The organism is Streptomyces sp. NPDC002463 (assembly GCF_042889835.1).
GTDB lineage: Bacteria > Actinomycetota > Actinomycetes > Streptomycetales > Streptomycetaceae > Streptomyces > Streptomyces nymphaeiformis.
The window spans coordinates 280,482-336,373 of sequence record NZ_JBIARL010000006.1 but is presented as its reverse complement, the minus strand read 5'-3'; the positions used below and the strand labels follow the sequence as shown (position 1 = coordinate 336,373).

The following is a 55,892-nucleotide window of genomic DNA, read 5'->3' as shown; positions in this document are numbered from 1 at the left end:
TAGTGCTGCGCCGCGATCCCGGCCCGGTGGCCCAGGCACCGGCGGAGCGCCGGGTCCGTGGCCAGCTCGGTCATCCGCGCGCCGAACGCCGCCACGTCGAACGGTGGCACGGCCACGTCGCCGTTGCCGCGCATCCAGCGCAGCGCGGGCAGGTCGAAGTGCAGCACGGGCTTGCCGTACGCCATGCCCTCCAGGGCCACCAGGCCGAAGGTCTCATGTCGCGACGGCATCACCAGGAAGGCGCTGTCACGCAGCAGTTGGCGCTTGCGTTCCTCGCCGGCGAAGCCCACCCAGTGGATCCGGGACTGCGGATCGCGGTTGTGGGCGGCGACGAGCGCGGTGAGGCGGCGTTCCTCGGCGGGGACGCCGCTGCCGGCGAGCAGCAGGTCGAGCGGGGGCCGGGCCCGGTCGTAGGCGTCGAGCAGCAGGTCGAGGCCCTTGCCCCAGGTGTCGATCCGGCCCAGGAAGAGGATGAACTGCCCGGTCCCGAGCAGGGCCTCGTCGAGCAGCCGCTGATCGACCCCGTTGGGGATGACCTGCACGTCGGCCCGGGGGCTGAGGCGGCGGATCGCCGAGCCGTCCGCGCTGTTCGGCGTCACGATGTGCCGGTAGCAGCGCAGCCCGAGCCGCTCGACGAGGAAGAACGGAAGGCGACGGCGCCTCCGCGAGGCCTCGCCGGGGCGCCCCTGGTCGATGCCGATCACGGGGGCGCCGGACGTCAGGGGCAGGAAGCTCGTCGAGTACGGGGGGGTGAAGCTCTCCAGCCACAGGTCGTGCCGGATCCGGCGGGCCACGAACGGCAGCAGCACGAGGAACAGCAGCTGCCCGGCGCGCGGACCCGCCCGGCCCACCGGGAGCCGCACGTACCGGATGCCGTCCCGCTCCTCGGTGCCGCCGCGCCGCCCCGCCGTCACGACGGTCACCCGGAAGTCCTCGGCGAGCCGCCGGGCCACCTTGCCGGCCACCAGCGCCCCGCCGCTGCGGTGGGCGGGGTCGTCGGCGCCGCCGTAGACCGACACCACGACGTGCCGCCGCGCTCCGGCCGTGCCGCGCTCCGGCACGGCGGCGGCCGCACGCTCCCGCTCCCGCATCGTGTCGAGGGTCCGGATCAGGGCGGCCTCGGCCACCAGGGACGGAGCCCCGTCGCCGTCGAGCCGGGTGACCCGCGGCAGCCTGCGCGACCAGGTGCGGCAGCGGTCCCACCAGTCGGCCGACGGCACCGCGAGTTCCTCGCGGCCCCGGCCGCGCAGCGTCCCGGGACCGGTCTCCACCAGCAGGGTGAGACCGTAGCCGTCGGCGATCCGGCGGAAGGCGGCCGCGGCCCGGGACGTGGCCGGGAGGCCGAACCTCACCAGGCCGTCCAGCGGCCCCCGGTCCGTCAGGACCACGGCCTGCCCGCCGCGCGCCCGTGCCCGCGCGCGCAGCCGGGCCACGGCGATCCGCGAGGCGAGCAGCCCCGCGTCGAGAAGGGCGTGGGCACGGCGAGGCCAGGGTCCCCGGCGCTCGGGATCCGTGGCGCGCCGCGCCCACGCGTCCCTGCCCGGTTCCCCCGCGTCCCTCACGCGGGGCGGAACCGGGAGCCGACGGCACAGGAAGCAGCCGCGGCAGGGGAGGGCGAGGACGGTGACGCCGCGCTCGCGGAGCAGCACCGCGAGCCGGCGTACGAGCGAGGACGTGCCGGCGTCGTCAGGTCCCGACACCGCGACGACCAGAGGCCCTCGGACACTGGTCATGGCACCCGCCTCCGAGGCTTCTCGGCGTGGGCGAGTCCACGGTCACGTGGGGCCGGGTCGGCGGAGGCGCGGGACCGGGGTGTCGGAGCTGGTCCGGACGAGCAGGCCGATGGGCCTGAGCCGCTGCCGCGGCGGGCGGTGCGGGTGTGGGCCGTACGGGCGCGCCGCCGCCGGGCGGCGCAGCGCGGCCGGCACGCCGCGCTCCGGCGCGAAGGGGCGACGGGGACGATCCGGTCGGAGGCCCGGCGGGCCGGGTGGGCCGTCGCGGCGCGCGGGGACCGGCAGAGCGGGCGGCGCCGGGCATCGGCGAGGGGCCAGTCGGTCACGCGTCGCAGCGGGTGCGGAACGGGTGCCGCCGGCGTTCGGCTGAGGGGGCTGGAGTTCACGTCGAGCCTCTTCCGTCAACCGACCCTGCCGAGGGTGTGCCCTCAGGGCCTGGTTCGTCCTGAAATATTGCTCACTTCAGCGTTAGCACCCTTCGGTACGGTTCGTCAACCGGAGGAGCCGCGGAAAGATCCGTGCGCCAGGCGCGACAGGGCGTTGTGCGGCCGCTCGCGGAGGAGCGCGCCGAGGATGCGGGCGCCGTCGCGGATCGTGCGGGGATGCGACGGATCGTGACGGCGCGGCAGTTCGAGGCTCGGCACCTCGGCGACGCGCAGCCCGTAGTGCAGCGCGTGCGTGACGAGTTCCGCCCCGAGTTCGACGCCGTCCTCGCGCAGGCCGAGGAGGTCGACGAAAGGCCGCCGGAACGCGCAGAATCCGTACCAGAGATCCGTGAGGTGCTGACCGTAGAGCCGGCGGGCGATCCGCAGCAGCGCGCGGTGTCCGACCCGCCGCGACAGCGGATAGTCGGCGTAGTCGCCGCCCGCGATGAAGCGCGAGCCCTTCACGAAGTCGTAACCGCTTTCCAGATAGTGCAGGTAATGCGGGATCTCGTGCGGCGACATGCTGCCGTCGGCGTTCATCAGGACGATCAGGTCACCGGTCGCCGCGAGCAGGGCCGCGTGCGGGATGTCGCCCCGCGTGGAGTCCCAGTTCCCGAGCCGGACGACGCGGAGCCCGTCGCGCGCGGCGCCCGCCCCGGCGGGACCGCCGATCAGGACGACCTCCCGCACGCTCGCCGGCACCTGGCCGAGGAGCCGGTCGAGCGCCGCTCCCGGGCGCCCGTCTCCGGGGCGGACCGCGAGGACGAGACTCACCGTCCGGGTGCCGGGGAGGGGCGCCCGGTCGGTCGACCGGCGCAGCGGATGCGAATCACCGCTCATCGGGAACCGCTGCTCACTCATAGGGAATCGCTACTCATCGGTACGCACTGACCGGCCGGTTCGCCTTTTTCGCGACCGGACCGCTTTCTCAGAATCCTGCGCCCCTGGTGATGCCGTCAAGGAGAACGGAAGAATATGCGGACGCCGGCGAAGGAATGACATGCCCTGTCACCAGGCCATTTCTGCGCGTGTTCTCCGAGAGGAATACAATCCGGTCATGGCAGGGCGAATTGAAGACTACGCCCTCGTCGGTGACCTGGAGACTGCCGCGCTCATCGGGACCGACGGGTCCGTCGACTGGTGGTGCGCGCCCCGCTTCGACTCGCCCGCCTGTCTCGCCGGCCTCCTCGGGGAGCCGGACCACGGCCGCTGGATCCTCGCCCCGGTCGGCAACGGCCGCTGCACGCGCAGGAGTTACCGGGGCGACACGCTGGTCCTCGACACCTGGTGGGAGACCCCCACCGGCACGGTCCGGGTCACCGACTTCATGCCGCCGCGCTCGCGGGGCGGCCTCTCGCCCGGCGGCGGCCCGAGGATCGTCCGTGTCGTCGAGGGGATCGCCGGACGGGTGGCCGTGCGGGGCGAGTTGAGCGTCCGGTTCCACCACGGCAGCATCGTGCCCTGGACCCGCGCCCTGGACCGCCGCACCGTCGTCTCCGTCGCCGGACCCGACGCCACCCGGCTCTCCTGCGGGCCCGGCGTCGAACTCGACGTCACCCCCGGCCGTACGAGCTGCGAGTTCACCGTCACCGCCGGCCGGCGGGTCGCCTTCGTCCTCGGCTGGAGCCTCTCCCACGCCCCCGCACCCCCGCCGCTCTCGCCCGCCGGCGTCGCCGCCGCGCTCACCCGCACCCTCGCCTTCTGGAACGACTGGGCCGCCACCCTCCGCTACGAAGGCCCCGCGCGCGAGGCCGTGCTCCGCTCCCTGCTCACCCTCAAGGCCCTCACCTACGCCCCGACCGGCGGCATCGTCGCCGCCGCCACCGCCTCACTGCCCGAGTGCGTCGGCGGCGGCCGCAACTGGGACTACCGCTTCTGCTGGCTGCGGGACTCCACCTTCACCCTCTCCTGTCTGCTCCGCAGCGGATACCGCAGGGAGGCGCTGGCCTGGACGGACTGGCTGCTGCGCGCCGTCGCGGGCGACCCCGCCGACCTCCAGCCGCTGTACGGGGTCGAGGGCCAGCGACGGCTCCCCGAGACGTACGCCGACTGGCTCCCCGGCTATGAGAACTCGCAGCCCGTCAGATTCGGCAACGCCGCCGTCGGTCAGTTCCAGCTCGACATCTACGGCGAGGTGCTCAGCACCGTCTACTCGGCCGTCCGCGCGGGCATCGCCCTCGACCCCGCGGCCTGGGCCCTGGTGGCCTCGCTCCTGGACTACCTCGGCAAACGCTGGCGGGAACCCGACGAGGGCATCTGGGAAGTCCGGGGCCCGCGCCGCCACTTCGTCCACTCCAAGGTCATGGCCTGGGTCGCCGCTGACCGCGCCGTCCGCCTCGCCCGCGTCGCCGGACTGCGCGGCTCCCTCGCCCGCTGGCAGGCGCTCCGCGCCGAACTGCACGCGGAGATCTGCGCCCGGGGATGGAGCGAGGAACAGCGGTCGTTCACCCAGTACTACGGGAGCACCCAGGTCGACGCGACCGCCCTGCTGATCCCCCGGCTCGGCTTCCTCCCCGCCGGCGACCCCCGCGTCCTCAGCACGATCCGGGCGATGGAGCGGCTCGACGACCACGGCTTCCTGCGCCGGTACGGCGACGTCCGGGACGGCGGCAGACACGAGCTCGACGACCTCGGCGGCACCGAGGGGAGCTTCGTCGCCTGCACGTTCTGGTACGCCGACGCGCTCGCCATGACCGGCCGCGCCGACGAGGCCAGGACCGTCTTCGAGCGGGTCCTCGACGTCCGCAACGACGTCGGGCTCCTCTCCGAGGAATGGGACCCCGTGGCCGGCCGCCAGCTCGGGAACACACCCCAGGCGCTCAGTCATGTCGCCCTGGTGAACACGGCGTTCACCCTGTACGGCACACGCCGCCACGACCGCGACCGGGGTCGCCTCGCCGTGGCATGATCCGGCTGAACTCCGGCGGCGGGCCGGGGGACCGGGGGGGCGGGCATGAACTGGTACGTCGTCATACCGGGCGCGCTGGCGCTCCTGCTCTCCCTCTCCGGAGCGGCCGCGCTCCGCACCGGCTGGATGCCGTCCTGGCAGCGGCGGCGCGTCTTCCGGACGGCGCTGCACGGCTGGGGGCAGCTGGCGATGGCCGCGGCGTTCGCGATCCAGGCGGGCGGGCAACTCGCGGACGACCTCGTCCTGCGCTCCGCCTCAGGTGTGGCGACCTTCCTCGGCCTGCTCGGCGGGCTCGCCCTCCTGGGCCTGGCGCAGGTGCCGCGCCGGGACCGCTGACGCCGTCCGCACCCCGGCTCCGGCGGCGGGAGCCACCGCATGCGGTTTCGGGCGGACAAGGGCCCCACCCGGCTTCCCGCCGTTCGGCGTGTCGTTCGGGTGAGTCCAGCGGGCGCCACGGGCGCGCGTGGGTTCGAATCGGGGCATGGCTTCCTACGACAGGCTCCGCGCCGGCGGCTCCCCGAGGCCGCTGGAGACCGGTGACACCTGGTGGTACGCCGCCGTGGCCGGCGAGGCCGCCGGCTCGTTCAGCACACGGGTCCGCACCCGGACCCGGCGTGCCTGCCTCGGGGCCGTCCTCCTCCTCACGGTCGTCTACGCGGGACTCGTGCTCACCGCGACCGGCCGCCGCTGGGGCGACGCCGCCGTGACCGGACGGCGCGCCGACGGCGTCGCCGTCACGATCCTCCGCGATCACCCCTCGCTCGCCGGGCTCATCACCTTCTCCCTGGTCCTCGGCTGCGTCGTCCTCCTCGCCACCGGACTCATACGCAAGCGGTACGCCCTCACCGGCGCCGCCGCCGGCGCGGTCGTCACCGCACTCGCCGTCACCGGACTCCTCCAGCGGTACGCGCCCCGCCCCCGGCTCGTCGACACCGCCGGCGCCCTCCTCCCGAGCGGCTTCCCCAGCGTCCAGACCACCCTCGCCGTCGGCATCGCCCTCGGCCTGGTCCTCGTCGCCCCCTACCGGACGCGCGCCCTCGCCGTCGGCGCCGCCACCCTCTGGGCCGCCGCCGTCGGCGCGTACGCCATCGCCTCGGGGCAGCACCGGCCCGGCGACGTCATCGCCGCCGCCCTCGTCGCCCTCGCCGTGACCTCCGGCCTCCTCGCCGTGATCGCCCGCAGGGGCAAGGTCCGCCCCGGACCCCGGCGCGGGCCCGCCCTGCCCGGCCTCCCCGTGACCGTCCCGCTCGCCCTGCTCGCCCTGGCCGGCCTCGGCGCCGGGCTCTGGCTGCTCGGCGACACCCTCGCGCTGCCCGCCACCGCCCCGTACGACCCGGCCGAGCTCAGGCTCGCGCACCGCTGCGGCCAGGCCCTCGCCGCGGGAGTCGTCGCCGCCTCCGGACTGATCGTGCTCGCGCTGCTGCGCCGCGTCGACGTGGACGGTCCCCCCGCCCCGTACCGGCTCGGCGGCCCCTTCGTCGAGGCCGCGGGCGTGCCGCACGACGCCGAGCTCGTGGGGCCCTTTACCGAGGACCACGATCACGAGATATCTTGATGTCGAGCAATCTCGCATACGCAGACGTGGAGCGGAGCACCTGGTGACTGACTCGACCATCATCTACACCCACACTGACGAGGCGCCTGCCCTGGCGACGTACTCGTTCCTGCCCGTGGTCCAGGCGTATGCCTCGCAGGCCGGCGTCACGGTCGAGACGCGTGACATCTCCCTCGCGGGCCGCATCATCGCCGTCTTCCCCGAGTTCCTGGAGGAGGGCCAGCGCATCGCCGACGCCCTCTCCGAGCTCGGCGACCTGGCCAAGACCCCCGGCGCCAACATCATCAAGCTGCCGAACGTCTCGGCGTCCATCCCGCAGCTCAAGGCCGCGATCGCCGAGCTCCAGGCGCAGGGCTACGCCCTCCCGGACTACCCGGACGACCCGCAGACGGACCAGGACAAGGACGTCCGCGCGCGCTACGACAAGATCAAGGGCTCGGCCGTCAACCCGGTCCTGCGCGAGGGCAACTCCGACCGCCGCGCCCCGGGCTCGGTCAAGAACTACGCGAAGACCCACCCGCACCGCATGGGCGTCTGGACCCCCGAGTCCAAGACCAACGTCGCCACGATGGGCGAGAACGACTTCGCCGCCACGGAGAAGTCCGCCGTCATCGCCGAGGACGACACCCTCCGCTTCGAGTTCACCGCCGCCGACGGCACCGTCAGCGAGCTCCGTGAGCCGCTGAAGGTCATCGCCGGCGAGGTCGTCGACGCCGCCGTCATGCGCGCCGCCGCCCTGCGCACCTTCCTCTCCGAGCAGGTCGCCCGCGCCAAGGCCGAGGGCGTGCTCTTCTCCGTGCACCTCAAGGCCACGATGATGAAGGTCTCCGACCCGATCGTCTTCGGTCACGTCGTGCGCGCCTTCTTCCCGAACACCTTCGCCAAGTACGGCGAGGTGCTCACCGCCGCCGGCCTGTCCCCGAACGACGGCCTCGGCACCGTCCTGGCCGGCCTCGACGCCATCCCGCACGGCCTCGGCGCCGAGATCAAGGCCTCCTTCGAGGCCGAGCTCGCCGAGGGCCCCGCCCTCGCGATGGTCGACTCCGACAAGGGCATCACCAACCTGCACGTGCCGTCCGACGTCATCGTCGACGCCTCGATGCCGGCCATGATCCGCACCTCCGGTCACATGTGGGGCCCGGACGGCCAGGAGGCCGACACGCTCGCGGTCCTCCCGGACCACAGCTACTCCGGCGTGTACCAGGCCGTCATCGAGGACTGCCGTGCCCACGGCGCCTTCGACCCGGCCACCATGGGCTCCGTCCCGAACGTCGGCCTCATGGCGCAGAAGGCCGAGGAGTACGGCTCCCACGACAAGACCTTCGAGATCGCCCAGGCCGGCACCGTCCGCCTCGTCGACTCCGAGGGCAACGTCGTCCTGGAGCAGGAGGTCGCCGAGGGCGACATCTTCCGCGCCTGCCAGACCAAGGACCTGCCCATCCAGGACTGGGTCAAGCTGGCCGTCACCCGTGCCCGCGCCACCGGCGCCCCGGCCGTCTTCTGGCTGGACGAGAACCGCGGCCACGACGCCCAGATCATCGCCAAGGTCAAGCAGTACCTGCCGGAGCACGACACCGAGGGCCTGGACATCCAGATCCTGTCCCCGGTCGAGGCCACCAAGTTCTCCCTGGAGCGCATCCGCCGCGGCGAGGACACCATCTCGGTCACCGGCAACGTCCTGCGCGACTACCTGACCGACCTCTTCCCGATCCTGGAGCTGGGCACCAGCGCCAAGATGCTGTCGGTCGTCCCGCTGATGGCGGGCGGCGGCCTCTTCGAGACGGGCGCCGGCGGCTCCGCCCCGAAGCACGTCCAGCAGCTCGTCAAGGAGAACTACCTCCGCTGGGACAGCCTCGGCGAGTTCTTCGCCCTGGCCGCCTCCTTCGAGCACCTCGCGACCAGCACGGGCAACACCCGCGCCCAGGTCCTCGCCGACACCCTCGACCGCGCCACCGGCACCTTCCTCAACGAGGACAAGTCGCCGACCCGTCGCCTCGGTGGTATCGACAACCGCGGCAGCCACTTCTACCTGGCCCTCTACTGGGCCCAGGAGCTGGCCGCCCAGACCGAGGACGCGGAGCTGGCCAAGGCCTTCGCCCCGCTCGCGGAGACGCTCTCCTCGAACGAGCAGAAGATCGTCGACGAGCTCGTCGCCGTCCAGGGCTCCCCGGCCGAGATCGGCGGCTACTACCAGCCCGACCCGGCCAAGGCCGCGGCCGTGATGCGCCCGTCCGCCACGTTCAACGAGGCCGTCGCGTCCCTCGCCTGACCGGCGCGAGACCCGTCGCCCGCCCCGGCGCGCGACCCGTACCGCCCCGGCCGGAACTCCTCCGGCCGGGGCGGTCCCGTCGGTGGCGCATCTCACCTCCGGGTGTGACCCTGGAGGGCATGAGCTGGGCATCTTGGACGACCGCCGGTGTCTACACCGGGCGAGGTGGGGTGCTGACCGACGAGGCCGGAGTCGTCACGGGCGATCTGACCGTCCACACGACCTGGGCCGAGCGCGAGGCACGCGTGGCCGTGCAGTACAGCGGCGCATCCGACTGGTTCACCATGTCGGGCAGTCCCGTTCCGTGCGATTCGGAGGAGGAGAGCCGCGAGCTCCACGACGCCGTCGTGGCAGCCGTCCGGGAGGGGAACGGGGCCACGGTCCCGCGCCTGCCCGTACCACCGAGATAGCAGCTGTCCCGCAGAAACCGTTATCCCTCCCACGCCCACGGATCTCCTGTCACGGGGGACTCGGACCAGGGATGAGGGAGCACATCGATGCACAGCGACGAGCGGCGCACCACCGTCCTCGTGGAGGCGGCCAGAGCGGGTGACGCGGACGCCAGGGACACACTGGTCCGCGCTCACCTGCCGCTCGTCCACAACATCGTCGGCCGGGCCCTCGACGGCCACGCCGACACGGACGACATCGTCCAGGAGACGATGGTCCGCGCCCTCGACGGCCTCACCGGCCTGCGCGACCCGTCCCGCTTCCGGTCCTGGCTCGTCGCCATCGCCATGAACGGGATACGGCGCCGCTGGCACGAACACCGGCGCGCGCCCGTGCCCGGTCTCGACCGGGCCGTGGACCTCGCCGACCCGGCCGGCGACTTCACCGAGCTCACCATCCTCCGCCTCGGCCTGTCCGGGCAGCGCCGCGACGTGGCCCGCGCCACGCGCTGGCTCGACGAGGACGACGCCGAACTCCTCGCCCTGTGGTGGCTGGAGGCCGCCGGCGAACTCACCCGCGCCGAGCTCGCCGAGGGCCTCGGCGTCAGCCCGCAGCACGCCGCCGTCCGCGTCAAGCGGATGAAGGAGCGCCTGGACACCGGTCGTGCCGTGGTCCGCGCCCTGGACGCGCTGCCGCCGTGCCCGGAACTCGCCGGCACGGTCGAGGCCTGGGACGGCCGCCCCTCCCCGCTCTGGCGCAAGCGGATAGCCCGCCACCTGCGCACCTGCACCGCCTGCACCTCCCGAGCGACCGGCCGCCGCGGCCTCGCCCCCGTCGAGGGCCTCCTCGTCGGCATCGGCCTGGTCCCACCCCTGACGGCCGCGAGCACGCTCACGGACGCACCGGCGACGGAGTGGGCCGCGCACGCGTCCGAACTGCCCGGTGCGCCGGGCACGTCCGGCACCGGGCACGTGGCCGGTGCGCCCGGCGCCGATCACGTCGGCCACATGCCGGCGCAGGCCCATGCGCCGGGGGCCGAGGGCGCGACCCACGTGCCCACGCAGGCTGACGCCTCCGCCACCGCCGGGCGGTCGGCCTCGCTGCGGCGCGCCTTCGTCGCCGGCGGTGCGGCCGTCGCCGTGCTCGGGGCGGTCGCCCTTCTCGTACCTCCACGGCCGGAGGTGCAGCTCAGGCCCGGGCGGCCGGTCGCCGCGCCTCCGGTGACGGCCGCACCGGCCACGGCCCCGCCGAGCCCGACCGCCACCACCCCCGCACCGACGACCGCCGCTCCCACACCCCGCCGTACGCCGCGCCCGACGCCCGTGCCCGACGTGGGGGAGCGGGTCACCGCGCTCGTCAACCGGCTGCGGGCCGCAGCCGGTTGCGCGCCGCTGCGGACCGATCCCCGGCTGGTCGTGGCGGCCCGGGCCTCCGCCCGCGACATGGTCGCGCGCGGCTACTACGGGCACAGAAACCCCGAGGGCGAGTTCGCGGACGCCCGGATCACCGCCGCCGGATACGACTGGAGCGCCTGGGCCGAGAACCTGGCGCGCGGCGCGACCGATCCGGAGACCGTCGTCGAGGACTGGCAGGACGGGGCCATGCACGAGGAGAACATGCTCGACTGCCGGTACCGGGACACCGGCGTGGCGTCGGTGCCCGGACCGGCCGGCCGCATCTGGGTGCAGCAACTGGCTTCCCCCTGAGGCGAGTCCTCAGCGGCGGACGCCGAAGTCCTGCACCCACCAGGGCCCGTTGGCGGCGAGGGTCACGCCGACGCCGACGTCCCTGAACGAGCAGTTGAGGATGTTCGCCCGGTGCCCGGGACTGTCCATCCAGTCCGCCATGGCCTTGGCCGGGGTCTTCGGCCCGCGGTGGATGTTCTCCCCCCAGGCCGACCACGCGTACCCCGCGCCGCTCATCCGGTCGCCCGCGTCCCGCCCCTCCGGGCTGTGGTGCTCGTAGTAGTCGCGGGCGGCCATGTCGTCGGCGTGCCCCTGGGCGGCGTTCCGCAGGTGTCCCTCGGAGCGCAGCGGTCCGCAACCGGCCTTCTCGCGCTCGGCGTTGGCCAGCTCGACGACGTCCTGCACGAACCGCGCGGCCTTCCCGGCCGCGGCCTGACCAGGTGCCGCGGCGACCTGCACCGGCACCGCCGCGACCTCGCCCGGCGCCCCGGCCGGCGTCGTGCCGGTGGCCGGCGTGGCCACGTACATCCCGGTCACCACCGTGAGCACCGCCGCCGCGGATCCGCCGAGGAGGACGGCCGTACGGAACGACGGACGGCGCGGCCCGCGCCGCCGCGCCCCGCCCGCTCTGCGGTGCCGGCCCACGGCGCGGGGCCGGTGGTCGTCGAGGCGGTCGGGGCGCGCCGGGTCCTGGACGGATTCGGTGGGGCCGGGACGGTCGTGGTGCCGCATGGAGCTCCGCTCTCTCGCCGAGGTCGCCGGGTGTTCCGGTGCCGTGAGAGCCACCGGGGGCGACGGCGGTAAGACTTTCCGGCACCGACCGCCCCGACACACCTCGTCAACGCGGCGCGTCAACCCACGTCCGAGCCTGTCAGCCCTGCGGGATCACCGCCACCGGGCAGGGCGCGAGGTGGAGCGCCGCGTGCGCGACGGAACCGATCCGCGACCCGAGGGCCCCGCGCTTCGCCCGCCGGCCGACGACGAGGAGCTGGGCGCCGCCCGAGGCGGACAGCAGCACCTCACCCGCGCTGCCCAGCTCGACGTGCTCGGCGACCGGCACGTCGGGGTACCGCTCGCGCCAGGGGGCGAGCGCCTCGCGCAGCGCCTTCTCCTCGTACGGGACGAGCCCGCCGGCCTCGTCCGCGAGCCGCATCGAGCCCGGGCTGTACGCGTACAGCGACGGCAGGCTCCAGGCGCGCACGGCCCGGACGGCCGCCCCGCGCGCGGCGGCGGTCTCGAAGGCGAAGCCGAGCGCGGCCGCGCTGTCCTCCGGGCTGCCGAGCTGGCCGACGAGCACGTGACCCGACGGCGGTTCGGCCTGCTCGCCGTCGCGGGACCGGACGGCGACGACGGGGCGGGAGGAGGCGGCGATGACCTGCTGCCCGTACGAGCCGAGCAGGAAGCCGGCGACGGCGCCGTGGCCGCGCGAGCCGATGACGAGCATCTCGGCCGTGTCCTCGGTGCCGAGCAGCGCGGAGACCGGGGTGTCGGGGAGCAGCGTGGCCGTGAGGGCGAGCTCCGGGTGGCGCTCGGCGATGGTGGCCTCGGCCTCGCGCAGGACGGCGTACGCCGCGCGCTGCTGCTCGTCGGGGTCCTGGACCAGGGGCAGGTCGAGCGGTTCCCAGCGCCAGGCGTGCGCGAGCCGTAGCGGGAGGCCCCGGTGCAGTGCCTCCCGGGCGGCCCAGCCGGCCGCGGCGAGGCTCTCGGGGGAACCGTCCACTCCTGCGACGATCTCACGACTCATCAGGCTGCCTCCGTGCGTGTCATGACGGCCCGCCCGGCGGCAGGCCCTTCTGCCTCCAGCTTGGGCCATCCGGCGCCTTGACGAGAGGGCCGGATGGCCCGACATTCCGGACCATCCGTCCTTTCGACGGGGAGGAGGCCTCCAGGGGGCTCAGGCCAGTAGCGTCAGCCGGGCGTGGGTGCCGTTGAGGTAGTGGTCCCCGATGTCGCGGAGCCGGTGGGCCGCCTGTGTGGGGGCGGTGAGCGCGCGGGCGTTGCGCCAGAAGCGGTCGAAGCCCGGCCCGCCGCCGTGGGCCTCGGCGCCGGTCGTGCCGTCGACGAGTTCCAGGATGCGGGTGGTGACGTGGACGGCCGCCCGGCCGGTGACGGTCTCGGCCGCCGCCACGAGGACGGCGATGTCGGCGCGTTCCTCCAGGCCCAGCGACCACTCGGCGAGCAGCCCCCGCGCGAGGGCGTCCGTCGCCCGCTCCACCACCGCCGCGGCGGCGTGCGCGGCCGTCGCCAGCTCCCCGTAGGCGAGCAGGAGGTACGGGTCGTCCCCGGCGTCCGCAGGCGGGCCTCCCGCGCGGTCGGCGCCGGCGGGTCCCGCGTGTCCGGCGCGGCTGATGTCCCGGGCCTCGGCGAGCGCGCCCTCGGCGATGCCGAGTCCGACCTGGACGAGGAGCAGCCGCAGGGCGAGCGGCGCGAGGGTGGTGAAGGGCGCGACGGAGTGCTCGTCGTGCGGGAGGGTGCCGAGGACGTGCGCGGCGTCCACCGGGACCCGGTCGAAGGTGACGGTGCCGGCTCCGGCGAGGCGTTGACCGACCCGGTCCGCGGCGGCTTCCGTGAACACCCCCGGGTGGGCGGGGTCCACGAGGAGGACGAGCAGTTCGCCGGTGCCGCCGGGCCGTGCGCCGACGACGAGCCGGTCGGCGACCGTCACGCCGGAGACGAAGGCGCGCTGCCCGTCGAGGATCCAGCCGCCGCCGGGGCCGTCGGCGGGGGTGAGCGTGAGGCCGGGGCCGGACTCGCCGCGCGGCGGCTCGACGCCGCCGGCGAGCAGCCAGCTCTCCTCGGCCGTCCGCACGTCGAGGGCGAGCGCGTCGCCGGCGTCGGGCCCGGAGCCGAAGAAGCGGCTGCTCCAGGACAGCGCGTAGTGGTGGGCGAGGAGTTCGCCGACCGAGCTGTCGGCGGCGGAGATCTCCCGTACGACGGCACAGGCGGCCCGCCAGTCGGCGCCCCGCCGGGTCGGTCCCGGCGCCGTGAGGAGTGCGGGCAGTCCCGCCTCCTGGAGGCGCGCGACCTCGTCGAAGGGGGCCTTGCCGGCCCGGTCCCTGCTGAGGGCGTCGACGGCGAGGTCGTCGGCGAGCTCGCGGGTGACGCGGGGCCAGATCTCGTCGTCGGCGGGCCGCTCGACGGGCCGGCCGGGCGGTGCGGAGGCGGTGCGTATCGCTGGTCTCTTCGGCGATTTCCTCGGCGTACTCACGTCACCTCACCTGATCCCTAGTATCCCCACTGGAATAGTAGGGATACTGACAGAGGCGACCGCGCGGCCCCAAGGGGCGTCCACAGGCTGGACAAGGTCGTATCGATCGTCGAGACGGCGTCAGGTTCGCGCAGGTGGCGGGAGGTCGACCGCGCCGGTCAGGGGTTGGTCCACGCCTCCGGGTCGTCCGCGAGCGCGACGATCCCGGCCGGCAGCTTCGCCGCCGCGAGCTCCGCGAGGGACACCCCGAGGACGCCGCGGACGCTCGCCCGCAGCGCGATCCACAGCGTCAGCAGCGACTCGGCGGGACCCGTGTACGACAGGTCCGGCGGCCGCTCCCCCCGCACGGAGACCAGCGGGCCCTCCACGCAGCGGATGACGTCCGCGACGGAGATCGTCGCGGCCGGCCGGGCCAGCCAGTACCCGCCGTTGCCGCCGCGCTGGCTCTGCACCAGACCGCCCCTGCGCATGTCGCCGAGGATGCCCTCCAGGAACTTGTGCGAGATGTCCTGGTCCGCCGCGATGGCCTCGGCCTTCAGCGGCCCCGCGTCCTCGGCGGCGGCGAGCTGGAGGGCGGCCCGCACCGCGTAGTCGGCCCTGGCTGAAATGCGCATGCGCGCATTATTCCGCACGGCCGCGCCCCGATCCGTGCGCCGGACTCCCGGCGCGCGTGCGGCGGCTCGGCCGTGCGCGTGCGGCGGCTCGCACCGCTCGTGAGCGGGGGTCCGTACCGCTCGTGAGCTATCCGCGCCGAGCCGTATCGAGCCGTGAGACGCCCCGTCCCGCACTCTTGACGTCCCCTGTGGCCCGCCGGACACTCGGGGACGGGAAACCGAGCGAACAGGTAGGAAAACCATGGGACGCACCGGCCGGAGGGACACCTCGCCCGCCGCTCCCCTCCCGCGCTCGCTGCCCCTCACCTCCCGCCGGCACATCGATCTGCTGCGGGTATGCAGCGCGGCGAGTCGCCGTCCCCGCGCGGGCGTTCGCCCCGAGCGCTGAACCGCCCGCCCCGGTCCGCCCGTCTCCTCTTCCCGTACCTCTGCCGCCCCGGCCCCGCCCGGCCGCCGTGTCGCCCCGTCGCGACCGGAGCCGTCGCGCGCCGCCCGGCCCGGCACCGAGCACCCCCAAGGGAGAACCATGTCCTTCGTCGTCCCGTCCTCGCTCCTGCCCGCCTCCGTCGCCGTGCCCGTCTTCCGGGGCCGCATCGGCCGCGACGCGAGCAGCGGCCACTACGCCGTCCCGCACCGCTACCGCCTCCACGTCGACCCGGCCGACCCCCGGTGTCTGGGCATCGCCCTCACCCACAGCCTCCTCGGACTCGACGACACGCTCCCGCTCGCCGTGCTCCCCGGCACCCCCGACACGCCCGACGGCGGGTACGCGGCGCTCCGCCCGCTGTACGAGGCGAGCGCCCACCTCTACACCGGCCCGGCCGCCGCCCCCGTCCTCAGCGACGGATGGACCGGACGGATCGTCAGCACCCACGTCCCCGACATCCTCCGCGACCTCGCCCTGCGCTTCCGCGGCGACGGCCCCGAGCTGCTGCCCGAGGCACACCGCGACACCATCGACGCGATCGCCGACCTGTGCGAGCGGAGCGTCAACCGGGCCGCCCAGCGCGCCGGCGAACTCGGTCTCGACGACGCCTCCGCCCACCGCGACCCGCTCACCGTCCTCTTCGCGGCGCTCGGCTCCCTCGAACGCCGCCTCGCCCACCACCCGTACGTCCTCGGCGACGCCCCCACCGCCGCCGACGTGCACGTCTGGGTCACCCTCGTCCAGCTCGACACCGTGCACCGCTGGCACCTCGACGCCGCCGCCATGGACCGGGTCGCCGCCCACCCCGCGCTGTGGGCCTACGCCCAGCGCCTCGCCGCCCGCGCCGAGTTCGCCCGCCACCTCGACATCGACGCCCTGCTGCGCCGCCACCGCGCCCACTGCCGGGGCCGCGAGGCCGCGGGCGCCGCGATACGTCTCGTCGACTGGTCCGCCGCCCGCTGACCGGACCGGCGCCTGCCGCCTGCGGGGTCCGTCAGCCGATGCGGTGCCCCGCCAGCGGGGCCGTGTCGTCGCCCGCACCCGCGCGGACCCCGCGCAGGAACGCCTCCAGGGCGTCGAGCGAGCTCGAAGCCGGCTCCCAGCCCAGCTCCCGCCGGGCCCGCTCGGTGGCGAGCAGCGGCAGGTGCCGCAGCGCGTCGAAGAGCCCCGGGGAGGCCGGGACGAGCCGCAGCCGCCAGGCCGCCGACAGGGCACCCCGTACCGCGCCGGCGGGCACCTTCACCGGCTTGGCGTTCAGCAGCCCGCCCAGCGTCGGGCCGTCGATCACCGGCTCGGCGGCGAGGTTGAACGCGCCCCGGACGTCATGCAGGAGTGCCCTGCGGTAGGCGTCCGCCGCGTCCTCGGTGTGCAGGACCTGGAACCGCAGCCCCTGGAACTCCGGGAGCAGCGGCAGCAGTTCGGGCCGCATCAGCTGACCGGGGAAGAACCGCCCCGCGAAGATCCGCCGCTGCCCGCTCGCCGACTCCTCCTTGAAGAGGAAGGCCGGACGCATCCGCACCACCCGGGTCAGCGGATGATCCCGCTCGAAGGTGTCGAGGACCCGCTCCAGATAGGCCTTCTCCCGGGTGTACGCGGCGCCCGGCCAGCCGTGCGTCGGCCAGGACTCGGACACCGGGGCGCCGCCCTCGGGCCCCGGGGAGTACGCGCCCACCGAGGAGGCGTACACCAGGACCGGCACCCGCGCCGCCGCCACCGCGTCGAAGACGCGCACCGAGCCCAGGACGTTGGTCCGCCAGGTCTCCACCGGGTCATGGGTCGGCCCGAACCGCCATGCCAGGTGCACCACCGCGTCCGCGTCCGCCACGTACTGCGCGAGCCGCGGTTCGTCCCCCTCATGGGAGAGATCCAGCTCGGCCCACTCCACCCCGGGGAGGTCGAGGCCCGGCCGGCGACGGGCGATGCCGAGGACGGAGCCGACACCCGGTTCACGGGCCAGGAGCCGGACCAGGCTCGTGCCGACGTTGCCGGTGGCGCCCGTGACGACGACGCGCGAAAGCGTGCTCGGGTTCATGTCTCCGACCCTCTGTCATGGGCGGCGGAACCGCATTCCGGCAGCCGCCCCAGGCCACGCCGGTCACGCAGCGTGTCCGTATCGGTCGCGGGCGTGGCCGACGACCGGGAATATGGAGCGACTCAGGAGACAGGAGAAACGGCCATGCTGCTGCCCGACAGGAACACCGTCGACCGGCTGCTCCGGCACTTCCGCGCCCAGGAGCGCACCGTGCTGGACAGGCCGTGCGACCTGTCGGCCCGCCGGCGCTTCGAGGACACGGCGTACACCCTCTGCGTACTGATGGGGGTGCGCACCGCCGGAGAGGCCGTCCTCGCCGCGGAGCGGTACGTCACGACGCAGAAGAGCAGGAATCGAGAAGCATGGCCCCCGTGCCGCCAGTAGCGTGACAGCCATGAACGCGAAGGCTGGAGACACGATGAGCAAGGCCCCGAGGGCGGACGAGCAGGCGTCCGCGCCCCACGCCGCCGACCGGCACGACCTGATCCGCGTGCACGGCGCGCGCGAGAACAACCTCAAGGACGTGAGCATCGAGATCCCGAAGCGCCGCCTCACGGTCTTCACCGGCGTCTCCGGCTCGGGCAAGAGCTCCCTCGTGTTCGACACGATCGCCGCCGAGTCGCAGCGGCTGATCAACGAGACGTACAGCTCCTTCGTGCAGGGCTTCATGCCGACGCTCGCCCGCCCCGAGGTCGACGTCCTCGAAGGCCTGACGACCGCGATCATCGTCGACCAGCAGCGCCTCGGCGCCGACCCCCGCTCCACCGTCGGCACCGCCACCGACGCCAACGCGATGCTGCGGATCCTCTTCAGCCGCCTCGGCGAGCCGCACGTCGGCCCGCCCAGCGCCTACGCCTTCAACGTCCCCTCGGTCCGGGCCAGCGGCGCGATCACCGTCGAGCGCGGCAGCAAGAAGACCGAGAAGGCGACCTTCGAGCGCACCGGCGGCATGTGCCCGGGCTGCGAGGGCCGGGGCACGGTCTCCGACATCGACCTCACCCAGCTCTACGACGACACCAAGTCGCTCGCCGAGGGCGCGCTCACCATCCCCGGCTACACCCCCGGCGGCTGGAACTACCGGCTCTACAGCGAGTCCGGCTTCGTCGACCAGGACAAGCCGATCCGCAGGTACACCAAGAAGGAACTCGCGGACTTCCTCCACCACGAGCCGGTCCGGATGAAGATCGCCGGCATCAACATGACCTACGAGGGCCTGATCCCGCGCATCCAGAAGTCCTTCCTGGCCAAGGACAAGGAGGGCATGCAGCCCCACATCCGGGCCTTCGTCGAGAGGGCCGTCACCTTCACCACCTGCCCCGAGTGCGAGGGCACGCGGCTCAGCGAAGGAGCCAGGGCCTCGAAGATCGAGCGGATCAGCATCGCCGACGCCTGCGCCATGCAGATCAGCGACCTCGCCGCCTGGGTCCGCGGACTCGACGATCCTTCGGTGGCGCCGCTGCTCACCGCGCTCCAGCTGACCCTCGACTCCTTCGTCGAGATCGGCCTCGGCTACCTCTCCCTGGACCGGCCGTCCGGCACGCTGTCGGGCGGCGAGGCCCAGCGCGTCAAGATGATCCGCCACCTCGGGTCCTCGCTCACCGATGTCACGTACGTCTTCGACGAGCCCACCATCGGCCTGCACCCGCACGACATCCGGCGGATGAACGACCTGCTGCTCCAGCTGCGGGACAAGGGCAACACGGTTCTCGTCGTGGAGCACAAGCCGGAGGCCATCGCGATCGCCGACCACGTCGTCGACCTCGGCCCCGGCGCCGGCACGGCCGGCGGCACCGTCTGCTTCGAGGGCACCGTGGACGGTCTGCGCGCCGCCGACACCGTCACCGGCCGCCACCTCGACGACCGGGCCGCCGTCAAGGAGTCCGTGCGCAGGCCCACCGGGGCCCTGAAGATCCGCGGCGCGTCCACGCACAACCTCCGCGACGTCGACGTCGACATCCCGCTCGGGGTGCTCACCGTCATCACCGGCGTCGCCGGCTCCGGCAAGAGCTCCCTCGTGCACGGCTCGATCCCCGCCGGCGAGGAGGTCGTCTCCGTCGACCAGGCCGCGATCCGCGGCTCCCGGCGCAGCAACCCCGCCACGTACACCGGACTGCTCGACCCGATCCGCAAGGCCTTCGCCAAGGCCAACGGCGTGAAGCCCGCGCTGTTCAGCGCCAACTCCGAGGGCGCCTGCCCCACCTGCAACGGCGCGGGCGTCATCTACACCGACCTCGGGATGATGGCCGGCGTCTCCTCCACCTGCGAGGACTGCGAGGGCAAGCGGTTCCAGCCCTCCGTGCTCGAATACCTCCTCGGCGGCCGGGACATCAGCGAGGTGCTCGCGATGCCCGTGACCGAGGCCGCGGAGTTCTTCGCCTCCGGCGAGGCGCACACCCCGGCCGCGCAGCGCATCCTCGCCCGGCTCGCCGACGTCGGCCTCGGCTACCTGAGCCTCGGCCAGCCGCTCACCACGCTCTCCGGCGGCGAACGGCAGCGGCTCAAGCTGGCCACGCACATGGCCGACGAGGGCGGCGTCTACGTCCTCGACGAGCCGACCACCGGCCTCCACCTCGCCGACGTCGAGCAGCTCCTCGGCCTCCTCGACCGGCTCGTGGACTCCGGCAAGTCCGTCATCGTCGTCGAGCACCACCAGGCGGTCATGGCGCACGCCGACTGGATCATCGACCTGGGCCCCGGCGCGGGCCACGACGGCGGAAAGATCGTCTTCGAGGGCACCCCCGCCGACCTCGTCGCGACCCGATCGACCCTCACGGGGGAGCACCTGGCGGAGTACGTCGGCGCCTGACCGGACGGGCACGGGCGGTGGCCCGGGGCTTCGGCCGCCGGACCGCCGCTCAGCGGGGCACGCGGGGGAACAGCGTCCGGGGCGCGTCCACGCACGTGTCCCGTGAGACCGGTCCGCCGAACCGCAGCCGGTCGTACGCCGTGAACGCCGGCTCCAGGGCGTCCAGCTCGTCCACGCGCGCGTGGAGGGCGAGGCGCCACTCCGGCGAGGGATCGTCCCCGGCCGCCGCGAGGCGCGCGGTGATCTCCGCCGTCAGCTCCGCCTTCCGGCGGATGCCCGCCGGGGTGACCGCGTGCAGGCAGACGTACCGGCCGCTCAGATAGGCCGCCCACTCGGCGTCCCCCTGCGCGGGGTCCTCCCAGTGCCCCGTGAACCACGTCCGCAGGTGCTCGACCCCGCCCGCCGCGTCGGCGAGGGCGAACAGATCGCGCGGCACCATCTCGGCGCCGTCCGACCGCAGGTAGCCGGGCAGCGGCAGCAGGCCGGCGAGCATCAGCCGCCGGACCTCGTCGGGGTCCCGGCCGAGCGCGCCGCACAGCGCCTCCAGGGGGACGAACTGCGCGGTGACGTACGCGTCGTCGTCGGCGGTCATCGGATGGTCGCCGTTCACCTCGCGGAACCGCTCGGCCATCTCGGCGATCCGTACGGCGGCGGGCGTCCTGTCCGTCATGGCGTCACTCCCTCGGGAAGGCCGTCCGGGCCGGTCCCGGACGGTGTTCCCGCAGGCTAGAAGCCGGATCGTGCGGCGCCCACCGAACCGTCGCCGGCCCACCCGGTCCGGTGTCTCCAGTGGCGCCGCACGACCGGCGGTCCATGACGCGGGCCCTCAGGCCCGGTCGGCCGGCTTCCTGCGCCGCCAACCCCACAGGGCGAGCGCGGCGGCGCAGGCCGAGCCCACCAGGGTCAGCGGCAGCCCGGCCGACGGGCCGGAGCCCTCCTCCTCCGTGGCCTTCTTCGGGGGCGCCGCCACCGTCCGCGCCCCCGACCGGGGCGCCTCCGCCTCGGCGCCGCGTCCCTGGCGGGCCACCGACACGGTCCGCGTGCCCGAGCCGGCCGCCGCCTTCGCCCGTACCGGCGCGAGCGAGCCCACCGCCTGCACCCGGCCCGCGGCCTCGAAGCCCCAGTCGAGCAGTTCCCGCGCCTCCTCGTACACGGTGAAACCGCCACCCGCCTGAGGGTTCATCACCGAGACGACGAGCGTCCGGTCGCCGCGACGGGCAGCGGAGATCAGGGTGTTGCCCGCGTTGCTGGTGTAGCCGTTCTTGATCCCGAGGAGCCCCGGGTAGCGCTCCACCCCGTTCTCGCCGGTCAGGAGCCGGTTGGTGTTGGCGATGCCGTACGACCAGGAGCCGGCCGGGAACTCGGCGTACGGCGTCGAGCAGTACCGGGCGAAGTCCGGGTCCTGGAGCCCGGCCCGGCCGAACACCGCCAGGTCGTACGCGGAGGACACCTGACCGGGGGCGTCGTACCCGTCAGGGGAGACCACGTGGGTGTCCTCGGCACCCAGGGAGCGGGCCTTCTCCTGCATCTGCCGGGTCATCGACTCCCAGCCGCCGTTCATCGACGCCAGGACGTGCACGGCGTCGTTGCCCGAGCTGAGGAAGACGCCGTTCCACAGGTCGGAGACCTTGTACGTGTACCCCTCCTTCACCCCGACCATGCTGCTCCCCGCCCCGATCCCGGTCAGCTCGGAATCGGCCACGGTGTGCCGCTCGGACGGCGCGTGGTGGGGGAGCGCGGTGAGCGCGAACAGCGCCTTCAGGGTGCTGGCGGGCGGCAGCTTCCGGTGCGCGTCGTGCGCGGCGAGCACCTCGCCCGAGGAGGCGTCCGCCACCACCCACGACAGCGCGGACAGCGAGGGCACGGCGGGCGCACCCGGCAGCCGCTGCACCTGGGTTCCCCGCCGGTCGAGCCGCGCCGGGTCGACGTACTGGCGCGCGGGCGGCGTGGGCTCCCCCACGACGCGCGCAGGGGCCGGGGGAGAGGCGACGGCCGCCGGAACGGGCAGCACGAACAGCAGCGCCGCGGAACCGGCGGCGGCATGACGGACAGCTGACGTGACGATCATTCAGCCACCGTAGGAAGGGCGTGCGGACCGCGCAGATCGAAGTGCGCCGACCGGGGGAGCGGATGCGGCGTACGGCGGCGAGTCGTGCGTCCGCCCGGGTGGTGTCGTGGCCGGACCCGCCGTGGAAGTCCGCCCCGGTGGTGCCCGGACGCCGGCCCCGTCCGGCCCGCCCCCGCTGTCGGAGGCGCAGGGCATCCTTGTGACGTGCCCTCACACCCGAACCAGAGCAACGCCGTTCCGGACCGAGCGACCGGAGCGGCCGCCGAACCGGCGGGCCGGTCCGTCCCCGGCCCCGCCCGATCGCCCGGGCCACCCGCCGGCGGCCCGTTCGGCGCGTCCGTCCTCGGGACCGAGCGGCACTCCCGCACCGGCCCTGCCGGACACATGATCGTGTGCGGCGGCGACGCCCTCGCCCACCGGCTCGCGCGCGAACTCCACGAGGTGTACGGGGAACAGGTCACCCTCCTGGTGCCGGTGCTGCCCGACGAGCCCCGCACACCCGCCGGCCGCACCGGCCGGGCCCTCGCCCTCTTCGGGCGGGTGACCGCCGCGGTGACCCGCACCGCCGGGGCCGCGGCCCCGGCGGACGGCGTCGATCCGGTGGGCGCCCTGCGGGTCGTCGAGGCGGCGGAGGCCGACCACCGGGCCCTGACGGACGCCGGGGCGGAGCGCGCCGCAGCTCTCGCGCTCGTCCACGAGGACGACGAGACCAACATCCGGGCCGCGCTGACCGCCCGCCGTCTCAACCCCCGCCTGCGCCTGGTGATCCGGCTCTACAACCGCAAGCTGGGTCAGCACCTCGAAACCCTTCTCGACCAGGCCGCCGTCGTCGCCGAGCCCGGCCTCGACCCCGAGAAGCTCGACGCCGCCACCACGGTCCTCTCCGACGTCGACACCGCGGCTCCCGGCCTCGCCGCGGCCGCCGTCGCGGGGACCAGCAAAGTGGTCCAGGCCGGTGGACTGCTCCTGCACGCCGTCGACCGGCCGCCCGTCGCGGGCCAAGCGCCGGACCCCGGCCTCTGCACGCTCGCCCTGCTCTCCGCCACCGCCGGCGACCCGGCCGGCTGCGAGGGCTCCGAACGCAGCGGCGACGCCGGCCCGCGACTCCTCCCGGACGACCGGACCGTCGCCGCCGCCACCGGACGGGCCGCCGTCACCCTCGAAGCGGTCACACCGGCGGGCCCGGCCCTCCCCGCGGCTCGCCTCGCCGCCTCCGCGCTGCCCGTCGCCTCGCTCTTCTCCCGCCGTCTGCGCTGGTCCCTCGCGGGCGCCGTCGCCGCGGTCCTCGCGCTCGCTCTCGCCTCCACCTTCATCACCGGCGACCACCCCCTGCACGCCGCCTATCTGACGCTCCTCGACATCTTCGCCATCGGCGACCCCGCGGTCGGTGAACCGACCGGCCGCCAGGTCCTGCAGATCCTCGCGGGGTTCGTCGGCCTCCTGCTGCTCCCGGTGATCGTCGCCGCCCTCCTCGAAGGCCTCGGCACCTTCCGCAGCGCGACCACCCTGCGCCGTCCCCCGCGCGGCCTCTCCGGCCACGTCGTCCTCCTCGGGCTCGGCAAGGTCGGCACCCGCGTCCTCGCCCGACTCCGCAGACTCAACATCCCGGTGGTGTGCGTCGAATCCGACCCGGAAGCCCGGGGCATCGCCGTCGCCCGACGGCTGCGCGTCCCCACCGTCATCGGCGACGTCACCGAGGAAGGCGTCCTGGAAGCGGCCCGCATCCACCGCGCGCACGCGCTCCTCGCCCTGACCAGCGTCGACATCACCAACCTGGAGGCCGCGCTCTCCGCCCGCGCCGTCACCCCCGACCTGCGGGTCGTGCTGCGGCTGTACGACGACGACTTCGCCACCGCGGTCTTCCGCACCCTGCGGACCGCCCACCCCGGGGCCCTCACCCGGAGCCGCAGCGTCTCGCACCTCGCGGCGCCCGCCTTCGCCGGCGCCATGGTGGGCCGCCAGGTCTTCGGAGCCGTACCCGTCGAGCGGCGTGTCCTGCTCTTCGCCGCCGTCGACGTCGCGGACCACCCGCTCCTGGACGGCAGGACGGTCGCCGAGGCCTTCCGCCCCGGCGCCTGGCGGGTCATCGCCCTCGACCGCGCCGGCCACACCACCTCCGGCGAGGGCTGGCGCCTCGCTCCCGAGCGTCTCCTCGGCCCGGAGGACCGGGTCGTCGTGGCCGCCACCCGCCGCGGCCTGGCCGAACTCCTCGGCCGTGGTGACCGGCACCGGGGCGGCCGGTCCGGTCGGGGCGATGCGACCGACCGGGCTCGCCCGGGTGCTGCGACCAGCAGCGACAGCGCGCCGGACAACTCCGTACGAACAGAGCAGGGTTGACCGTAGGATCTGACCGCTCACGTGCCGAGACGGCCCGCACCCGCAGTCAGGAGCCCCTTCCTTGAACACACCGCACACCACGGCCGCCGGCCGCCCGCCCCACCGCATGGACCCCGCCGGCGGCTGCCCGCACGCCGTGAACGCCCGGCTGCTCGCCGAGGGCGCCGTCGCCCCCGTGGTGCTGCCCGGCGAGATCGAGGGCGTGGCGGTGCTCGGTCACGACGCGCTGCGCGACTTCCTCACCCACCCCGACGTCGCCAAGGGCCCCCAGCACTTCACCGCCCTCGCCGAGGGCCGCATACCCGAGGGCTGGCCGCTGCGGACCTTCGCCGTCCTCCCCGGCATGATGACCGCCGACGGAGCCGACCACCGCCGCCTGCGCACCCTCGTCAGCAGCGCCTTCACCGCCCGCCGTGTCGAGGAGCTCCGCCCGCGCGTCGAGAGCGTCACCGCCGGCCTGCTCGACGGACTTGCGGAGGCCGCCCGCGAAGGCGACGGCGTCGCCGATCTGCGCCGCCACTACGCGCTGCCCCTCCCGCTGGGCGTCATCTGCGAGCTCCTCGGCGTCGACCCGGCCCACCAGGGCCGGCTGCACCACCTCTCCAGCCTGATCGTCGCCACCGACACCGAGCCCGCGCAGGCCGTCGCCGCCAACCGCGAACTCGTCGAGCTCCTGGGCTCCATCGCCGCCGACAAGGCCGCCGCGCCCGGCGACGACCTCACCAGCGCCCTCATCGCCGCCCGCGACGAGGGCGGCGACCGGCTCAGCCAGCCGGAGCTCATCGGCACCCTGCTCCTGATGATCGTCGCGGGCCACGAGACCACCCTGAACCTCGTCACCAACGCGGTCCGCGCGCTCTGCGCCCACCGCGACCAGCTCGCCCTCGTCGTCGAGGGACGCGCCGACTGGGCCGACGTGGTCGAGGAGACCCTCCGCTGGGACAGCCCCGTCAGCTACTTCCCGTTCCGCTACCCCACCCGCGACCTCACCGTCGACGGCACCCTCATCCCCCGTGGCACCCCCGTCCTCGCCGGATACTCGGCGGCGGGCCGCGACACGAAGGCGCACGGCCCGGACGCCGACCGCTTCGACGTCACCCGCGCCACGACGGTGAAGCACCTCTCGCTCGGCCACGGCCCGCACTACTGCCTGGGCGCCCCGCTCGCCCGCTTGGAGGCCGCGATCGCCCTGGAGGCGCTCTTCACCCGCTTCCCCGACCTGGACCTGGCGGTCCCGGAGGCCGAGCTGACCCGCCACTCCGGATTCGTCGGCAACAGCGTCCGAGCCCTCCCCGTCCGCCCGGGCGTCTGAGAGCGCGTCGCCTTCCGGGGCACGCCGACTTCACGATCCTGGCCCGTCCCGGCCGCGACGGGCGGCGCGCCGGCTCAACCGGCGCGCCCCCTGGCCGTCGCGGGGGAGGCCCGCAGGGCGGAGACGAGGCGCAGCAGCCGGTCCTCGTTCCCGGCGAGGCCCGCCGCGCGCAGCGCCTCGTCCGCCTCCGCCATCGGGTGGGTCAACATCACCCCCGCGTACGGGGCGAGCTGCGGGTCGGTCAGCACGGCCTGGGTGGACTCGAGCAGCCGCAGGTACGCCTGGGCGGCCGCGCGCTCGCTGGCGGTGATCGTGGTCATGTCGGGCTCCCTCTCGACAGTTCGGCGCTCACCACTCTCTCGTACGGGTCTGACAACCACGTCTGTAGCCGCTCCGGCAGGATCAGTGCAGCCTGCCGCGCCTCTCAGAGGCGCGGGGGCGGCGACCATACTGTGGTCGGGTCCGGCCGGGGCGAAGGAGACGGATCACCACGTGCACGGCAAGGGCGATCGGGAGAAGGATCCTGGCGATCCATGACAAGCGCAGCAGGTTGTCGGACCAGGACAACGCGGTCTTTCCCCCTTCGGGCAGGCCGAAGAGGAGGATCGCGAGCAGGAGCGAAAGGACGACGGACGCCAGCGCGGCGATACCCAAGCAGCCGCCGAGCCCTGTCCACTGCCTCTTGGTGCGATCCACGCTGAGCCCCCGCCTCGTATGCGTATTCTCGCTCACGCACCACGACCGGTGACAGAGCGGTGGCAGGAGCCTCAGGCCCGCCCGTCGAGGTGCGCTGCCAGCCGCTCCAGGAAGACCCGCTGGCCCGACACGAGCAAGGGGGCGGCGGCCTCCGGCGCGAACCAGCCCACCCGGTCGATCTCCGGGAACTCCTCCTGGACGCCCGACCGGGGCGGCCACTCCATGACGAAGGTCCCCGGCACCACCCCGGCCGGGTCGAGATCGCCTTCGACGGCCCACACGGTGACGAGCTTCCCGCTCCGCTGGCGGGCCTCGCCGAGGTCGACCCACTCCCCGTCCGGGGCCGGGAGCCCCAGCTCCTCCAGGAACTCCCGGCGTGCCGCGGCCTCGGGGGCCTCGTCGGGCTCGTACTCCCCCTTGGGGATCGACCAGGACGACTCCTCGCGGGACGCCCAGAAGGGCCCGCCCATGTGACCGATGAGGACCTCGACGCCTCCGCCCGCCGTACGGCGGTAGACCAGGAGACCCGCACTGCGCTTGTCCGGCATGCGCCCCAGTCTGTCCGAAGGGCCCGGCCGCCGCAGCCCCGCGCGCAAGGTCCCGCCCCTACTCCTCGGCGGAGACCGTCACCGGACCGCCCGCGAGGTCCACGCCGCTCGTCCACCGCGCCCCCAGCCGCACCGAACGCCAGGGGACGAGCGTCCCGCTCGACCGTTCCCGCCGCAGAGGGACGCCGTCCTGGGCGACGGTCAGGACCGGTCGCACGAGCCGCCGCTCCGGCCGGACGAGCAGCGACGTGGCGGCTTCCGGGCCCAGGAGTCCGGGTGTCACCCACCTCAGCGGCCCCACCGCCGTCACCGGCACCCCGGTGGCCGGCCAGGGGCCGCCGCCGAGCCGTTCGAGCACCGCCCCGGCCACCGCCCGCCCCTCGGCGGCGGCCACGAGCGCCGGCTCCACCCCGCGCAGGAGGTTGCCGACGGCGAAGACCCCGGGCTCGGCGGTACGGAAGCCCCGGTCCGTCACGGGGCCCCGGGTGCCGGGGGCGAGGGGCAGGCCGCGGGCGCGGACGAGCTCGTGGTCCGGGATCCAGTCGCCGGTGAAGACCACCGTGTCGCACCGCAGCACGGACGTCCGCCCGTCCCCGCCCCGCACCGCGACCCCGGTCAGCCGGCCGCGACCGAGCAGCTCCGTCACGACGGCGTCGGCGAGCACCGGGACGCCTGCGAACGTGACGGCGGGGGAGGGAAGTTCGGTGACGACGGCCGCCACGTCCACCCCGGCCGCACGCAGTGTGCGCACCGCGCCCCGGGCCACCGGGTCGCCGCCGACGACCACCGCCCGGCGTCCGATGTGCTCCGGTCGCGGCCCGAACCGTACGACCGTGCGCTGGAGTTCGCCCGTGGTCAGCACTCCGGCGGGGCGCGTGCCCGGGACGAGCCGGGCGCTGCGGGGCCGTTCGCGGGCGCCGGTGGCGAGGACGACCGCGCCTGCTCGGATGCGTTCGAGTCCGGTCGGGGCGGTGACCTCCAGGGTGAGGGGTCCGGCCCAGCCGGTGGCCGAGACGCCGGTACGGAGGACCGCCCCCGCCCGCAGCGCCTCCCGTACCGCGCGTCGCGCGTACGCCGGGCCGGTCAGGGCGCGCCCGAGGGCGTCCGCACCGAATCCCGGCCGGGCGCAGTGGCGCGGTACCCCGCCCGCGGTCGCCTCCCGTTCCAGGACCTCGACACGGCCCGCGCCCGCCGCCGCGAGCCGAGCGGCAGCGGCGAGCCCGGCGGGCCCCGCACCCACGACGAGCACGTCGACCGTACGAGTCACCGCGCCCCCTCCCCGTACCCCACCGCGCTCCGCTCTTCCCTCGGCCCCTGTTCGAACAGCGCCCGCACCTCCGCGCCGCAGTGGTGGCCCTGGCAGCGGCCGCCTCGGGCGCGTGTCCTGCGCCGCAGACCGTCGAGGCCGCCCGGCGGGATCGTGGACGTGAGCGCGGCCCGGATCTCGCCCCGGGTCACCCGCTCGCAGTGGCAGACGATCGTGCCGAACTCCGGTTCGCGGGCGATGAGTTCGGCGTCGCGGTACGGGCGGGGGAAGGCCTCGCCGAGGTTCGGCATGCGGACCGGGGCGAGCGGGCGGGTCGGCCCCGGGTCGAGGCCGCAGTCCGCGAGGAGGCCGAGCACGTGCTCGGCGATGGCGAGGGAGGCGGTGAGCCCGGTGGAGCGGATCCCGCCCACCGTCACGTACCGCAGCGCGGGGTGCGCGGCGATCCGGTAGTCCTCCTGCCCGGTCGCGGCCCGCAGCCCCGCGTACACGGCGGTGACCTCCTCGTCGAGGAGCGCGGGGAGGATCCGGCCGCCCTGTTCGCGCAGCCCGGCGAGGCCCTCGGCCGTCGTGCCCGTGGCGGTCTTGTCGTCGAGGTCCTCGGCGGTGGGCCCGAGCATGACGTTCCCGTACACCGTCGGCGAGATCAGCACGCCCTTGCCGAGCGGCCCGGGTACGGGCAGCAGGATGTGCCGGACCAGGTCGCGGGCGAACTTGTCGAAGACGAGCAGCTGACCGCGGCGCGGGGTGACGGTGAAGTCCTCCCGGCCGACGAGCGCGTCGAACGCGTCGGCGTGGAGGCCGCAGGCGTTGACGAGCAGGCGCGTCCGCAGCACTCCGCGGCGGGTGACGAGACGGTGGTACGGGTCACCCGGACGCACCTTCTCCACCCGGCAGTTCAGATGCAGGTCGACCCCGGAGCGGACGGCCTGCGTGGCGTACGCGAGGGTCGTCGTCCACGGGCAGATCACCGACTCGCCCGGAACCTCCAGGGCGCCCAGCGCACCGGGACCCAAGTGCGGTTCCCGCGCGGCGAGTTCGGCGGCGGTGAGGAGACGGGTGGTGCGGTGGCCGTTGTGTTCCGCCTTCTCCGCGAGACGGGGGAGCGTCGCCCGCTGCTGTTCGTCCCAGGCGACGAGCAGCGCCCCCAGTGGCTCGACGGGGATGCCGGCCTCCCGGGCGTACGCGCCGAGGAGCCGGTGTCCCTCGCGCACCAGCCGGGCCTCCAGGGTGCCGGGCGCGGCGTCGAAACCGGTGTGGAGGATGGCGGTGTTGGCCTTCGAGGTGCCGTCGCCGACGTCGTTCGCGGCCTCCACGAGCGCGATCCGCAGCGGGTGCCGGGCCAGGGCGCGGGCGATCGCGGAACCGACGACCCCGGCGCCGACGACCACGACGTCGTACTCCGAGTCCTCACCGGTGGGAAGCGGCCCGGTCCGCGTGACACTCACAGGGACCCGCTGCCGATCGCTCCGTCCGACCGCTCCACCAGCGCCGACACCTCCGCGCGGAAGCGCCCGAGGCGCGTCGCCGCCTCGTCGGCGGAGATCCGGGGCTCGTACACGGCCGAGGGCTTCCACTCCGGCACGGCCTCGCGGAGCGTGAGTCCCGGCCGGTGTCCGAGTCGGGCGACGGCGCCCACTCCGAGCGCCGTGGCGTCGGGCAAGGACGAGACCTCGACGGGGAGTTGCAGCAGATCGGCCTGGGTCTGCATGAGCAGGGCCGACCGGGTCAGGCCGCCGTCGGCGCGCAGCGAGGTCAGCGGCGCGCCCCGGTCGGAGGCGGCGGCCGCGGCGAGCTCCACCACCTGGGCGGCGATGCCCTCGCACAGGGCGCGCACCAGATGGCCGGGTCCGGTGTCCAGGCCGAGGCCGGTGAGCGAGCCGCGCACGTCGCCCCGCCACCAGGGTGCGGCGAGGCCCGCGAACGCGGGGACGAAGGTGACGCCGCCGGTGTCCGGCACACTGCCGCCGACCGCGTCGAGCTCCCCGGCCCCGCCGATCACGCCCAGGTCGGTGAGCCAGCGCACGGCCGAGGCGACGGTGTACACCTGGCCGTCGAGGCAGTGGGCGACCCGCCCGCCGAGCCGCCAGGCCACGCAGCTCACCAGTCCCGAGGCGGCGCGGCGGGGCTCGGGGCCGGTCTGCGCGAGGAGGAAGGCGCCCGTACCGTAGGTGCACTTGGCGGCGGCGGGGTCGTCGGCGCTCTGCGCGAGCAGCGCCGCCTGCTGGTCCACGAGCAGCCCGGTGAGCGGCAGGGCGGGGCCGAACGCGCTGGTGGTGCCGACCGGGGTGTCGCAGTCGACGATCCGGGGGAGCGCCTCGCCGCCGAGTCCGTACAGGTCGAGGGCGGTCTCCGACCAGGCGACCGTGTCGAGGTCGAGGAGACCGGTGCGTCCCGCGGTCGCCGCGTCCGTGACGAACGCGCCCGTGAGCCGGCGGACGAGCCAGGCGTCGCTGGTGGTCACCACGCCGGCTCCGGTGGCGTGGCGGCGGATCCAGGCCATCTTGGGTGCGGCGAAGTAGGGGTCGACCGGAAGGCCGGTGAGGCGGCGCAGTTCCTCGGCGTGGGCGTCGAGGCCGGCGCAGACGCCCGCGGCCCTGCGGTCCTGCCAGACGAGGGCGTCGGTGAGGGGTTCCCCCGTGGCCGGGTCCCAGGCGAGCACGGTCTCGCCCTGGTTGGCGAGGCCCACGGCGACGACGGGCACGTCCGCCTCGGCGAGCGCCGCGCGCCCGGCGGCGACCACCGAGTCGTACAGCTCACGCGGGTCGACCTCGACCAGGCCGCCGGGGAGGTGGCGGGGCCGGACGGGCGCCGTGCCGGTGCCGACGACTCCGCGCTCGGGGCAGAGGACGAGGGCCTTCGTGCCCGACGTGCCCTGGTCGACGGCGAGTACCGCTCCGCCCGACATCCCGCTGCTCCCGTCGCTCGACCGCTCCGTGATCATCCGATCACCGAAAAGGGTCAGGGTGCCGTCGCCGGAGGCCTTCGTCAAGCCTCGGGGGGCGAGCACGTCAGGTCGCCGCGCATACCTGACAGTAAGTCAAATTCAGTCGTTGGCTTAATAGTTACTGTCACAAAAGAAAGTGGACCGGTCGCATCCAGAGCCCTCTATAGTGATCGCCGATCAACGGCCGGGACGCCCGCCGGGGGACTGACCACCCCCTCCATCCACCGAGGACCCATGTCATCCACACCACGCCCCACCCCCTGATGGCCGGACACGGATTCCGGCCCGTCTACCACCCCGCCGGCCATGACCACGCCCTGCGCAACGCCGTCCAGGACTTACGCACCGGCCGCTGGGTGTCCATGGCGCGGCTGCTCGACGAGACCTCCGACTGGGACGCCTGGACCCGGCGCACCCAGGTCCTCGCCGCCGTCGCCGCGGGCAGTGACGTCGTCCCCATCTGGCGGGCCGAGCAGCCCGAGAGCCTCGCCGCCGCCGTGATGCACAGCCGGGTCGCCGTCGAGCGCGCCGTCCGCGCCCACCGCGCGGGCCACGCCCGGACCCGGGAGCTCTGGCAGGAGGCCTGGACCGCCTGCCGCGAGGCCTCCGAGCGGTCGCCCGCCGATCCCGTGCCCTGGATCGGCCTCATCGCCCTCGCCGCACTCGACGGCGGCCGGCGGATGGCCGAGCACCGGCTCACCCCGCCGGCGCCCATGCTGCCGCCCGGCCCCTGGGGCCTGCTCGCCGAGGTGGAGAAGCGCGACCCGCACAACCGCGAGGCCCACCACCGCATGCTGCAGTTCGTCTACGCCCGACGGACCGGACCCCTCTCCGAGGCCGTCAACTACTGCTACTGGGCCGCCGGTTCGGCGCCCGTCGGCTCCGCCCTGCACGCCCTCCCGCTCTACGTCCGCGTCGAGCGCTACCGGCGCGAGCGCGGCCACGAGCGCGCCCTCGACCTCCACTGGGTCGCCGAGGACGCCGTACGGGACGCCCAGCGCGCCCTGGACACCTGGTTCCTCTTCTGCGCCACCGACGAGGCCTCGCTGCTCGACCTCAACCACCTGGCGCACGCCCTCTTCGGAGCCCTCCGCTTCGCCGACGCGGCCCGCGTCTTCGAGGCCCTCGGCCCGTACTACACGACCCTCCCGTGGGCCTACCGCACCGATCGCCCGGACGACCGCGCCCTCGCCGAGGAGGTCTTCGTGCGCGCCCGCGCCCGCAGTCTCAGCGGCTGACGCGCCCGCCCCCGGCGCCCCCCGCTTCCACCCCCCACCCCCGCTCCCCCCCGTCCCCCGGAGGTCCCCCATGGCCCGCACCGAAGCCCCCCTCGACGAGATACGCAAGCCACCGCCGTCCCAGGACGAGGAGGCGAGACTCAGAGAGCTCGGCTACCAGCCCGTCCTCGCCCGCCGGATGGACGGCTTCGGCAACTTCGCCATCAGCTTCTCGGTCATCTCCGTCCTCTCCGGCTGCATGACCCTCTACGGCTTCGGTCTCGGCACCGGCGGACCCTCCGTCATGCTGTGGGGCTGGGCCGGCGTCGGCCTCTTCGTGCTGTGCGTGGGCCTCGCGCTCGCCGAGGTCACCAGCGCCTACCCGACCTCCGGCGCGCTCTACTACATGGCCGACCGGCTCGGCGGGCGCCGCTGGGGCTGGTACACGGGATGGCTGAATCTGCTCGGTCTGCTCGGCGCCATCGCCGGCATCGACTACGGCGCCGCCCTCTTCACCGGAGCGTTCCTCAACCTCCAGTGGGGCTTCGTGCCGACCCCGGGTTCCACGTTCCTGATCTTCCTCGCGATCCTGCTGCTCCACGCCGGCCTCAACCTCTTCGGCGTCCGCCTGGTCAGCGTCCTCAACTCGGTCAGCGTCTGGTGGCACCTGATCGGCGTCGCGGTCATCGTCGGCGCGCTCGCGTTCGTCCCCGACCGGCACCAGTCCGTCGACTTCGTCTTCACGACCTTCGTCAACGACACCGGCTGGGCCAACCCGTTCTACGTCGCCGCGATCGGCCTGCTCCTCGCCCAGTACACCTTCTCCGGCTACGACGCCTCGGCGCACCTGTCCGAGGAGACGTCCAACGCCTCCGTCACCGCCGCCAAGGGCATCGTCCGCTCCATCTGGGTCTCCTGGCTCGCCGGCTTCGCGCTCCTCGCCGGGCTCACCTTCGCGATCCAGGACTACGCGGGCACGCAGAACAGCGCCACCGGCGTCCCGCCCGCCCAGATCTTCCTGGACGCGCTCGGCTCCGGCGGCGCCGCCGCCCTGCTGCTCGTCGTGATCGTCGCCCAGCTCTTCTGCGGCAACGCCGAGGTGGCCGCCGCGAGCCGCATGGTCTTCGCCTTCAGCCGTGACAACGCCCTTCCCGGCTCCGCGCTCTGGCGCAAGGTCAGCGGCAGCACCCAGACCCCCGTCCCGGCCGTCTGGCTCGCGGTCGGCGTGGCCGCCCTGCTCGCCGTCCCCTCGCTGTACTCGGCCACGGCCTACGGCGCGGTCACCGCGATCAACGTCATCGGCATCACCCCCGCGTACGCCATCCCGATCTACCTGCGGCTGCGCGCCGGGAAGCGCTTCGTCCCCGGCCCGTGGAGCCTCGGCCGCTGGAGCAGGCCGATCGGCTGGATCGCCGTCGTCTGGGTGGCGCTCGTGACGGTCCTCTTCTGCCTGCCGCAGAAGTCCCCGGTGAACGTCGACACCATGAACTACGCGGTCATCGCGCTCGCCGTCGTACTGATCCTGGCCAGCGTCTGGTGGTACGTCGCCCGCCGCTCGTACGGCACGCCGACCGCGTACGGCACCGCCCGCGAGGAGGCCGAGATCGCCGAGGGGATCATCTGATCCCCCGCACCGTGACGGAACGCCCCGGCAGCCCCGCTGCCGGGGCGTTCCCGCGTACGGAAGCGGGTCCCCTCAGGCGCTGAACTCGTAGGTCCAGGCCGCCGACTGGGCCGAGAAGTCGATGTCCGTGATCTCCAGGGCGTGCCCGTGCTGGTCGCTGACGACCCGGTGGACGACCAGCCGCGCCGCGCCGCCCGCCGTCGTCGCGGCCGGACCGGGCGGGACGCCGACCGACTCGCGGTGGGTGATCCGCAGCCCCGCCTGGTGCATCCAGTGGTACAGGAGCCGCAGGTCGGGCTGTTGGCGGCAGTCCCTGCCCCGGCGGTAGCGGGAGAGCTGGGGGATCTCGGCGAGGGCCGGCCGGGAGAACCAGGACACCGCCCGCTGGAGCGCCGCCCCGTGCGGTCCGAGGACCGTGTGCCGGTGGACGAGCGTGGGTTCCCCGGGGGTGAGCAGGAGCCGTGGCGCGAGGGGCGTGGGCGGCGGCTCCCAGGCGAGCGAGGCCCGTACGAGCGCCTCTGCGGCCTGCGGTCCACCGGGGAAGGTCGGCCTGCGGGCCGTGAGTGCGGGTGCGGCCGGCTCCGGTTCCGCCTCCTCGGCGGCGGCGAAGGTGCCGCGCCGGTCGGTGACCACGAGCCGTTCGTCCCTGAGGAGTTGGAGCGCGCTGCGGACGGTCTGCCGGTTGACGTGGCAGCGCTGGGAGAGCGTGCGTTCCGACGGGAGCCGGCTGCCGGGGGAGATGCGCCGCTGGGTGAGGTCCTCGCGCAGGGCGGCGGCGACCCGGAGGTAGAGCGGCACTTCCGTCACCGACTCGGATGCGGGCTCGGCCATGTTCAACCCTCTCTTCGCTCAGCGTGACCGCGTGGGTCGTGTGGGTGATCAATTCCTATCATTGGTCTAAACCATTTAGCTAGGCCGGCCTCGCAGAGTGGCCGAAACGAGTGGCGGGCCGTGTAATGAGGTACCAGGTGACCGGGCCGAGAACGTATCGGCGGGAGAAGGCGGGTGAGGCCGGATGACGACACCGTTGGAACGCGCCGCACGGGGCAAGGCGGCCCGCAAGCGCGTCCCCCGCGCCGACCACGGCCGCTGGATACCCAGGTCACAGCGCCCCGACCCGCTCGCGGTCCTGGAGCGCGAGTCCCTGGACCGACTGCCCGACCTCGTACCCATCCGGTACGCCAGGATGTCCGTGTCCCCCTTCGCCTTCCTGCGCGCCGCCGCCGGCATCATGGCCGCCGACCTCGGCGCCGAGCGCCACACCGGGCTCACCGTGCAGCTCTGCGGCGACGCCCATCTGCTGAACTTCGGGGTGTACGCCTCACCCGAACGCACGCTCCTCTTCGACGTGAACGACTTCGACGAGACCCTCCCGGGACCCTTCGAGTGGGACGTGAAGAGGCTCGCCGCCAGCGTCATGGTCGCAGCCCTCCAGAACGGCAGCTCCAAGCCCAAGGCCCACCGCGCCGCGCTCGTCGCCGTCGAGTCGTACCGCACGAACATGCGCCGCCTCGCCGGCCTGGGCGAGCTCGAGGTCTGGTACGAGCGGATCTCCGCCGACGACATCCTCCACGTGGTAAGCGGCGAGGACCGCGCCCGCCTCACGAAGCGGCTCGCCGGCGCGCGCCGGCGCACCAGCCTCCAGGCCCTCGCCAAGCTGACCGAGAAGGACGCCGCGGGCAACCGCCACATCGTCGAGGACCCACCGCTCCTCGAACGCGTCACGGACGTCGACCGGGTCACCCTCGGCAAGATCTTCAGCGACTACCGCAGCTCCCTCGCCGAGGAGCGCCGCGTCCTGCTCGACCGCTACCACTTCATCGACGCCGCCCGGAAGGTCGTCGGAGTCGGCAGCGTCGGCACGCGCTGCTTCGTCCTCCTCCTCGAAGGACGGGACGACGGCGACCCGCTCATGCTCCAGATCAAGGAGGCCGGCCGCTCCGCCCTCGAGCCGTACCTGCCGCCGACCGCCTACCCCCACCAGGGCCGCCGCGTCGTCTCCGGCCAGCGGCTCACCCAGGCCGCCAGCGACATCTTCCTCGGCTGGATGACCGGACCCGAGCAGCGCCACTTCTACTGGCGGCAGCTGCGCGACATGAAGGGTTCCGCCGAGGTGGAGAGCATGTCCCCAGCCACCCTGCGGGACTACGCGCGGCTCTGCGGCCGGGCCCTGGCCCGCGCGCACGCCCGCTCCGGCGACCGGATCGCCATCGCCGCCTACCTCGGATCCTCGGACGTCTTCGACCGGGCCGTCGCCGACTTCGCGCTCGTCTACGCCGGGCAGAACGCCGACGACTACGCGGCGCTCGGCGCGGCCATCGCCTCGGGCGTGGTGACCGCGGCCCCGGGCGCCTGAACCGGGCATCCGGGGCCGGCGGCCCCGGTCAGCCCTCGTCGCGGCGCAGCGGCGGCCCGACCGGGGTCCGGGCCACGGACCCGAAGAGCACCGCACGCACCACGGCGGGTGCGAACAGCACCGTCATCGGGTGGGTGAGGGTGATCGCCTTGCGGAAGGCCGCGCCGACGACCGGGTCGCCCGCCGCGCGCTCCTGCACCCGGCCCATGTACCAGCCGACCGCCTTGTCGAGGGCGCCCGGGGCGTCCTCGGCGCCGACGGCGCCGGGCATCTTCTTGTCGGCGCCCGTCGAGACGTCCCATGCCTGCCGGGAGGCGTCGAGGAGGGCGCGCTGCACGTTCCGGGTGGTCGGGGTCCGCTTCGGGTCGGCGAGCGCCCGGCGCAGGGCGGCGGCGGAGATCGCCGCCACCGCCATGCCCTGCCCGTAGACCGGGTTGAAGGCGCACAGCGCGTCGCCGGTGGCGAGGAAGCCGGCCGGGCGGCGGCCCGGACGGTCGTACCGGCGCCGGATGTTGGCGGTCTTGCGGAAGCCGTACACCGGGGACACCGGCTCCGCCTTCGCCAGCCACTCGGTGATCAACGGGTGCGGCATCCGCTTCGCGTAGTCCTCGAACGCCCCTTCGTCCGTGGGCGGTTCGTTGCCGCGCAGCCCCGAGAGGGTCACGAGATGCGTGCCGTCGCCGACGGGCAGCACGACGGCCCCGTACTCCTGGTCGGGGTTGGGCACGATGAAGTAGCCCATGGCGTCGCTGTCCAGCACGCCCGCCGGGGCCCGGTATACCCGGGTGGCGTAGGCGAGACCGGTGTCGATGGTCTCCTCGTGCGGCGCCTCGGCGCCGAGCGCCGCCAGCCAGTCCGCCGCCTTCGTGGACCTGCCGGAGGCGTCGACGACCAGATCGGCCTCCAGGACGCGGGTCTCCTTCTCGGCGCCCGCGCCGCGCTCGCGCAGCCGTACGCCGCGGACGCGCGAGGAGTCGCCGGTCAGGCCCACCGTCTCGTGGCCTTCGAGCAGCTCGATCCGCGGATCGGCGCCCACCCGCTGCCGCACCAGCCACTCCAGCTGCGGGCGCGGACCCGAGTAGAAGTGCACGGTGGCGGGGAGCCGCTGCATCCACTTGCCGTTCTGCCACTGCACCATGTCCTCGGGCACGCCCACCTTGGGCGCTCCGAGTTCCCGCAGCTCGTCCACGAACCCCGGCAGCAGCTCGTCGAACGCCTGCTGCCCGCCCGCGATGAGGACGTGCAGGTGCCGGCCCTGCGGGACCCCCGGCCGGGCCTCGGGCCCCTCCGGGTAGCGGTCGCGCTCGACGACCGTCACCTTCTCGGCGTGCTCGGCGAGTACCCGAGCGGCAAGCAGTCCAGCGAGACTTCCCCCGATGACCACCGCGTGACGTGTCGCGCGGCGGCCCAAGACGTCGGCCATACCCGCCCTTTCGTGTCGTGGAACTACAACTGTCCAGTATCCACGCCGGTGCGGGCCGCGTCGCGTGCCCCGGGTCTCGGGCGCCCGATGTGGCCGAAGGCGGACCGTGGAGTGGCCGCCCGACCGTGGTCGGACTACTCCTCGGGGCCGAGCTCCGCCAGCGCGCCCGTCAGCCATTCCACCCAGAACCGCTCCAGATCGACCCCGCCCCGCAGGACGAGGTGGCGCAGGCGGTCCGGTTCGGTACGGCGGCGCTCCGCCGGGAAGTCCCGCTCCTCGATCGCGAGGTACTCGTCCAACTGCTCCTGGTGCAGGGTGAGGTGGCGCTCCAGCTCGGCCCGGAGCCCGCTCGCGCCGACCATCGCCGCGGCCCGCATCCGCAGCAGCAGGGAGGAGCGGAGCGGCTTCGGGTCCTCGGACCGCGCGACCCAGTCGCTCAGCTCCGCCCGGCCGGCGGGCAGCACCTCGTACTCCTTCTTCTGTCCCCGCGCGGGCACCGGAGCGGGCAGGGCGCGGATGTGCCCCGCCTGCTCCAGCTTCCCGAGCTCGCGGTAGATCTGCTGGTGCGTGGCCGACCAGAAGTAGCCGATCGACTTGTCGAAGCGGCGCGTCAGTTCGAGGCCGGAGGACGGCTTTTCGAGCAGCGCGGTGAGGATCGCGTGCGGGAGGGACATGCTCGCATCCTAGGTTCGGCCGGCCACGGTGATCACGGAGCGGCCGTCACAGCGCGGCGGCGAGCCGGGTGCCCTGGTCGATGGCCCGCTTAGCGTCCAGCTCGGCGGCGACGTCCGCCCCGCCGATGAGGTGTGCCGGGCGGCCCGCGGCCACCAGCTCCTCGTACAGGTCGCGGCGGGGCTCCTGACCGGCGCAGAGCACGACCGTGTCGACGGGCAGCAGCTGCGGCTCGCCGTCGATCGTGACGTGCAGCCCGGCGTCGTCGATCCGCTCGTACGACACGCCCGCCATCATGCTGACGCCCCGGTGCTTGAGCTCGGTGCGGTGGATCCACCCGGTCGTCTTGCCGAGGCCGGCGCCGACCTTGGAGGTCTTGCGCTGGAGCAGGTGCACCTGGCGCGGCGGCGCGCTCCGCTCGGGCGCGCGCAGTCCGCCGCGGTTCTCGTACGAGGTGTCGACGCCCCACTGGCGGAAGTACGTCTCGGGGTCCTGGCTCGCGCCCTCGCCGCCGTCCGTGAGGAACTCGGCGACGTCGAAGCCGATGCCGCCGGCACCGATGATCGCGACGCGGTCCCCGACCGGGGCGCCGTCCCGCAGCACGTCGAGGTAGCTGAGGACGCTCGGGTGGTCCTCGCCCGCGATCCCCGGCGTGCGGGGGGTGACGCCGGTGGCGACGACGACCTCGTCGTAGTCCTCCAGGTCGGCGGCCGACACGTACGTGTTCAGGCGGACGTCGACGCCGCGCTCGGCGAGCTGGACGCGGAAGTAGCGCAGCGTCTCGTCGAACTCCTCCTTGCCCGGCACCCGCTTGGCGATGTTCAGCTGGCCGCCGATCTCGGCGGCGGCGTCGAAGAGGGTGACGGAGTGGCCGCGCTCGGCCGCCGAGACGGCGCAGGAGAGTCCGGCCGGGCCCGCGCCGACGACGGCGATCCGCTTGGCGAGCCTGGTCGGGGAGAGGACGAGCTCGGTCTCGTGGCAGGCGCGCGGGTTGACCAGGCAGGAGGTGATCTTCAGGCTGAAGGTGTGGTCGAGGCAGGCCTGGTTGCAGCCGATGCAGGTGTTGATCGTCTCGGCGCGGCCGGCGGACGCCTTGTTCACGAAGTCCGGGTCGGCGAGGAACGGGCGGGCCAGCGAGACCAGGTCGGCGCGGCCGTCGGCGAGGATCTCCTCGGCCACCTCGGGGGTGTTGATGCGGTTGGAGGTGACGAGCGGCACGGAGACCGCGCCCATCAGCTTCTTCGTCACCCAGGTGTAGGCGCCGCGGGGCACGGAGGTGGCGATGGTGGGGATGCGCGCCTCGTGCCAGCCGATGCCGGTGTTGATGATGGTCGCGCCGGCGGCCTCGATCTCCTTGGCGAGCGCGACGACCTCGTCGAGCGTGGAGCCACCCGGGACCAGGTCGAGCATGGAGAGGCGGTAGACGAGGATGAAGTCCTCGCCGACGCGCTCGCGGATCCGGCGGACGATCTCCAGCGGGAAGCGGACCCGGTTCTCGTACGAGCCGCCCCAGCGGTCGGTGCGCTGGTTGGTCGCGGCGGCGATGAACTCGTTGATGAGGTAGCCCTCGGAGCCCATCACCTCGACGCCGTCGTACCCGGCCTCCTTGGCCAGCTCGGCGCAGCGCGCGTAGTCCTCGACGGTCTGCTCGACCTCGGCGTCGGTCAGCTCGTTCGGTACGAAGGGGCTGATGGGCGCCTTGAGCGGGCTCGGGCCGACGAGGCCGGGGTGGTAGGCGTACCGGCCGAAGTGCAGGATCTGCATGGCGATCCTGCCGCCCTCGGCGTGCACGGCGTCGGTGATCAGCCGGTGCTCGGCGACCTCCTCGGCCGTGGTCAGCTTGGCCCCGCCGTCCCACGGGCGGCCGGCCTCGTTGGGCGCGATGCCGCCGGTGACGATGAGCCCCGCGCCGCCGCGGGCCCGCTCCGCGTAGAAGGCCGCCATGCGCTCGAACCCGTGCTCGGCCTCTTCGAGGCCGACGTGCATCGACCCCATGATCACCCGGTTGGGCAGGGTGGTGAACCCGAGGTCGAGCGGGCTCAGCAGGTGCGGGTACGGGGTCGGGGTCATGGGGGCGCCTCCTCGCGCAGGGGTCGTCGACGTCAGTTCTAGGCGACCGCGCACGGGTTCTGCAACTAGTTGCAGAAGGATGGGAGGGTGATGTCTACTACTCGGTAGGAAGGGTGGGGCGGGGGCGTCCGGGGCCGGGGAGAGGCGTCGGGCGGACACGTACCGGACCCCGGGGAAGCGCCGGGCGCGATGTGTACCGGACCCCGAGAGCGCCGGGCGGGCGTGTCGCGGACCGGGGCAGGGCGCCGCGCCGGAGCCCGGCGCCCCGGGCTCACGAGGAGCGGCTCGGGCCGCCCGCCACCTCCGCCGCTGCCGCCCACGCGTCCAGGTCCTCCGGAGTGCGGGGCTCCGCCGCGCCCGCCGCCAGCAGGCCGTGCGTCCGCAGGACGCGCGCCACCGACGTGCCCCAGGGCCGGCGCAGCCGGGCCGCGGCCAGCAGGTCGTCGTCCGCGAGCAGCTCGGCGACCGGGCCCGTGCGCAGACCGGCGGGGGAGAGCACCGCCGCCTCGTCGGCCCAGCGCAGCGCCAGATCCACGTCGTGGGTCGCCATCACCACCGTCGTCCCCGCCGCCCGCAGCCGCTCCAGGGCGTCGAGCAGCCGCTCCTGCCCGTGCGGGTCGAGCCCGGCCGTCGGCTCGTCCATGATCAGCACCCGGGGCCGCATCGCCACGGCGCCCGCGATCGCCGCCCGCTTCCGCTGTCCGTACGACAGCAGGTGCGTCGGCCGGTCCTCCAGGGCCACGATGTCCAGCGCCTCCAGCGCCTCCCGCACCCGGAGCCGTACCTCCTCCTCGGGCAGCCCCAGGTTCGTCGGGCCGAACGACACGTCCTGGCCGACCGAGGCCGCGAACAGCTGGTCGTCCGGATCCTGCACGACCAGCTGCACCGTGGTCCGCAGCCGGGTGAGCCCCTTCCGGTCGTACGCGACCTCGGCCCCGTCCAGGAGCAGCGACCCGCTCTCGCACCGCAGCCCGCCGCTGAGGAGCCGCAGCAGCGTCGTCTTGCCGCTGCCGTTGCGGCCCAGGAGCGCGATCGCGCGCCCCTCCGCCACCGCGAAGTCCACGCCCGACAGGACCGCGGGCCCGTCCTCGTAGGCGAAACCCGCCTTCGCCAGCTCCACGACGGGGGCCGAAGACGTCACGGAAGTCAGGGAAGTCACGGAAGGAGCCTTTCCAGTACGAGGGTGAGGGCGACGAGCCCCGCGAGGAGCACGCCCGTCGCCGTGAGGAACCGCCGGGAGACCGCGCACGCGGGCACCAGGACCCGCAGCGTCCCGTCGTAACCGCGCCCGGCGAGCCCCGACTGCAGGCGCTGCGCCCGGTCGAAGGCCCGCACGAACGTGGTCGCGCCGAGTCCGGCGAGCGAACGCCACGTCGCGGCCCGGGTGGTGTGCCCGAGCCGGGCCGCCTGGGCCTGCCGGATCTTCGTCATCGAGTCGAGGAGCAGGAAGATGATCCGGTACATCACGAGCGCCACGTCGACCACGGGCGCCGGGACGCCCGCCCGGACGAGCCGGGGCAGCACGTCGGACACCGGTGTCGTGAAGGCGAAGAGCAGCACCCCGAGCGAGGCCGAGGCCGTCCGGAGGAGCAGCTCGACCGCGTGCGCGGGACCGTCGGGCGCGAGGGCGACGAGGCCTCGCGGACCGCCCACCTCGAAGAGCAGCGGAACGGCGCCCGTGACACAGAAACCGAGGGGAATGCGGAAGGCCCGCCACAACTGGCGGCCCGGCACACCCGCCGGACCGAGCAGCACCGCGAGCGTGGCCGCCGCCACGAGCACCGCGCCCGGCCACGGCGGCAGGCCCACCGCGCACAGCGTCAGGCCGAAGCCGAGGAACGCCTTCTCCAGGGGGTGACGGCGGCGCCAGCGACTGCTGTGCGCCGCCGCGTCGATCGGCAGCATCGGCGCTACGCGCCCGATCCGTCGACCGGCGAGGAACCGGTCGCGCCGGCTTCCGTACCCGGCGCGCGGGTGGCGGTCGCGCCGGCACCGGAGTCCGCACCGGCGCCCGCCGCACCCGTACCGGAACCGCCGCCGTTGGTCGCCTCGCCCTCCGCGACCGCACCGGTCCGCCCCGCCGCCTCCGCGGCCCTCGCCGCGCCCTGGCGGCGGCCGCGGCGCAGGCCGAAGTAGTAGGCCAGGACACCGGCGCCGATCGCCGCCTGGAGGGCGAACAGCGCCGACTCGATCTCGCCGGAGGGCGGCTCGTACAGCGGGCTGAACCACGGCTTGTAGTCCGGCCGGATCTCCGTGATCGCGGTCTGCGCCTCCCCGTCGGACCCGCTGAACGGCTGCTCCTTGTCGTCCCCGAGGCCCAGCGCGAGCGGCAGGACCGCGAGCGCGGCCACGAGGAGCAGCAGCAGGGCGTTGATCTTGGTGTTCCGGCTCATCGCGCGGCCGCCTCCTCGTGCCGCTCCGCCCGCGGCCGGGCGAGGACGCCGAGGCGCGTCAGCTCACCCTTGCTGGACTGCGTGAGCAGCCGCATCACGAGCACGGTCAGCAGACCCTCGCTGACCGCCAGCGGAATCTGGGTCACGGCGAAGATCCCGCCGAACTTGGCCAGCGCGCCGGGCACACCGCTGCCGGGGTCGGGGAACGCGAGCGCCAGCTGCACACTGGTGACGCAGTACGTGGACAGGTCGGCGACGAACGCGCCGAAGAAGACGGCCACCATCAGGGGCGCGCCGAACCGCCGGAACAGCCGGTACGTCCCGTACCCCGCCCACGGCCCGACGATCGCCATCGAGAAGGCGTTCGCGCCGAGCGTGGTCAGTCCGCCGTGCGCGAGCAGCAGGGCCTGGAAGAGCAGGGTGATCGTCCCCAGGACCGCCATGATCGGCGGCCGGAACAGGATCGCGCCCAGCCCCGTACCGGTCGGATGCGAACAACTCCCCGTCACCGACGGCAACTTGAGCGCGGACAGGACGAAGGTGAAGGCCCCGGACGCGCCGAGCAGCAGGGTGGATTCGGGATTCGACCGCACCTCGCGGGTCAGCGCGCGCACCCCGTGGACGACGAACGGAGCGGCCGCGACGCCCCAGGCAGCGGCGTGCACAGGGGGCAGATACCCCTCGGCTATATGCATGATCGGGAGACCCTCTCCAGCACCTCGTGGATGGACAACGCACCCTGGCCGGTCTCCTGGCTGACGGTCATACGGCCCGACTCCGCCTTCCCACACCGCCGCGGTCTCCCGCGACGGTCCAGTGGCTTCCCCGAGGTGTTCCCCCGGGAAGGGAGCCGGACCTCCCGATCACAGTGGCGAGGGCCGCACCGGTACTGCACCGGTTTCCCGTACACCAAGGCCCTGTGACATTAGTGCGTTGACCTGCGGATCACAACACGGCCACCACGCGCCGCGTCCTCCCCGTCACTCCCCGCACGTGCGCCCCGCCGCTCACTCCTTGCGGTACGCGTACGCCTCCGAGGCCGCCGCCGCCACCGCGTCGAGATCCCCTCCGGCGCTCGCCGTCACCAGCGCGGCGACCGCGCCCTCGACGAACGGCGCGTCCACGAGCCGCGCGCCCTCGGGCAGTTCGTCGCCCTCGGCGAGCAGCGCCTTCACGGTGAGGACCGCGCTGCCCAGGTCGACGAGGAGCGCGACCCCGGCACCCCGGTCGACGGCCTTCGCGGCCTCGCAGATCAGCTCGCTGCTCGTCCCGAGCCCGCCGTCCGGCGTCCCGCCCGCGGGCAGGACCGGCGCGAGGTCCCCGCCGCCGGCGAGCCCGCGGGCGAGCTCGGCCACGGCCGCCGCGACGGCGGCACTGTGCGAGACGAGCACGATGCCGACGGGAGCCGGAACCGCGCCCACCTGAGCGGGGCTCATCACACCCCCTCCGCGCGCGCGGTGTCGGCGAGCGCCGCGAACAGCAGCGCCGAGGACGTCGCCCCCGGATCCTGGTGCCCGATCGACCGCTCCCCGAGATAACTGGCCCTGCCCTTGCGCGCCTGGAGGGGGACGGTCGCCAGGGCGCCCTTCTCGGCGGCGGCGCGGGCCTCCTCGTACGAGCTCCGCAGCCCCTCCACGGCCGGCACGAGCGCGTCCACCATCGTCTTGTCGCCCACCTGGGCACCGCCCAGCTGCGACACGGCGGCCACCCCGGCGCCGAGCGCCTCCGCCAACCGCTCCCGGGTGACCTCCCCGTCCTCGCCCAGGGCCTTCCCCGCGCGCCGCAGCAGCGTCCCGTACAGCGGTCCCGAAGCGCCGCCGACGGTGGAGATGAGCTGCCGCCCGGCGGTGGTGAGCACCGCGCCCGGAGTCGCGGGAGGCTCGTTCGCCAGGGTCTCCGTCACGGCGGCGAAGCCCCGCTTCAGATTGGCCCCGTGGTCGGCGTCGCCGATCGCCGAGTCCAGCTCGGTGAGCCGGTCCGCCTCCCGGTCGACGTCCTCGGCCACCGCGGCCAGCCACCGCACCAGGAACCCGGCGCCGAAGGTCTCCGTCATGTCGCTCCCCATTCCCGTCCCGGACCTCACCGGCCCCAGCGCAGCGCCGGCGTCTGCACCGGAGCGTCCCACAGCCGCAGCAGCTCCTCGTCGACCTCGCACAGGGTCACCGAGCATCCGGCCATGTCGAGCGAGGTCACGTAGTTCCCGACCAGTGTCCTGGCCACGGGCACGTTCCGCTCGACGAGCACCCGCTGCACCTCGGCGTTGAAGCCGTACAGCTCCAGGAGCGGGGTCGCGCCCATCCCGTTCACCAGGGCGATGACCGGCCCGGACGGACGCAGGTCCTCGACGACGGCGTCGACGGCGAAGTCCGCGATCTCCCGCGAGGTCATCATGCCCCGCCGCTCACGCCCCGGCTCGCCGTGGATGCCGATCCCCAACTCCAGCTCCCCCTCCGGGAGATCGAAGGTGGGACTGCCCTTGGCCGGAGTCGTGCAGGCGCTCAGGGCCACCCCGAAGGACCGGGACCGCTCGTTCACCCGGCGGGCGATCGCCTCCACCCGCTCCAGCGGGGCGCCCTCCTCGGCGGCGGCGCCCGCGATCTTCTCCACGAACAGCGTGCCGCCGGTGCCGCGCCGGCCCGCCGTGTACAGACTGTCCGTCACCGCCACGTCGTCGTCGACGAGAACCCTGGCGACCCGGATGCCCTCGTCCTCGGCGAGCTCCGCCGCCATCTCGAAGTTCAGCACGTCACCGGTGTAGTTCTTGACGACGAACAGCACCCCGGCACCGCTGTCGACCGCCGCGGCGGCCCGCACCATCTGATCGGGCACCGGCGAGGTGAACACCTCGCCCGGACACGCGGCCGCCAGCATCCCGGGCCCCACGAACCCCCCGTGCAGCGGCTCGTGCCCGGACCCACCGCCGGACACCAGCGCCACCTTCCCGGCCACGGGCGCGTCCCGCCGTACCACGACACGCCGCTCCACGTCCACGGTCAGCTCGGGATGCGCCGCGGCCATCCCCCGCAGCGCGTCGGCGACGACGGTCTCCGGAACGTTGATCAACATCCTCACGGGTACCTCCTGAAGTGACGGACAGGCAAGTCGGTGAGCGTGTTCCCGCAGCTCGGAACGGATCGATTATCGACGCGAGGAGGCGGACACGCACCGGTGCGTCGCCGGTCGGATCCGGGCGGGTGCCGACTGCTCCGAGTGGCGCTTCCCGGTGGTGGACGCCCTTCCCGGGCCGAAGGCTGGCCTCGCGGTGGCCGCCACCCGACGCATGCGGGGACGCGCGGAGCCGCTCAGCATCGTCGTCGGTCTCGGCGCGGCCGAGGCCATCGGAAAGACGGGATCCCATGGTGGAACAGGGCATCGGAACGGGCTGCCCGCCGTTCGCTCGCGGCAGCGGCAGGCTCGTACGAAGGCGGAGACGGCGACCGTACGGACCACGACGGCGGTCGCCCGCCGGGGTGGCGCTCCTCGCGGCCGGTCTGGCCCTTCTGGGCGCGGTCGGCGCGGCACCGAGCGGTGCCGCCTCACCTCCCCCCACCGGGCCCGGTCCGGGGGGACCGGCGCGGTTCGAGCCCGGCCCCTGCCCGACCACGCCCGAGCCGATCCCCGGACACTGCGGGGTCCTGGAGGTGCCCGAGAGCCGGGCCCACCGCGGCGGACGGACCATCAAGCTCACCGTCGCCGTCATTCCCGCCACGTCGACGACACCGGCCCAGGACCCGGTGGTGTTCATGGAAGGCGGTCCCGGCGGCGACGCGATCGGGGCCATCCCCTTCCTGGTCGACTCCGGAGTGAACCGGGAACGCGACCTGATCGTCATGACCCAGCGCGGCGGGCCCTACTCGCAGCCGTATCTCGCCTGCCCGGAGCTCGACCGGTTCAACGCGGCCGCCGTGGGGCTGCCCTACGACGCGCCCTCCACGGGGCGGCTCCTGGTGCGCGCGGCGAAGCAGTGCCGGGACCGCCTGACGGCCGACGGAATCCGGCTGAGCGCCTACAACACCACCGAGAACGCCGCGGACTTCGCCGACCTACGCACGGCCCTCGGCATCAGGAAGTGGAACGTCTACGGGTACTCCTACGGCACCGACCTGGCCCTCACCCATCTGCGCCGGCACCCCCAGGGCATCCGCTCGGTGGCGATCGACTCGGTCGTGCCTCCGCAGATCGTGAGCCTGCCGTGGGCCTGGGACAGCGCACAGGAGGGGATCAACGCCGTCTTCGCGGCGTGCGAGGCGCAGCCCCGCTGCAAGAGCCGCTATCCCGGTCTCTCCCGCACCCTGACCGAGCAGGTCCGGCGCCTTGAGGCGCACCCCCTGACGCTGACGGTGCCGCCGCCCGGGGGCGGGAACCCGGTGAAGGTCGTCCTCGACGGTGGCGCGCTGGTGAACCTGCTGGTCGCCGACGGCGGCGCCCTGCCGGCCGTCGACGTGCCCGCCGCGATCGACGAACTCGCCCACGGAAATCCGCAGCGCTTCGCGCGGGCACAGGCCGCCGGCGCGGCGATCCCCGACGTCGCCCAGGCCCACGGTCTGACGCATTCGGTGGTGTGCAGCGAGTGGGCGCCGGGCTTTTCGGAGTCCGACCTGCTGGAGGCGGGGCGCCGGGCGTTCCCCGGGTGGCCGGACTCGGTCCTGGCCCATGCGCCCCAGCTTCCCTTCGAGTACGACCTGTGCCGTGTCTGGAACGTTCCGGACCGCACCGCGATCCAGCGGGTGACCACCTTCAGCAGGGTGCCCACTCTCATCGTCAACGGCACGTTCGACGCGAAGACCGGGGCGAGCTGGGGACCGTACGCGGGCCGCACGCTGCCCCGCTCGACCGCCGTGCAGATCCCCGGGATCGGCCACTTCGTGGTCCCGCAGTCGTCCTGCGCGCAGAGCGTCCTGGCCTCCTTCCTCGCGCGTCCGACCGCGCCCGACACCGGCTGCGTGGCAGGACTCGCGCCGAAGCCGTTCACCCTCACCCCTGAACCGGAGACCCGATGACGTCCCTCAGCCCACCCCGACACCGGCGCGCGGTGCGCCGGCTCCCCGTCGCCCTGGCCGGAGCCACGGCCGGCGCCCTCGTCGTCGGCCTGGCCGCGATGCCCGCCCGAGCCGAGTCCGGCGCCGGAGCGCCGCTCGGCACGGTCGCCCGGACGACGGGCGGCGCCCACTTCGAACCGGGCCCCTGCCCGAGGACGGCGGACCCGATCCCCGATCTGGCGCGCGCCCACTGCGGAACGCTCACGGTTCCCGAGAACCGATCCCACCGCAGATGGCGACAGATCACCCTCGCGGTCGCGATCATCCCCGCGGTCACCAGCAGACCCGCGCCCGACCCGATCGTGTGGCTCGCCGGCGGGCCCGGCGACGACGCGGTCTCCGAGATCCCGATGGCGGTCGCCGGCGGCCTCAACCGCGACCGCGACGTGATCTTCATGTCCCAGCGCGGGACCTACTCGGCCGACCCGGAGCTCACCTGCCCGAACATCGACGAGTTCAACGCCCGCGCCCTCGGTCTCGTCTCCAACGCACCGTCCACCGGGCGCCTGCACGTCCAGGCGACACGGGAGTGCCGCGACAGCGTGGTGGCCAAGGGCGCCGACCCCGGCGCCTACAACGACATCGAGAGCGCGGCCGACTACGACGCCCTGCGCAGCGCGCTGGGCATCAGGAAGTGGAACGTCTTCGGCATCTCCTACGGCACCCACCTGGCGCTCAACTACATGCGCCTGCATCCGAACGGCATCCGGTCGGTCGGCATCGACGGCGTCCTGCCGCCCTCCCTCGCCGGCGGGGCCGTGACCTGGAAGGCCGCACGAGAGGGCTTCGACGGCCTGTTCAAGGCCTGCGAGCTGCAGCCCGCCTGCAACACCCGCTACCCGAACCTGAAGGCCACCTTCCTCCGCCTCGTCAGCGAGCTGGAGGCGCGACCGCTCACCACCACCGTCACGGTCCCGGTCCACCCCGAGCCGGTGAAGGTCGTCCTCGACGGGAGCAACCTGGTCACCTGGCTGACCTCGGCCACCCACGTGGCGGCCGGGGTGCCGCGCTCCATCGACGAACTGGCCCACGGCAACCCGCAGCGCATCGCCGAGCAGCTCGCGGGCGGCAAGTACAGTCCGCAGGCCATCGGGAGGGTCGCCCACGGGCTCGTCTACGGCATCTTCTGCAGCCAGTGGACCCCCTACGAGAGCCAGGCCGACATCATCCGGGGCGGACGGCGCGCGTTCCCGACGTTCCCCCGCTCGATGCTGGCCAACGCCCCGCAGCTCGCCTGGCTCCACGACGACTGCCGGGCCTGGGACGTCCCTCCGGCGCCCCCCTGGATCCGGGACGTGACGCGCAGCGACATCCCGACCCTCGCCCTCTCCGGCGGCTTCGACGCCCAGACCGCCCCGAGCAACGGGGCGTACGTCGCCCGGACGCTGAGCCGGTCCACCGCCGTCACCGTCCCCTACGTCGCCCATGTGGTCTTCGCCGACTCGGCGTGCGCCCAGACGATCACCCGGTCGTTCTTCGACAAGCCGACCGCGCCGGACACGCGATGCCTCGCAGGCCTCCAGCCGCCTGCCTTCGAGATCGCGCCGTGAACCGCCTCAGGAGCCGTCGTCCGAGCGGAGGGCGGTGCGGAAGCCGGTGATCACCCCGGCGATCAGGCAGAGGGCGACGACGGTCTCGGCCCGCAGGAAAGCGAACCAGTCGAGCACGCAGCCGATCGGAGGCGTGCCCGGGCGGTGTTGCGGAACGCCGGGAGGGCGGACGACGTGGCCGCCGTCCAGGCGAGAGCGGGCCGGACCACGCCCGTGCCGCGGGTCGTCAGGTACCAGGCTCCGATGAGCACGGAACCCGCCGGCGCCCCCGTCCGTCCTCCTCGCCCAGGGTCCCGCGCGGTCTGACCCGGACCCGCAGGACCAGCTCTCCGGCCGCGGCGTCCACGCGCTGGACGGCGGCCTCCACGTCCGCACGGTCGGCCGCTCCGGAGCCGGCCGTGCGGACCGTGCCGACGCGGACCGGGGGCCGCCGTGGACGCCGGGCCGCCGACGGTGGCGTATGCGCGGCGTATGCGTCCCGGCGGATGCCGTCAGAGGTGTGTCAGGAGGCTGACGGGACCGGTGAGGACCGGGAATAGCGTCGGAGACACCCCGGTCGCGACCGCGTCCGGGACCTCGTTCCGCTCCTCGGAGGAACCCATGTCAGCTGTCCTGTACGGAGACGAGCCCGAGCCCGGAGAACGGTTCCCGGCCGGACGGCTCTGCGTGCCCGTCCGGCCGGGCTCCGGCGGGTGCGTGACCCGCCTCTTCCGTACGCCGGTCGGCGGCCGGACCGCCGTCGCGTTCACCGGTCCGGCGCGGTTGAGGGCCGTCCTCGGGGATGCCCAGCCGTGGATCGCCCTCGCCGAACCGGCGCTGCGCGCGCTCATGGAGCCGTTGGGCGTCCGCGAACTGCGGATCGACCCCGTCCTCACCGCCCCGGCCCCCGCCCCGTCGGCCGCTCCCGTGGCGGAGCCGCTGCCGAGCCCGCGGCCGCTCGCCGGGCTCGCGAAGTGAAGGGCGGCGCAGCGATGACCACCGTGCCTCTGACCACCGCCCCGACCGGCACCGCTCCCGGCACCGTCGACCTCCGCTCCGTCTGGCCCGCGACCACCACCGAGCGTCCCCATGGCGATGTCCTCGTGGGTGGCGTGTCCCTCACCGGGATCGCCGAGAGCCACGGCACTCCCGTCTACGTCCTGGACGAGGCCGAGGTCCGTGAGCGCTGCCGCGCCTACCGCGCCGCCTTCCCCGAGGCCGAGATCCACTACGCGGCCAAGGCGTTCCTGTGCCGCGCCCTCGTCCGCTGGGTCGAGGAGGAGGGGCTCGGCCTGGACGTGTGCTCGGCCGGCGAGCTGGAGCTCGCCGTCACCGACGGATTCCCGGCCGACCGGATCCTGCTCCACGGCAACGCCAAGTTGCCCCAGGACCTGGCGATCGCGCTGCGCCTCGGCGTGGGCCGGATCGTCATCGACACCCCCGCCGAGATCGCCCGCATCGCCGCCGCGGTCGGCACCGGCGGCCACCAGAGGGTCATGGTCCGGGTGACGCCGGGCATCAGCGCGGGCGGCCACCACAAGATACGTACCGGCTCCGACGACCAGAAGTTCGGTCTGTCCCTCCGCGACGGCCACGCCCAGCACGCCATCGCCCGCATCCTCGGCCAGTCGCAACTCGAACTCACCGGACTCCACTGCCACTTGGGCTCGCAGATCACGGACGTCAGGCCGTACCTCGTGGCCGTACGCCGACTCGTCGGCCTCATGGCCAGGGTCCGCGACACCCACGGGATCGCGCTGCCGGAGCTCGACCTCGGTGGCGGTCACGGCATCGCCTACCGTCCCGGCGAGTCCGCGCTCGACCTCACCGGGCTGGCGGCCAGGGTCCGCGCCGAGCTCACCGAGAGCTGCGCGGCGGCCGGGCTTCCCGTCCCCCGTCTGATCATCGAGCCGGGCCGCGCCGTCGCGGGCCCCGCCGGGGTCGCCGTCTACCGGGTGCTCGCGGTGAAGCGCACACCGGGGCGGACGTTCGTGGCGGTGGACGGCGGGATGAGCGACAACCCGCGGCCCGCGCTGTACGGAGTGCGGTACGCGCCCCGCCTGATCGGCCGTCACTCGCCGGCCGAGGCCGAGCGCGTGACGGTCGTGGGCCGCCACTGCGAGGCCGGCGACGTCCTCGCCGAGGACGTACCGCTGCCCGCCGACACCCACCCGGGCGATCTGCTCGCGGTGCCGGTGGCCGGCGCCTACCACCTGGCGATGGCCTCCTCGTACAACCTCGTCGGCCGCCCACCCGTCGTCGCCGTCCTCGACGGCCGGGCCCGGCTCCTGGTGCGCCGGGAGACCCTGGAGGACCTCCGGGTCCGCGACATCGGCCTCTAGCGGGCCGGACGGCTCACGACGGCCGCTTGAAGCTGTCGGCCGACCAGTGGCGCACCCGGGGGGCTCCTGGTCGCCCTCCCCGTTCTCGCCGATGCGTGCGCGGTGCCGATCGGGCCGCCTCGGGAAGTGAACGGCCCCGCGGGGTGAACGGCCCCGTGAGGTGAAGGCCCTCAGCCGACGTGGACGTCCGTCCGCTTCGAGGGCACCGTCCCGCTCGCCGCGATCAACGAGTGACTGCGACCTGATCTCATCGTTCGGGCCGAACCTACGATGTCGCCATGACGATCTCCGGGCCGCAGCCCCTGATACGCGTCCTGTACGACGAGTCCCGTAGTGACCTGCGGGATCCGGCACGTCCGCGCCCCGTCCGTATCTACCAGTGGGAACCGGACCGTCCGCCGGCCCTCCCCGCTCCACTGGTCGTCGTCTCGCACGGCACCGGAGGCTCCGGCAGCAGCATGGAGTGGTTGGTGGGACCGCTCCACGAGGCAGGTTTCCGTGTCGTGGCCCTGGACCACCACGGCAACAACTTCATCGACGGCTACGAGCCGGAAGGGTTCCTGCACGTGTGGGAACGGCCGCGCGACGTCTCCTTCGTCCTCGACGCGCTTGCCCGCGAGCAGCCCCTCGGGCCGGTCGGTGCGGCGGGATTCTCCCTGGGCGGCTATACGGCGGTCGCGCTCGCCGGTGTTCGTGTCGATCCGCGGATTCTGCGGGCGGTGATGACGGGGGCGGTTCCCCTGCCGGAGATTCCTGAGTTCCCCGGCGCCCTGGAGGCGCTGCGGAAGAAGTACCCGCTGGACGAGTCGTCGAGGCACGCGTTCAGCGGCGCCGGGGCGGACCTCACCGATCCCCGGGTCCTGGCGGTCTTCCAAGTGGCTCCCGGAGTCGGCGGTCTCGTGACCCGAGAGAGCCTGGCAACCGTGCAGGTGCCGGTGGGGATCCGCTGGGGTGGAGCGGACACGGTCAACCCCTACGAGGTCGACACCCGGCCCTACCTGGACCACATCCCCAGGGCAAGCGGCCGCTCAGCGGGCCCCGACGTCCGCCACGAAGACTTCTTCATGCCGGAACCCGCCGACCCGGCCGTCCGTGTACAGGTGGGCAGGGAAGCCGCAGCCTTCTTCGAGCAGCACCTCTTTGCCTGAACCTCGATGTGTCCGGCACGGGAGGGAACCGGGGACGCCGGCCTTCCACACGGAGGTCGCGCGGCCGGAGGCGACCGGCCGCGAACGGGTGGCTCAGCCCGCCCCGCCCCCGCCGGCCGCGGCAGCGGCCGTGCCGAGGGGAGCTTCCAGCACGGCGAGCAGGCGCGGATGGATCAGCGCCCCGGCCAGTCGCGGACGGGCCACCAGGACCCCCGCCCGCGACAGCCGGTCCAGCGCCGGCCGCGGATCGCGTCCCGTGCGCCCCCGCAGCCGGCCGGCCGAGACCGCGGGCCTCACCAGCGAGGCGCTGCTCTTTCTCCTCACCGTGGTCGGCGTCGCGTGCATCGGCGGTGTCGCCTCCGCGCTCACCGCCTCCCTGCTGCTCAACTACCGGTGCATACCGCCCGTCGGGCGGTTCGGCTTCCAGGACCCCGACAACGTCCTCGCCCTCGTCGTCTTCGCCGTGGTCGCGGGGGTCGTCGCCTTCGCCGCCCACGTCTCCGCCGCCGCCGAACGCGACCGGCCCCCACCGCCCTGGAGGAGGTCGTCCCCTCGGCCCTCGGCGCCCTGCCGCCCGGCTCCAGGCCGCCTACGGTCGGCGACCTGGAGGACGCCCCCGAGGTCCTCACCGACCCACCCCTCCTCGAACGCGAACGGGTCATCGCCGACCTCGTCGCCAACGCCTCCCGCTTCGCCCCGCCCGAGCACCCGGTCCTGATCACCGCCAGCGCGCTGGCCGGCCGGGGCGAACTGAGGATCGTCGACGGCGGCCCCGGCCTCGCACTCTCCCGAGGGCTCACCGAGGCCATGGGCGGCACCCTCACCCCCGAGGACACCCCCGGCGGCGGACTGACGACGGTCCTCAGCCTGCCCTGCGCGACGCCGGAGACCAGCGACGGGGACCGAGCCGCGTACGGGATGTGTCAAGACGGCCGCAGTGCACGTTAGGGGGACGTCAACGGCGGCGGCGTGGTGGCTGAAACGCGATTTCCTCTAACAGGTCCGAACGGATCACTCATCTCAACCACTCACATCCGGGAGCTCACGATGGCCGACGTGGCCTTCGTCGTCACCACGGTCGCGATCTTCGCGCTGGTGGCCTTCGTCGCCAAGGGGGTGGCGAAGCTGTGACTGCCGAGAACATCGTCGGTCTGCTGGTCGCCGCCGGCCTGCTGGCATATCTCGTCCTCGCCCTCGTCAAGCCGGAGAGGTTCTGAGTACGGATATGAGTCCCGCCCTTGCTGGAGTCCTCCAGCTCCTCGCCCTGGTCGTCGCTCTCGGTCTCTCCTACCGGCCGCTCGGCGACCACATGGCGAAGGTGTACTCCTCGGAGAAGCACCTCAGGCCCGAGAAGTGGATCTACAAGGCGATCGGCGCCAACCCGGACGTCGAGATGCGCTGGCCGGCGTACCTGCGCGGGGTGCTCGCCTTCTCCGCGGTGAGCGTCCTCTTCCTCTACCTGCTGCAGCGGGTGCAGGGGTCGCTGCCCGGCTCGCTCGGCTTCGTGTCGATCGACCCGGAACAGGCCTTCAACACGGCCGCGTCCTTCGTCGCGAACACCAACTGGCAGTCGTACTACGGCGAGCAGGCCATGGGCCACGTCGTGCAGACCGGCGGCCTCGCGGTGCAGAACTTCGTCTCGGCGGCGGTGGGGATCGCCGTGGCGGTGGCCCTCGTCCGTGGCTTCGCCCGCTCTCGTACCGGTGAGCTCGGCAACTTCTGGGCCGACCTGGTGCGCGGGGTCGTACGCATCCTGCTGCCCATCTCGGTGATCGGCGCCCTGGTGCTGGTCGCCACCGGCGCGATCCAGAACTTCTCCGGGATCCACGAGGTCGGCCAGTTCACGGGCGGCTCGCAGCAGTGGAACGGCGGCGCGGTCGCCTCGCAGGAGGTCATCAAGGAGCTGGGCACCAACGGCGGCGGCTACTTCAACGCCAACTCGTCCCACCCCTTCGAGAACCCCAACGGGCTCTCCAACCTCTTCGAGATCTACCTGATCCTCGTCATCCCGTTCGCGCTCACCCGCACCTTCGGCCGCATGGTCGGTTCGATCAGGCAGGGCTACGCGATCCTCGCCACCATGGCCACCATCTGGCTCGGCTTCACCGCGCTGATGATGTGGACGGAGTTCCACCACGGTGGTCCGGCCTTCGACATCGCGGGCGGTGCGATGGAGGGCAAGGAGATCCGCTTCGGCATCGGCGGTTCGTCGATCTTCGCGGTCGCCACGACGCTGACCTCGACCGGCGCGGTGAACTCCTTCCACTCCTCGTTCACCGGCTTCGGCGGCGGGATCACGATGCTGGGCATGCAGCTCGGCGAGATCGCGCCCGGCGGCGTCGGTTCCGGCCTCTACGGCATGCTGATCATGGCGATCATCGCGGTGTTCATCGCCGGTCTGATGGTCGGCCGCACCCCGGAGTACCTGGGCAAGAAGATCGGCACGCGGGAGATCAAGTTCGCCGCGCTCTACATCCTGGTCACCCCGGCGCTCGTCCTCTGCTTCACCGCCCTGGCGATGGCTCTGCCGACCCCGGCCCACTCGATGACGAACTCGGGTGCGCACGGCTTCTCCGAGATCCTCTACGCGTACACCTCGGGCGCCAACAACAACGGCTCCGCCTTCGCCGGCCTGAACGCCGACACGCAGTGGTTCAACTCGACCATCGGCATCGCGATGCTGCTCGGGCGGTTCCTGCCCATGGTGTTCGTGCTCGCCCTGGCCGGTTCGCTGGCCGAGCAGACGCCCGTACCCGAGACCGCGGGCACCCTGCGGACCGAGAAGCCGCTGTTCACCGGCCTCCTGGTCGGCACGATCATGATCATCACCGGTCTCACCTACTTCCCGGCCCTGG

The 55,892-nt window shown here is 73.9% G+C and carries 50 protein-coding genes, 1 pseudogene and 1 riboswitch (2 of these 52 cut by a window edge); of the genes and pseudogenes, 23 read left to right on the top strand and 28 right to left on the bottom strand.

Annotation, left to right across the window (positions count from 1 at the left end):
- Together ACFYX3_RS15550 and ACFYX3_RS15545 are read right to left on the bottom strand one after the other, a co-directional pair.
- On the bottom strand, positions 1–1,733 hold the 5' portion of the coding sequence (locus ACFYX3_RS15550; protein ID WP_389013102.1) for a glycosyltransferase. 118 nt of this gene lie to the left of the window's left edge; only the first 1,733 of its 1,851 coding nucleotides appear in the window; it begins with the start codon at positions 1,731–1,733; its stop codon lies off the left edge, out of view.
- 491 nt (positions 1,734–2,224) lie between these two features.
- Entirely contained in the window at positions 2,225–3,019 is a 795-nt protein-coding gene (locus ACFYX3_RS15545) for a glycosyltransferase family 2 protein (RefSeq protein ID WP_389013099.1), read from the bottom strand.
- A gap of 196 nt (positions 3,020–3,215) precedes the next feature.
- On the opposite strand from ACFYX3_RS15545, the gene ACFYX3_RS15540 reads away from it, so the two are divergent.
- From ACFYX3_RS15540 to ACFYX3_RS15515, 6 genes are all read left to right on the top strand, one after another.
- Positions 3,216–5,066, top strand: coding sequence for a glycoside hydrolase family 15 protein (locus ACFYX3_RS15540; protein ID WP_389013096.1), 1,851 nt, complete (start codon positions 3,216–3,218; stop codon positions 5,064–5,066).
- A gap of 45 nt (positions 5,067–5,111) precedes the next feature.
- Positions 5,112–5,402: a hypothetical protein gene (locus tag ACFYX3_RS15535; protein WP_389013093.1), complete on the top strand. Its 291-nt coding sequence runs from the start codon at positions 5,112–5,114 to the stop codon at positions 5,400–5,402.
- 145 nt (positions 5,403–5,547) lie between these two features.
- Positions 5,548–6,621: a phosphatase PAP2 family protein gene (locus ACFYX3_RS15530; RefSeq protein WP_389013090.1), complete on the top strand. Its 1,074-nt coding sequence runs from the start codon at positions 5,548–5,550 to the stop codon at positions 6,619–6,621.
- Between the two features lie 43 nt (positions 6,622–6,664).
- Entirely contained in the window at positions 6,665–8,890 is a 2,226-nt protein-coding gene (locus ACFYX3_RS15525; RefSeq protein ID WP_382657694.1) for an NADP-dependent isocitrate dehydrogenase, read from the top strand.
- A 119-nt stretch (positions 8,891–9,009) separates the two neighbouring features.
- On the top strand, positions 9,010–9,300 hold the full coding sequence (locus ACFYX3_RS15520) for a hypothetical protein (RefSeq protein WP_359517245.1): 291 nt from the start codon (positions 9,010–9,012) through the stop codon (positions 9,298–9,300).
- A gap of 87 nt (positions 9,301–9,387) precedes the next feature.
- Positions 9,388–10,986, top strand: a complete 1,599-nt coding sequence (locus ACFYX3_RS15515; protein ID WP_389013086.1) for a sigma-70 family RNA polymerase sigma factor — start codon at positions 9,388–9,390, stop codon at positions 10,984–10,986.
- Positions 10,987–10,995: 9 nt separating this feature from the next.
- Here the strand turns inward: ACFYX3_RS15515 and ACFYX3_RS15510 are convergent, their stop codons facing one another.
- From ACFYX3_RS15510 to ACFYX3_RS15495, 4 genes are all read right to left on the bottom strand, one after another.
- A complete protein-coding gene (locus ACFYX3_RS15510) occupies positions 10,996–11,697 on the bottom strand; it encodes a CAP domain-containing protein (RefSeq protein ID WP_389013083.1) in 702 nt (233 codons plus the stop codon).
- A 139-nt stretch (positions 11,698–11,836) separates the two neighbouring features.
- The gene (locus tag ACFYX3_RS15505; protein WP_376590922.1) at positions 11,837–12,709 is read right to left on the bottom strand and encodes a universal stress protein; all 873 of its coding nucleotides are present in this window, start codon (positions 12,707–12,709) and stop codon (positions 11,837–11,839) included.
- Positions 12,710–12,859: 150 nt separating this feature from the next.
- Positions 12,860–14,173, bottom strand: coding sequence for an acyl-CoA dehydrogenase family protein (locus tag ACFYX3_RS15500; RefSeq protein WP_389013079.1), 1,314 nt, complete (start codon positions 14,171–14,173; stop codon positions 12,860–12,862).
- 158 nt (positions 14,174–14,331) lie between these two features.
- Positions 14,332–14,787 (bottom strand): RrF2 family transcriptional regulator, encoded by a 456-nt coding sequence (locus ACFYX3_RS15495; protein ID WP_376590918.1) that lies wholly within the window; start codon positions 14,785–14,787, stop codon positions 14,332–14,334.
- 526 nt (positions 14,788–15,313) lie between these two features.
- Between ACFYX3_RS15495 and ACFYX3_RS15490 the strand changes: the two genes are divergently transcribed.
- A complete protein-coding gene (locus ACFYX3_RS15490) occupies positions 15,314–16,177 on the top strand; it encodes a glutathione S-transferase C-terminal domain-containing protein (RefSeq protein ID WP_376590916.1) in 864 nt (287 codons plus the stop codon).
- 31 nt (positions 16,178–16,208) lie between these two features.
- On the opposite strand, the gene ACFYX3_RS15485 is transcribed toward ACFYX3_RS15490, so the two are convergent.
- The gene (locus tag ACFYX3_RS15485; RefSeq protein ID WP_382657678.1) at positions 16,209–17,246 is read right to left on the bottom strand and encodes an NAD-dependent epimerase/dehydratase family protein; all 1,038 of its coding nucleotides are present in this window, start codon (positions 17,244–17,246) and stop codon (positions 16,209–16,211) included.
- A gap of 144 nt (positions 17,247–17,390) precedes the next feature.
- Here ACFYX3_RS15485 and ACFYX3_RS15480 point away from each other — a divergent pair, with 144 nt between their 5' ends.
- Complete coding sequence (locus ACFYX3_RS15480; RefSeq protein ID WP_359517257.1) at positions 17,391–17,630, top strand: DUF5133 domain-containing protein; 240 nt, start codon at positions 17,391–17,393, stop codon at positions 17,628–17,630.
- Between the two features lie 34 nt (positions 17,631–17,664).
- The gene (locus ACFYX3_RS15475) at positions 17,665–20,052 is read left to right on the top strand and encodes an ATP-binding cassette domain-containing protein (RefSeq protein WP_389013231.1); all 2,388 of its coding nucleotides are present in this window, start codon (positions 17,665–17,667) and stop codon (positions 20,050–20,052) included.
- Between the two features lie 49 nt (positions 20,053–20,101).
- Here ACFYX3_RS15475 and ACFYX3_RS15470 read toward each other — a convergent pair whose 3' ends face one another.
- Positions 20,102–20,722 (bottom strand): DUF6058 family natural product biosynthesis protein, encoded by a 621-nt coding sequence (locus tag ACFYX3_RS15470; protein WP_382657669.1) that lies wholly within the window; start codon positions 20,720–20,722, stop codon positions 20,102–20,104.
- A gap of 156 nt (positions 20,723–20,878) precedes the next feature.
- Positions 20,879–22,120, bottom strand: coding sequence for a D-alanyl-D-alanine carboxypeptidase family protein (locus ACFYX3_RS15465; RefSeq protein WP_389013073.1), 1,242 nt, complete (start codon positions 22,118–22,120; stop codon positions 20,879–20,881).
- 384 nt (positions 22,121–22,504) lie between these two features.
- On the opposite strand from ACFYX3_RS15465, the gene ACFYX3_RS15460 reads away from it, so the two are divergent.
- Both ACFYX3_RS15460 and ACFYX3_RS15455 read left to right on the top strand, forming a co-directional pair.
- Entirely contained in the window at positions 22,505–24,457 is a 1,953-nt protein-coding gene (locus tag ACFYX3_RS15460; RefSeq protein WP_389013228.1) for a potassium channel family protein, read from the top strand.
- Positions 24,458–24,563: 106 nt separating this feature from the next.
- Positions 24,564–25,769 carry a cytochrome P450 gene (locus ACFYX3_RS15455; RefSeq protein WP_389013225.1) on the top strand — a complete coding sequence of 402 codons (1,206 nt, stop codon included), beginning with the start codon at positions 24,564–24,566 and terminating at the stop codon, positions 25,767–25,769.
- A gap of 74 nt (positions 25,770–25,843) precedes the next feature.
- Here the strand turns inward: ACFYX3_RS15455 and ACFYX3_RS15450 are convergent, their stop codons facing one another.
- The 6 genes from ACFYX3_RS15450 to ACFYX3_RS15425 form a co-directional block, all read right to left on the bottom strand.
- On the bottom strand, positions 25,844–26,089 hold the full coding sequence (locus ACFYX3_RS15450) for a hypothetical protein (protein WP_116162721.1): 246 nt from the start codon (positions 26,087–26,089) through the stop codon (positions 25,844–25,846).
- A gap of 82 nt (positions 26,090–26,171) precedes the next feature.
- Positions 26,172–26,465, bottom strand: a complete 294-nt coding sequence (locus tag ACFYX3_RS15445; protein WP_382657663.1) for a hypothetical protein — start codon at positions 26,463–26,465, stop codon at positions 26,172–26,174.
- A gap of 71 nt (positions 26,466–26,536) precedes the next feature.
- Positions 26,537–27,013: an NUDIX domain-containing protein gene (locus tag ACFYX3_RS15440; RefSeq protein ID WP_382657660.1), complete on the bottom strand. Its 477-nt coding sequence runs from the start codon at positions 27,011–27,013 to the stop codon at positions 26,537–26,539.
- Between the two features lie 58 nt (positions 27,014–27,071).
- The gene (locus ACFYX3_RS15435) at positions 27,072–28,280 is read right to left on the bottom strand and encodes an FAD-dependent oxidoreductase (protein WP_389013068.1); all 1,209 of its coding nucleotides are present in this window, start codon (positions 28,278–28,280) and stop codon (positions 27,072–27,074) included.
- A complete protein-coding gene (locus tag ACFYX3_RS15430; protein ID WP_389013064.1) occupies positions 28,277–29,725 on the bottom strand; it encodes an FAD-dependent oxidoreductase in 1,449 nt (482 codons plus the stop codon). Before ACFYX3_RS15430 ends, ACFYX3_RS15435 begins: the two co-directional genes overlap by 4 nt.
- Positions 29,722–31,185 carry an FGGY family carbohydrate kinase gene (locus ACFYX3_RS15425; RefSeq protein ID WP_389013222.1) on the bottom strand — a complete coding sequence of 488 codons (1,464 nt, stop codon included), beginning with the start codon at positions 31,183–31,185 and terminating at the stop codon, positions 29,722–29,724. The genes ACFYX3_RS15430 and ACFYX3_RS15425 overlap by 4 nt, the downstream gene beginning before the upstream one ends.
- 302 nt (positions 31,186–31,487) lie before the next feature.
- Here ACFYX3_RS15425 and ACFYX3_RS15420 point away from each other — a divergent pair, with 302 nt between their 5' ends.
- Positions 31,488–32,462 carry a hypothetical protein gene (locus ACFYX3_RS15420; RefSeq protein WP_389013061.1) on the top strand — a complete coding sequence of 325 codons (975 nt, stop codon included), beginning with the start codon at positions 31,488–31,490 and terminating at the stop codon, positions 32,460–32,462.
- A gap of 70 nt (positions 32,463–32,532) precedes the next feature.
- On the top strand, positions 32,533–34,065 hold the full coding sequence (locus ACFYX3_RS15415) for an amino acid permease (protein ID WP_376590894.1): 1,533 nt from the start codon (positions 32,533–32,535) through the stop codon (positions 34,063–34,065).
- A 72-nt stretch (positions 34,066–34,137) separates the two neighbouring features.
- Here ACFYX3_RS15415 and ACFYX3_RS15410 read toward each other — a convergent pair whose 3' ends face one another.
- Positions 34,138–34,896, bottom strand: a complete 759-nt coding sequence (locus ACFYX3_RS15410; RefSeq protein ID WP_389013057.1) for a GntR family transcriptional regulator — start codon at positions 34,894–34,896, stop codon at positions 34,138–34,140.
- A gap of 184 nt (positions 34,897–35,080) precedes the next feature.
- Here ACFYX3_RS15410 and ACFYX3_RS15405 point away from each other — a divergent pair, with 184 nt between their 5' ends.
- On the top strand, positions 35,081–36,421 hold the full coding sequence (locus tag ACFYX3_RS15405; protein WP_389013054.1) for a DUF2252 domain-containing protein: 1,341 nt from the start codon (positions 35,081–35,083) through the stop codon (positions 36,419–36,421).
- 28 nt (positions 36,422–36,449) lie between these two features.
- Here the strand turns inward: ACFYX3_RS15405 and ACFYX3_RS15400 are convergent, their stop codons facing one another.
- From ACFYX3_RS15400 to dhaK, 10 genes are all read right to left on the bottom strand, one after another.
- Positions 36,450–37,844: an FAD-dependent oxidoreductase gene (locus ACFYX3_RS15400; RefSeq protein WP_389013051.1), complete on the bottom strand. Its 1,395-nt coding sequence runs from the start codon at positions 37,842–37,844 to the stop codon at positions 36,450–36,452.
- 134 nt (positions 37,845–37,978) lie between these two features.
- The gene (locus ACFYX3_RS15395; RefSeq protein WP_389013048.1) at positions 37,979–38,518 is read right to left on the bottom strand and encodes a PadR family transcriptional regulator; all 540 of its coding nucleotides are present in this window, start codon (positions 38,516–38,518) and stop codon (positions 37,979–37,981) included.
- Between the two features lie 46 nt (positions 38,519–38,564).
- Positions 38,565–40,586 (bottom strand): FAD-dependent oxidoreductase, encoded by a 2,022-nt coding sequence (locus tag ACFYX3_RS15390; protein ID WP_389013045.1) that lies wholly within the window; start codon positions 40,584–40,586, stop codon positions 38,565–38,567.
- A 271-nt stretch (positions 40,587–40,857) separates the two neighbouring features.
- On the bottom strand, positions 40,858–41,727 hold the full coding sequence (locus ACFYX3_RS15385; RefSeq protein WP_389013042.1) for an ATP-binding cassette domain-containing protein: 870 nt from the start codon (positions 41,725–41,727) through the stop codon (positions 40,858–40,860).
- A gap of 14 nt (positions 41,728–41,741) precedes the next feature.
- A complete protein-coding gene (cbiQ, locus tag ACFYX3_RS15380) occupies positions 41,742–42,491 on the bottom strand; it encodes a cobalt ECF transporter T component CbiQ (protein WP_376590880.1) in 750 nt (249 codons plus the stop codon).
- A 5-nt stretch (positions 42,492–42,496) separates the two neighbouring features.
- Positions 42,497–42,979, bottom strand: coding sequence for an energy-coupling factor ABC transporter substrate-binding protein (locus ACFYX3_RS15375; RefSeq protein WP_389013037.1), 483 nt, complete (start codon positions 42,977–42,979; stop codon positions 42,497–42,499).
- Positions 42,976–43,674: an energy-coupling factor ABC transporter permease gene (locus ACFYX3_RS15370; RefSeq protein WP_352028049.1), complete on the bottom strand. Its 699-nt coding sequence runs from the start codon at positions 43,672–43,674 to the stop codon at positions 42,976–42,978. Before ACFYX3_RS15370 ends, ACFYX3_RS15375 begins: the two co-directional genes overlap by 4 nt.
- 28 nt (positions 43,675–43,702) lie before the next feature.
- Positions 43,703–43,908: riboswitch (cobalamin riboswitch) on the bottom strand.
- Between the two features lie 78 nt (positions 43,909–43,986).
- The gene (locus ACFYX3_RS15365; RefSeq protein ID WP_382657626.1) at positions 43,987–44,415 is read right to left on the bottom strand and encodes a PTS-dependent dihydroxyacetone kinase phosphotransferase subunit DhaM; all 429 of its coding nucleotides are present in this window, start codon (positions 44,413–44,415) and stop codon (positions 43,987–43,989) included.
- Positions 44,415–45,032 carry a dihydroxyacetone kinase subunit DhaL gene (dhaL, locus tag ACFYX3_RS15360; RefSeq protein WP_376590874.1) on the bottom strand — a complete coding sequence of 206 codons (618 nt, stop codon included), beginning with the start codon at positions 45,030–45,032 and terminating at the stop codon, positions 44,415–44,417. The genes ACFYX3_RS15365 and dhaL overlap by 1 nt, the downstream gene beginning before the upstream one ends.
- A gap of 26 nt (positions 45,033–45,058) precedes the next feature.
- Positions 45,059–46,051: a dihydroxyacetone kinase subunit DhaK gene (gene dhaK, locus ACFYX3_RS15355; RefSeq protein ID WP_359519728.1), complete on the bottom strand. Its 993-nt coding sequence runs from the start codon at positions 46,049–46,051 to the stop codon at positions 45,059–45,061.
- Positions 46,052–46,620: 569 nt separating this feature from the next.
- On the opposite strand from dhaK, the gene ACFYX3_RS15350 reads away from it, so the two are divergent.
- Together ACFYX3_RS15350 and ACFYX3_RS15345 are read left to right on the top strand one after the other, a co-directional pair.
- The gene (locus ACFYX3_RS15350; protein WP_389013219.1) at positions 46,621–47,979 is read left to right on the top strand and encodes an alpha/beta fold hydrolase; all 1,359 of its coding nucleotides are present in this window, start codon (positions 46,621–46,623) and stop codon (positions 47,977–47,979) included.
- Positions 47,976–49,568, top strand: coding sequence for an alpha/beta fold hydrolase (locus ACFYX3_RS15345; RefSeq protein ID WP_389013032.1), 1,593 nt, complete (start codon positions 47,976–47,978; stop codon positions 49,566–49,568). Before ACFYX3_RS15350 ends, ACFYX3_RS15345 begins: the two co-directional genes overlap by 4 nt.
- 226 nt (positions 49,569–49,794) lie before the next feature.
- On the opposite strand, the gene ACFYX3_RS15340 is transcribed toward ACFYX3_RS15345, so the two are convergent.
- Positions 49,795–49,914, bottom strand: a complete 120-nt coding sequence (locus tag ACFYX3_RS15340) for a hypothetical protein (RefSeq protein ID WP_389013216.1) — start codon at positions 49,912–49,914, stop codon at positions 49,795–49,797.
- A 254-nt stretch (positions 49,915–50,168) separates the two neighbouring features.
- On the opposite strand from ACFYX3_RS15340, the gene ACFYX3_RS15335 reads away from it, so the two are divergent.
- The 3 genes from ACFYX3_RS15335 to ACFYX3_RS15325 all read left to right on the top strand — a co-directional run bounded on the left by ACFYX3_RS15335 (position 50,169) and on the right by ACFYX3_RS15325 (position 53,037).
- Complete coding sequence (locus ACFYX3_RS15335) at positions 50,169–50,525, top strand: SAV_915 family protein (protein WP_389013029.1); 357 nt, start codon at positions 50,169–50,171, stop codon at positions 50,523–50,525.
- A 14-nt stretch (positions 50,526–50,539) separates the two neighbouring features.
- Positions 50,540–51,889, top strand: a complete 1,350-nt coding sequence (lysA, locus tag ACFYX3_RS15330; RefSeq protein ID WP_389013026.1) for a diaminopimelate decarboxylase — start codon at positions 50,540–50,542, stop codon at positions 51,887–51,889.
- A gap of 278 nt (positions 51,890–52,167) precedes the next feature.
- The gene (locus ACFYX3_RS15325; protein ID WP_389013023.1) at positions 52,168–53,037 is read left to right on the top strand and encodes an alpha/beta hydrolase family protein; all 870 of its coding nucleotides are present in this window, start codon (positions 52,168–52,170) and stop codon (positions 53,035–53,037) included.
- A gap of 93 nt (positions 53,038–53,130) precedes the next feature.
- On the opposite strand, the gene ACFYX3_RS15320 is transcribed toward ACFYX3_RS15325, so the two are convergent.
- Positions 53,131–53,424: a hypothetical protein gene (locus ACFYX3_RS15320; RefSeq protein ID WP_389013240.1), complete on the bottom strand. Its 294-nt coding sequence runs from the start codon at positions 53,422–53,424 to the stop codon at positions 53,131–53,133.
- On the opposite strand from ACFYX3_RS15320, the pseudogene ACFYX3_RS15315 reads away from it, so the two are divergent.
- The 4 genes and pseudogenes from ACFYX3_RS15315 to kdpA form a co-directional block, all read left to right on the top strand.
- Positions 53,321–53,985, top strand: a pseudogene (locus tag ACFYX3_RS15315) (DUF4118 domain-containing protein); the annotation flags it as partial. The gene ACFYX3_RS15320 and the pseudogene ACFYX3_RS15315 sit on opposite strands and share 104 nt — an antisense overlap.
- Positions 53,986–54,006: 21 nt before the next feature.
- Positions 54,007–54,168, top strand: a complete 162-nt coding sequence (locus ACFYX3_RS15310) for a hypothetical protein (protein ID WP_389013021.1) — start codon at positions 54,007–54,009, stop codon at positions 54,166–54,168.
- Positions 54,165–54,254: a K(+)-transporting ATPase subunit F gene (gene kdpF, locus ACFYX3_RS15305; protein WP_376585224.1), complete on the top strand. Its 90-nt coding sequence runs from the start codon at positions 54,165–54,167 to the stop codon at positions 54,252–54,254. Before ACFYX3_RS15310 ends, kdpF begins: the two co-directional genes overlap by 4 nt.
- An 8-nt stretch (positions 54,255–54,262) precedes the next feature.
- Positions 54,263–55,892, top strand: partial view of a potassium-transporting ATPase subunit KdpA gene (gene kdpA, locus ACFYX3_RS15300; RefSeq protein WP_389013016.1) — the 5' portion only. 35 nt of this gene lie beyond the right edge of the window; only the first 1,630 of its 1,665 coding nucleotides appear in the window; its start codon is at positions 54,263–54,265; its stop codon lies beyond the right edge, outside the window.

Bases quoted from the DNA above. Each gene is read 5' to 3' on its own strand.
- ACFYX3_RS15545 (WP_389013099.1), bottom strand. From the start codon at position 3,019: ATGAGTGAGCAGCGGTTCCCGATGAGCGGTGATTCGCATCCGCTGCGC.
- ACFYX3_RS15540 (WP_389013096.1), top strand. From the start codon at position 3,216: ATGGCAGGGCGAATTGAAGACTACGCCCTCGTCGGTGACCTGGAGACT.
- ACFYX3_RS15535 (WP_389013093.1), top strand. From the start codon at position 5,112: ATGAACTGGTACGTCGTCATACCGGGCGCGCTGGCGCTCCTGCTCTCC.
- ACFYX3_RS15530 (WP_389013090.1), top strand. From the start codon at position 5,548: ATGGCTTCCTACGACAGGCTCCGCGCCGGCGGCTCCCCGAGGCCGCTG.
- ACFYX3_RS15520 (WP_359517245.1), top strand. From the start codon at position 9,010: ATGAGCTGGGCATCTTGGACGACCGCCGGTGTCTACACCGGGCGAGGT.
- ACFYX3_RS15515 (WP_389013086.1), top strand. From the start codon at position 9,388: ATGCACAGCGACGAGCGGCGCACCACCGTCCTCGTGGAGGCGGCCAGA.
- ACFYX3_RS15510 (WP_389013083.1), bottom strand. From the start codon at position 11,697: ATGCGGCACCACGACCGTCCCGGCCCCACCGAATCCGTCCAGGACCCG.
- ACFYX3_RS15505 (WP_376590922.1), bottom strand. From the start codon at position 12,709: ATGAGTCGTGAGATCGTCGCAGGAGTGGACGGTTCCCCCGAGAGCCTC.
- ACFYX3_RS15495 (WP_376590918.1), bottom strand. From the start codon at position 14,787: ATGCGCATTTCAGCCAGGGCCGACTACGCGGTGCGGGCCGCCCTCCAG.
- ACFYX3_RS15490 (WP_376590916.1), top strand. From the start codon at position 15,314: ATGTCCTTCGTCGTCCCGTCCTCGCTCCTGCCCGCCTCCGTCGCCGTG.
- ACFYX3_RS15485 (WP_382657678.1), bottom strand. From the start codon at position 17,246: ATGAACCCGAGCACGCTTTCGCGCGTCGTCGTCACGGGCGCCACCGGC.
- ACFYX3_RS15480 (WP_359517257.1), top strand. From the start codon at position 17,391: ATGCTGCTGCCCGACAGGAACACCGTCGACCGGCTGCTCCGGCACTTC.
- ACFYX3_RS15475 (WP_389013231.1), top strand. From the start codon at position 17,665: ATGAGCAAGGCCCCGAGGGCGGACGAGCAGGCGTCCGCGCCCCACGCC.
- ACFYX3_RS15470 (WP_382657669.1), bottom strand. From the start codon at position 20,722: ATGACGGACAGGACGCCCGCCGCCGTACGGATCGCCGAGATGGCCGAG.
- ACFYX3_RS15465 (WP_389013073.1), bottom strand. From the start codon at position 22,120: ATGATCGTCACGTCAGCTGTCCGTCATGCCGCCGCCGGTTCCGCGGCG.
- ACFYX3_RS15460 (WP_389013228.1), top strand. From the start codon at position 22,505: ATGATCGTGTGCGGCGGCGACGCCCTCGCCCACCGGCTCGCGCGCGAA.
- ACFYX3_RS15455 (WP_389013225.1), top strand. From the start codon at position 24,564: ATGGACCCCGCCGGCGGCTGCCCGCACGCCGTGAACGCCCGGCTGCTC.
- ACFYX3_RS15450 (WP_116162721.1), bottom strand. From the start codon at position 26,089: ATGACCACGATCACCGCCAGCGAGCGCGCGGCCGCCCAGGCGTACCTG.
- ACFYX3_RS15440 (WP_382657660.1), bottom strand. From the start codon at position 27,013: ATGCCGGACAAGCGCAGTGCGGGTCTCCTGGTCTACCGCCGTACGGCG.
- ACFYX3_RS15425 (WP_389013222.1), bottom strand. From the start codon at position 31,185: ATGTCGGGCGGAGCGGTACTCGCCGTCGACCAGGGCACGTCGGGCACG.
- ACFYX3_RS15420 (WP_389013061.1), top strand. From the start codon at position 31,488: ATGGCCGGACACGGATTCCGGCCCGTCTACCACCCCGCCGGCCATGAC.
- ACFYX3_RS15415 (WP_376590894.1), top strand. From the start codon at position 32,533: ATGGCCCGCACCGAAGCCCCCCTCGACGAGATACGCAAGCCACCGCCG.
- ACFYX3_RS15410 (WP_389013057.1), bottom strand. From the start codon at position 34,896: ATGGCCGAGCCCGCATCCGAGTCGGTGACGGAAGTGCCGCTCTACCTC.
- ACFYX3_RS15405 (WP_389013054.1), top strand. From the start codon at position 35,081: ATGACGACACCGTTGGAACGCGCCGCACGGGGCAAGGCGGCCCGCAAG.
- ACFYX3_RS15400 (WP_389013051.1), bottom strand. From the start codon at position 37,844: ATGGCCGACGTCTTGGGCCGCCGCGCGACACGTCACGCGGTGGTCATC.
- ACFYX3_RS15395 (WP_389013048.1), bottom strand. From the start codon at position 38,518: ATGTCCCTCCCGCACGCGATCCTCACCGCGCTGCTCGAAAAGCCGTCC.
- ACFYX3_RS15390 (WP_389013045.1), bottom strand. From the start codon at position 40,586: ATGACCCCGACCCCGTACCCGCACCTGCTGAGCCCGCTCGACCTCGGG.
- cbiQ (WP_376590880.1), bottom strand. From the start codon at position 42,491: ATGCTGCCGATCGACGCGGCGGCGCACAGCAGTCGCTGGCGCCGCCGT.
- ACFYX3_RS15375 (WP_389013037.1), bottom strand. From the start codon at position 42,979: ATGAGCCGGAACACCAAGATCAACGCCCTGCTGCTGCTCCTCGTGGCC.
- ACFYX3_RS15370 (WP_352028049.1), bottom strand. From the start codon at position 43,674: ATGCATATAGCCGAGGGGTATCTGCCCCCTGTGCACGCCGCTGCCTGG.
- ACFYX3_RS15365 (WP_382657626.1), bottom strand. From the start codon at position 44,415: ATGAGCCCCGCTCAGGTGGGCGCGGTTCCGGCTCCCGTCGGCATCGTG.
- dhaL (WP_376590874.1), bottom strand. From the start codon at position 45,032: ATGACGGAGACCTTCGGCGCCGGGTTCCTGGTGCGGTGGCTGGCCGCG.
- ACFYX3_RS15345 (WP_389013032.1), top strand. From the start codon at position 47,976: ATGACGTCCCTCAGCCCACCCCGACACCGGCGCGCGGTGCGCCGGCTC.
- ACFYX3_RS15335 (WP_389013029.1), top strand. From the start codon at position 50,169: ATGTCAGCTGTCCTGTACGGAGACGAGCCCGAGCCCGGAGAACGGTTC.
- lysA (WP_389013026.1), top strand. From the start codon at position 50,540: ATGACCACCGTGCCTCTGACCACCGCCCCGACCGGCACCGCTCCCGGC.
- ACFYX3_RS15325 (WP_389013023.1), top strand. From the start codon at position 52,168: ATGACGATCTCCGGGCCGCAGCCCCTGATACGCGTCCTGTACGACGAG.